Origin of the sequence: Sphingomonas sp. PvP056, assembly GCF_040549155.1 — a bacterium.
In the GTDB taxonomy this organism is placed as follows: domain Bacteria; phylum Pseudomonadota; class Alphaproteobacteria; order Sphingomonadales; family Sphingomonadaceae; genus Sphingomonas.
In genome coordinates, this window is record NZ_JBEPST010000003.1 from 169,127 (window position 1) to 226,797 (window position 57,671).

At 64.4% G+C, this 57,671-nt stretch carries 49 protein-coding genes, 2 tRNA genes and 2 pseudogenes (1 of these 53 cut by a window edge); 40 read left to right on the forward strand and 13 right to left on the reverse strand.

Translation table 11 applies throughout. The features are described 5' to 3' along the window. Window positions 1–13: 13 nt before the first annotated feature. Window positions 14–1,120, reverse strand: coding sequence for an alanine dehydrogenase (ald, locus tag ABIC17_RS08405; protein ID WP_354280903.1), 1,107 nt, complete (start codon window positions 1,118–1,120; stop codon window positions 14–16). A gap of 131 nt (window positions 1,121–1,251) precedes the next feature. On the opposite strand from ald, the gene ABIC17_RS08410 reads away from it, so the two are divergent. From ABIC17_RS08410 to trxB, 6 genes are all read left to right on the forward strand, one after another. Further along, window positions 1,252–1,692 carry an Lrp/AsnC family transcriptional regulator gene (locus ABIC17_RS08410; RefSeq protein ID WP_354280905.1) on the forward strand — a complete coding sequence of 147 codons (441 nt, stop codon included), beginning with the start codon at window positions 1,252–1,254 and terminating at the stop codon, window positions 1,690–1,692. A 137-nt stretch (window positions 1,693–1,829) separates the two neighbouring features. Further along, window positions 1,830–3,761, forward strand: a complete 1,932-nt coding sequence (locus tag ABIC17_RS08415) for a potassium transporter Kup (protein WP_502958429.1) — start codon at window positions 1,830–1,832, stop codon at window positions 3,759–3,761. Between the two features lie 2 nt (window positions 3,762–3,763). Continuing rightward, the gene (locus ABIC17_RS08420; protein WP_354280907.1) at window positions 3,764–4,279 is read left to right on the forward strand and encodes a 2'-5' RNA ligase family protein; all 516 of its coding nucleotides are present in this window, start codon (window positions 3,764–3,766) and stop codon (window positions 4,277–4,279) included. A 59-nt stretch (window positions 4,280–4,338) separates the two neighbouring features. Then, window positions 4,339–4,415, forward strand: a tRNA-Met gene (locus ABIC17_RS08425). Between the two features lie 71 nt (window positions 4,416–4,486). Further along, entirely contained in the window at window positions 4,487–4,870 is a 384-nt protein-coding gene (locus tag ABIC17_RS08430) for a VOC family protein (protein ID WP_354280909.1), read from the forward strand. Window positions 4,871–4,976: 106 nt separating this feature from the next. After that, window positions 4,977–5,942: a thioredoxin-disulfide reductase gene (gene trxB / locus ABIC17_RS08435; protein WP_354280911.1), complete on the forward strand. Its 966-nt coding sequence runs from the start codon at window positions 4,977–4,979 to the stop codon at window positions 5,940–5,942. 68 nt (window positions 5,943–6,010) lie between these two features. Here trxB and ABIC17_RS08440 read toward each other — a convergent pair whose 3' ends face one another. Continuing rightward, a complete protein-coding gene (locus tag ABIC17_RS08440) occupies window positions 6,011–6,301 on the reverse strand; it encodes an acyl carrier protein (protein ID WP_354280913.1) in 291 nt (96 codons plus the stop codon). A 98-nt stretch (window positions 6,302–6,399) separates the two neighbouring features. On the opposite strand from ABIC17_RS08440, the gene ABIC17_RS08445 reads away from it, so the two are divergent. From ABIC17_RS08445 to asnB, 4 genes are all read left to right on the forward strand, one after another. Next, window positions 6,400–7,902: an acyl-CoA ligase (AMP-forming), exosortase A system-associated gene (locus tag ABIC17_RS08445; RefSeq protein ID WP_354280915.1), complete on the forward strand. Its 1,503-nt coding sequence runs from the start codon at window positions 6,400–6,402 to the stop codon at window positions 7,900–7,902. Next, window positions 7,899–9,128 (forward strand): pyridoxal-dependent decarboxylase, exosortase A system-associated, encoded by a 1,230-nt coding sequence (locus ABIC17_RS08450; RefSeq protein ID WP_354280917.1) that lies wholly within the window; start codon window positions 7,899–7,901, stop codon window positions 9,126–9,128. The genes ABIC17_RS08445 and ABIC17_RS08450 overlap by 4 nt, the downstream gene beginning before the upstream one ends. Before the next feature lie 131 nt (window positions 9,129–9,259). Then, window positions 9,260–10,315 carry an ExeA family protein gene (locus ABIC17_RS08455; protein ID WP_354280919.1) on the forward strand — a complete coding sequence of 352 codons (1,056 nt, stop codon included), beginning with the start codon at window positions 9,260–9,262 and terminating at the stop codon, window positions 10,313–10,315. 402 nt (window positions 10,316–10,717) lie between these two features. Continuing rightward, window positions 10,718–12,610 (forward strand): asparagine synthase (glutamine-hydrolyzing), encoded by a 1,893-nt coding sequence (gene asnB, locus ABIC17_RS08460; protein ID WP_354280920.1) that lies wholly within the window; start codon window positions 10,718–10,720, stop codon window positions 12,608–12,610. A 6-nt stretch (window positions 12,611–12,616) separates the two neighbouring features. Here the strand turns inward: asnB and ABIC17_RS08465 are convergent, their stop codons facing one another. The 4 genes from ABIC17_RS08465 to ABIC17_RS08480 all read right to left on the reverse strand — a co-directional run bounded on the left by ABIC17_RS08465 (window position 12,617) and on the right by ABIC17_RS08480 (window position 16,530). Continuing rightward, complete coding sequence (locus ABIC17_RS08465) at window positions 12,617–13,051, reverse strand: MAPEG family protein (RefSeq protein WP_354280922.1); 435 nt, start codon at window positions 13,049–13,051, stop codon at window positions 12,617–12,619. A 71-nt stretch (window positions 13,052–13,122) separates the two neighbouring features. Further along, entirely contained in the window at window positions 13,123–14,031 is a 909-nt protein-coding gene (locus ABIC17_RS08470) for an alpha/beta hydrolase (protein WP_354280924.1), read from the reverse strand. A gap of 117 nt (window positions 14,032–14,148) precedes the next feature. Further along, window positions 14,149–15,198: a 1,9-bis(guanidino)-5-aza-nonane synthase gene (locus tag ABIC17_RS08475; RefSeq protein ID WP_354280925.1), complete on the reverse strand. Its 1,050-nt coding sequence runs from the start codon at window positions 15,196–15,198 to the stop codon at window positions 14,149–14,151. A 111-nt stretch (window positions 15,199–15,309) separates the two neighbouring features. Beyond that, the gene (locus ABIC17_RS08480; protein WP_354280926.1) at window positions 15,310–16,530 is read right to left on the reverse strand and encodes a type III PLP-dependent enzyme; all 1,221 of its coding nucleotides are present in this window, start codon (window positions 16,528–16,530) and stop codon (window positions 15,310–15,312) included. Between the two features lie 193 nt (window positions 16,531–16,723). Between ABIC17_RS08480 and ABIC17_RS08485 the strand changes: the two genes are divergently transcribed. Both ABIC17_RS08485 and ABIC17_RS08490 read left to right on the forward strand, forming a co-directional pair. Then, window positions 16,724–17,638: a threonine ammonia-lyase gene (locus ABIC17_RS08485; RefSeq protein WP_354281651.1), complete on the forward strand. Its 915-nt coding sequence runs from the start codon at window positions 16,724–16,726 to the stop codon at window positions 17,636–17,638. Further along, window positions 17,635–17,802, forward strand: coding sequence for a hypothetical protein (locus ABIC17_RS08490; RefSeq protein ID WP_354280927.1), 168 nt, complete (start codon window positions 17,635–17,637; stop codon window positions 17,800–17,802). Before ABIC17_RS08485 ends, ABIC17_RS08490 begins: the two co-directional genes overlap by 4 nt. Before the next feature lie 166 nt (window positions 17,803–17,968). Here ABIC17_RS08490 and ABIC17_RS08495 read toward each other — a convergent pair whose 3' ends face one another. After that, window positions 17,969–19,276: a dicarboxylate/amino acid:cation symporter gene (locus ABIC17_RS08495; protein ID WP_354280929.1), complete on the reverse strand. Its 1,308-nt coding sequence runs from the start codon at window positions 19,274–19,276 to the stop codon at window positions 17,969–17,971. A 101-nt stretch (window positions 19,277–19,377) separates the two neighbouring features. Between ABIC17_RS08495 and ABIC17_RS08500 the strand changes: the two genes are divergently transcribed. Next, entirely contained in the window at window positions 19,378–20,631 is a 1,254-nt protein-coding gene (locus tag ABIC17_RS08500) for a M24 family metallopeptidase (protein WP_354280931.1), read from the forward strand. 64 nt (window positions 20,632–20,695) lie between these two features. Further along, on the forward strand, window positions 20,696–23,350 hold the full coding sequence (alaS, locus tag ABIC17_RS08505; protein ID WP_354280933.1) for an alanine--tRNA ligase: 2,655 nt from the start codon (window positions 20,696–20,698) through the stop codon (window positions 23,348–23,350). Between the two features lie 198 nt (window positions 23,351–23,548). On the opposite strand, the gene ABIC17_RS08510 is transcribed toward alaS, so the two are convergent. Both ABIC17_RS08510 and ABIC17_RS08515 read right to left on the reverse strand, forming a co-directional pair. Next, window positions 23,549–25,342, reverse strand: coding sequence for a cation:proton antiporter domain-containing protein (locus ABIC17_RS08510; RefSeq protein ID WP_354280935.1), 1,794 nt, complete (start codon window positions 25,340–25,342; stop codon window positions 23,549–23,551). Window positions 25,343–25,472: 130 nt separating this feature from the next. Continuing rightward, window positions 25,473–26,693, reverse strand: coding sequence for an NADP-dependent isocitrate dehydrogenase (locus tag ABIC17_RS08515; protein WP_354280937.1), 1,221 nt, complete (start codon window positions 26,691–26,693; stop codon window positions 25,473–25,475). Between the two features lie 123 nt (window positions 26,694–26,816). Here ABIC17_RS08515 and ABIC17_RS08520 point away from each other — a divergent pair, with 123 nt between their 5' ends. From ABIC17_RS08520 to ABIC17_RS08590, 15 genes are all read left to right on the forward strand, one after another. Beyond that, on the forward strand, window positions 26,817–27,548 hold the full coding sequence (locus ABIC17_RS08520; protein WP_354280939.1) for a phosphatidylserine decarboxylase: 732 nt from the start codon (window positions 26,817–26,819) through the stop codon (window positions 27,546–27,548). Between the two features lie 19 nt (window positions 27,549–27,567). After that, on the forward strand, window positions 27,568–28,389 hold the full coding sequence (gene pssA / locus ABIC17_RS08525) for a CDP-diacylglycerol--serine O-phosphatidyltransferase (protein ID WP_354280941.1): 822 nt from the start codon (window positions 27,568–27,570) through the stop codon (window positions 28,387–28,389). A 414-nt stretch (window positions 28,390–28,803) separates the two neighbouring features. After that, the gene (gene rpsB, locus ABIC17_RS08530) at window positions 28,804–29,652 is read left to right on the forward strand and encodes a 30S ribosomal protein S2 (protein WP_354280943.1); all 849 of its coding nucleotides are present in this window, start codon (window positions 28,804–28,806) and stop codon (window positions 29,650–29,652) included. 85 nt (window positions 29,653–29,737) lie between these two features. Beyond that, entirely contained in the window at window positions 29,738–30,673 is a 936-nt protein-coding gene (gene tsf / locus ABIC17_RS08535) for a translation elongation factor Ts (protein WP_354280945.1), read from the forward strand. Between the two features lie 251 nt (window positions 30,674–30,924). Beyond that, window positions 30,925–31,599: a UMP kinase gene (gene pyrH, locus ABIC17_RS08540; RefSeq protein ID WP_492724198.1), complete on the forward strand. Its 675-nt coding sequence runs from the start codon at window positions 30,925–30,927 to the stop codon at window positions 31,597–31,599. Between the two features lie 2 nt (window positions 31,600–31,601). Further along, window positions 31,602–32,159, forward strand: a complete 558-nt coding sequence (frr, locus tag ABIC17_RS08545; protein WP_010163691.1) for a ribosome recycling factor — start codon at window positions 31,602–31,604, stop codon at window positions 32,157–32,159. Between the two features lie 83 nt (window positions 32,160–32,242). Beyond that, complete coding sequence (gene uppS / locus ABIC17_RS08550) at window positions 32,243–32,911, forward strand: polyprenyl diphosphate synthase (RefSeq protein ID WP_502958441.1); 669 nt, start codon at window positions 32,243–32,245, stop codon at window positions 32,909–32,911. A gap of 20 nt (window positions 32,912–32,931) precedes the next feature. After that, window positions 32,932–33,708: a phosphatidate cytidylyltransferase gene (locus ABIC17_RS08555; RefSeq protein WP_354280952.1), complete on the forward strand. Its 777-nt coding sequence runs from the start codon at window positions 32,932–32,934 to the stop codon at window positions 33,706–33,708. Then, on the forward strand, window positions 33,705–34,886 hold the full coding sequence (locus tag ABIC17_RS08560) for a 1-deoxy-D-xylulose-5-phosphate reductoisomerase (protein ID WP_354280953.1): 1,182 nt from the start codon (window positions 33,705–33,707) through the stop codon (window positions 34,884–34,886). Before ABIC17_RS08555 ends, ABIC17_RS08560 begins: the two co-directional genes overlap by 4 nt. Further along, window positions 34,883–36,016, forward strand: a complete 1,134-nt coding sequence (locus tag ABIC17_RS08565; protein WP_354280955.1) for a M50 family metallopeptidase — start codon at window positions 34,883–34,885, stop codon at window positions 36,014–36,016. Before ABIC17_RS08560 ends, ABIC17_RS08565 begins: the two co-directional genes overlap by 4 nt. A gap of 67 nt (window positions 36,017–36,083) precedes the next feature. Beyond that, window positions 36,084–38,861 (forward strand): outer membrane protein assembly factor BamA, encoded by a 2,778-nt coding sequence (bamA, locus tag ABIC17_RS08570; RefSeq protein WP_502958430.1) that lies wholly within the window; start codon window positions 36,084–36,086, stop codon window positions 38,859–38,861. Continuing rightward, a complete protein-coding gene (locus tag ABIC17_RS08575; RefSeq protein ID WP_354280958.1) occupies window positions 38,861–39,589 on the forward strand; it encodes an OmpH/Skp family outer membrane protein in 729 nt (242 codons plus the stop codon). The genes bamA and ABIC17_RS08575 overlap by 1 nt, the downstream gene beginning before the upstream one ends. A gap of 7 nt (window positions 39,590–39,596) precedes the next feature. After that, the gene (gene fabZ / locus ABIC17_RS08580) at window positions 39,597–40,079 is read left to right on the forward strand and encodes a 3-hydroxyacyl-ACP dehydratase FabZ (RefSeq protein ID WP_354280960.1); all 483 of its coding nucleotides are present in this window, start codon (window positions 39,597–39,599) and stop codon (window positions 40,077–40,079) included. A gap of 116 nt (window positions 40,080–40,195) precedes the next feature. Beyond that, window positions 40,196–40,429 carry a 50S ribosomal protein L31 gene (gene rpmE / locus ABIC17_RS08585; protein ID WP_010163703.1) on the forward strand — a complete coding sequence of 78 codons (234 nt, stop codon included), beginning with the start codon at window positions 40,196–40,198 and terminating at the stop codon, window positions 40,427–40,429. Window positions 40,430–40,780: 351 nt separating this feature from the next. After that, window positions 40,781–41,899, forward strand: coding sequence for an acyltransferase (locus ABIC17_RS08590; protein WP_354280961.1), 1,119 nt, complete (start codon window positions 40,781–40,783; stop codon window positions 41,897–41,899). On the opposite strand, the gene ABIC17_RS08595 is transcribed toward ABIC17_RS08590, so the two are convergent. Continuing rightward, window positions 41,867–41,956: transfer RNA gene (locus ABIC17_RS08595), tRNA-Ser, on the reverse strand. The genes ABIC17_RS08590 and ABIC17_RS08595 overlap by 33 nt on opposite strands. 94 nt (window positions 41,957–42,050) lie before the next feature. Here ABIC17_RS08595 and ABIC17_RS08600 point away from each other — a divergent pair. The 8 genes from ABIC17_RS08600 (at window position 42,051) to ABIC17_RS08635 (ending at window position 49,303) form a co-directional block, all read left to right on the forward strand. Then, entirely contained in the window at window positions 42,051–43,097 is a 1,047-nt protein-coding gene (locus ABIC17_RS08600) for a lytic murein transglycosylase (protein ID WP_502958431.1), read from the forward strand. A gap of 142 nt (window positions 43,098–43,239) precedes the next feature. Continuing rightward, on the forward strand, window positions 43,240–44,412 hold the full coding sequence (locus ABIC17_RS08605) for a D-alanyl-D-alanine carboxypeptidase family protein (RefSeq protein WP_354280963.1): 1,173 nt from the start codon (window positions 43,240–43,242) through the stop codon (window positions 44,410–44,412). Between the two features lie 4 nt (window positions 44,413–44,416). After that, window positions 44,417–45,049 carry a dTMP kinase gene (gene tmk, locus ABIC17_RS08610; RefSeq protein WP_354280965.1) on the forward strand — a complete coding sequence of 211 codons (633 nt, stop codon included), beginning with the start codon at window positions 44,417–44,419 and terminating at the stop codon, window positions 45,047–45,049. Next, window positions 45,046–46,023: a DNA polymerase III delta subunit-related protein gene (locus ABIC17_RS08615; protein WP_354280966.1), complete on the forward strand. Its 978-nt coding sequence runs from the start codon at window positions 45,046–45,048 to the stop codon at window positions 46,021–46,023. The genes tmk and ABIC17_RS08615 overlap by 4 nt, the downstream gene beginning before the upstream one ends. A 39-nt stretch (window positions 46,024–46,062) precedes the next feature. After that, window positions 46,063–47,601 (forward strand): methionine--tRNA ligase, encoded by a 1,539-nt coding sequence (gene metG / locus ABIC17_RS08620; protein ID WP_354280968.1) that lies wholly within the window; start codon window positions 46,063–46,065, stop codon window positions 47,599–47,601. Then, on the forward strand, window positions 47,602–48,378 hold the full coding sequence (locus ABIC17_RS08625) for a TatD family hydrolase (protein ID WP_354280970.1): 777 nt from the start codon (window positions 47,602–47,604) through the stop codon (window positions 48,376–48,378). Then, window positions 48,375–49,139 carry an MBL fold metallo-hydrolase gene (locus ABIC17_RS08630; RefSeq protein WP_354280972.1) on the forward strand — a complete coding sequence of 255 codons (765 nt, stop codon included), beginning with the start codon at window positions 48,375–48,377 and terminating at the stop codon, window positions 49,137–49,139. Before ABIC17_RS08625 ends, ABIC17_RS08630 begins: the two co-directional genes overlap by 4 nt. Beyond that, window positions 49,136–49,303, forward strand: coding sequence for a hypothetical protein (locus tag ABIC17_RS08635; protein WP_354280973.1), 168 nt, complete (start codon window positions 49,136–49,138; stop codon window positions 49,301–49,303). The genes ABIC17_RS08630 and ABIC17_RS08635 overlap by 4 nt, the downstream gene beginning before the upstream one ends. A gap of 155 nt (window positions 49,304–49,458) precedes the next feature. On the opposite strand, the gene ABIC17_RS08640 is transcribed toward ABIC17_RS08635, so the two are convergent. Continuing rightward, window positions 49,459–51,567: a M3 family metallopeptidase gene (locus tag ABIC17_RS08640; protein WP_354280975.1), complete on the reverse strand. Its 2,109-nt coding sequence runs from the start codon at window positions 51,565–51,567 to the stop codon at window positions 49,459–49,461. Window positions 51,568–51,658: 91 nt separating this feature from the next. Next, a complete protein-coding gene (locus ABIC17_RS08645) occupies window positions 51,659–53,116 on the reverse strand; it encodes a tetratricopeptide repeat-containing sulfotransferase family protein (protein WP_354280977.1) in 1,458 nt (485 codons plus the stop codon). A gap of 275 nt (window positions 53,117–53,391) precedes the next feature. On the opposite strand from ABIC17_RS08645, the pseudogene ABIC17_RS08650 reads away from it, so the two are divergent. Further along, window positions 53,392–54,369 (forward strand): annotated as a pseudogene (locus ABIC17_RS08650) (NF038122 family metalloprotease); the annotation flags it as partial. A 75-nt stretch (window positions 54,370–54,444) separates the two neighbouring features. After that, window positions 54,445–54,549, forward strand: a pseudogene (locus ABIC17_RS20275) (PEPxxWA-CTERM sorting domain-containing protein); the annotation flags it as partial. 83 nt (window positions 54,550–54,632) lie between these two features. Here the strand turns inward: ABIC17_RS20275 and ABIC17_RS08655 are convergent. Continuing rightward, entirely contained in the window at window positions 54,633–55,463 is an 831-nt protein-coding gene (locus tag ABIC17_RS08655) for a transglutaminase family protein (RefSeq protein ID WP_354280981.1), read from the reverse strand. Window positions 55,464–55,593: 130 nt separating this feature from the next. Here ABIC17_RS08655 and ABIC17_RS08660 point away from each other — a divergent pair, with 130 nt between their 5' ends. After that, window positions 55,594–57,671, forward strand: the 5' portion of a protein-coding gene (locus ABIC17_RS08660) for a TonB-dependent siderophore receptor (protein WP_354280983.1). Its footprint extends 88 nt past the window's final position; only the first 2,078 of its 2,166 coding nucleotides appear in the window; the start codon lies at window positions 55,594–55,596; its stop codon lies off the right edge, out of view.

Sequence of the window (57,671 nt, forward strand, 5' to 3'; positions counted from 1 at the left end):
GGTGCGAGATGTCTTAGCGGGTCCAGGCGTCGAACGGCAGGTCGAGCGCTTCTGCCACTGCTTCGTGCCGGATCTTGCCGCCCGATACGTTGAGGCCGTTGGCGAGATGCGGATCGGCTGCCATTGCCGCTTCCGCGCCAAGCCCTGCCAGCTTGAGCACGAACGGCAGCGTCGCGTTGTTGAGCGCGAACGCCGACGTGCGCGCGACCGCGCCCGGCATGTTGGCGACGCAATAATGGATCACGCCGTCGACCTCGAACACGGGGTCCTCATGCGTGGTCGCGTGACTCGTCTCGAAGCAGCCGCCCTGGTCGATCGCGATATCGACGAGCACCGAGCCGCGCTTCATCGTCTTGAGCATGTCGCGGGTGACGAGCTTGGGTGCCGCCGCGCCGGGGACGAGCACCGCGCCGATCACTAGATGTGCATTCTTCACCGCCGCCGCGATCGCCGCCTTGCTTGCATAGGCGGTCTTGATCTGGCTGCCGAAGAACATATCGAGTTCCGCCAGCCGCGCATTCGAAATGTCGTAGATCGTGACGTCGGCGCGCATGCCGACCGCCATTTGCGCCGCATTGACGCCGGAAACACCGCCGCCGAGAATGGCCACGCGGGCGGGTGCAACGCCCGGAACTCCGCCGAGCAATACGCCGCGACCGCCCTGTTCCTTCTCGAGATAATGCGCGCCGACCTGGATCGACATGCGCCCGGCGACTTCGCTCATCGGCTTGAGCAAGGGGAGCGAGCGGTCATGCGCGGTCACCGTCTCATAGGCGATGCAGGTGGCACCCGACTTCATCAGGCCCTCGGCCTGCGGCTTGTCTGCTGCCAGGTGGAGATAGGTGAACAGCAGGTGGCGGCTTTCCAGCAGCGCGATCTCGCTCGCCTGCGGCTCCTTCACTTTCACGATCATGTCGCTTTGCGCGAACACGCTGGCGGCATCCGGGAGGATCGTCGCGCCGGCCGCGACATAGTCCGCGTCCTCGAAGTCGATCCCGAGGCCGGCACCGGTCTGAACCGCGACGGTATGGCCGGCGGCAACCAGTTCGGCGACCGACGGGGGCGTCAGGCCGACGCGGTATTCGTGGTTCTTGATTTCCTTGGGAACGCCAACGCGCATGTCACTCTCCGTTTTGGTTTGGCGCAGAATACACCAGTCGGGGCGGAATGTGCTTGCAAAGTCGTCCGCCAACCTCTGCGCATTCAGGATGATATTGTGCGGTAAGGCGGATAGGCGCAAAGCGCTCGCAGATGGACAGTATCGACAGCAAGATCATCGCGCAGCTCGGCGCGGACTCGGGTATGACCAGCGAGGACCTCGGCGCGCGGGTCGGGCTTTCGCCATCGGCGGCGCACCGGCGCGTCAAGGCGCTCGAACAGCAAGGGATGATCCTGGGCTATCGAGCCCGCCTGTCGGCGGCGGCGCGCGGCAATCCCTCGACCATGTTCGTCTCGGTAACGCTGACCGACCAGCGGCAGGCGACGATGATGGCGTTCGAACAGGCGCTGGCGCGGACGGCGCAAGTCAGCGAGGCGCATCTGATGAGCGGGGAATCCGATTACCTGCTCAAGGTCCTGGTCCGCGAGGACGACAGCTACGAACGCATCCATCGCGAAGTGCTCTCGGCACTCCCGGGCGTACACCGCCTGATCACGCAATTCACCATCCGCACGCTTGCGACCGAGGCTTGACCCGGATGGCACGCGCGCGTTTGGGACGCGTTGCCCGGGCTTTGGGCGCGTGCTATTGCGCTGCACCATCGAGGCCTTGGCATCATGCGGTCATTCCCGACCTATCTGTTTGAAATCGGCTTGAGATTCAGCACATTGTGAGCACCGTCAACGCATCCGCAACGGACCTGACGACCGTAGGCGACTCCGCCACGATCGAGCCGCAACATCGCAAGAACGGGCTTCTCCGGCTCGCGGTCGGTGCGGTCGGCGTGGTGTTCGGCGATATCGGGACCAGCCCGATCTACGCCTTCCGCGAAACCTTCGCGGGGCACCACCGGCTCGCGGTCGACGCGTTGCACATCATGGGCGTCGTCAGCCTGATCTTCTGGTCGATGATGATCGTCGTGACGTTCAAATATGTCGCGATCCTGATGCGCGCGGACAACAAGGGCGAGGGCGGTAGCCTAGCCCTGCTGGCGCTGGTCAACGGAAAGACGACGACGCGGCGCTGGTCGCGCGGGATCGTCCTGCTGGGCGTATTCGCGACAGCTCTATTCTATGGCGACAGCATGATCACCCCGGCGGTGTCGGTGCTGTCGACGGTCGAGGGGCTCAAGGTCGCAGCTCCGGGGCTGTCGCAATTCGTGCTCCCGATCGCGATGGCGATCGTGATCGGGCTGTTCTCGATCCAGCGCAGCGGGACCGCGCGCGTCAGCCTGTTCTTCGGGCCGGTGATGATGGTCTATTTCGCGGTGATCGCGGCACTGGGGCTGTTGAGCATCATCGAGACGCCGCAGATCCTGTGGGCGCTGTCGCCGCATTATGCGTTCGAGTTCTTCGCATCGGACCCTCTCCCGGCGTTCCTCGCACTGGGGTCGGTCGTGCTCGCCGTGACGGGGGCCGAGGCGCTCTATTCGGATATGGGGCATTTCGGCCGCAATCCGATCCGCGTGTCGTGGCTGTGCGTCGTGCTGCCCGCGCTGATGCTCAATTACATGGGGCAGGGGGCGTTGCTGTCGCGGATCGGGATGCCCGCGCTCGAAAGCCCGTTCTACATGCTCGCGACCGAGCATCTGCGTCTGCCGCTGGTACTGTTGTCGATCGCGGCGGCGGTGATCGCGTCGCAGGCGGTGATCTCGGGCGCGTTCTCGGTGACGCATCAGGCGATCCAGTTGGGATTTATCCCGCGACTTCGGATCGAGCACACCAGTGCCGCGACGGTCGGGCAGATCTATCTCCCGCTGATCAACTGGATCCTCGGCACGATGGTGCTGCTGCTGCTGATCTTCTTCCGTACCTCGTCCAACCTCACTTCGGCGTACGGGATCGCGGTGACGGGGGCGATGCTGATCGATACGTGCCTGCTGACGATCGTGCTGTTCCGCTTGTGGAACTGGTCGAAGTTCCTCGCCATTCCGCTGCTCGGGATCTTCTTCCTGGTCGACGGTGCCTATTTCACCGCCAACCTGACCAAGATTTCCTCGGGCGGGTGGTTCCCGCTGCTCGTCGGGTTCTTCATCTTCGTCGTGCTGACGACCTGGTCGAAGGGGCGGCAGCTGATGATCGACCGGATGCGCGAATCGGCCATGCCGATCAAGGTGTTCATCCAGTCCGCCGCGACGTCGGCCACACGCGTGCCGGGGACCGCGGTGTTCATGACGTCGTCGCCCGAGGGCGTCCCCCACGCGCTGCTGCACAACCTCAAGCACAACAAGGTGCTCCACGAGCGAATCATCCTGCTGACGGTCAAGATCGCGGACGAGCCGTATATCCCGGAAGGGCAGCGCTGCTCGCTCGACGACCTCGGGTCGGGGTTCCACCGGATGATCCTGCGCTACGGCTTCGTTGAGGAGCCTGACGTGCCGCATGCGCTGGCGAACGTGCATCGCTGCGGGGCGGAGTTCCGGATGATCGACACCAGCTTCTTCCTGGCGCGGCAGACCTTGTTGCCGTCGTCGCGGCCGGGGATGATGATCTGGCGCGAGAAGCTGTTCGCCTGGATGCTGCGCAACGCCGAGAGCGCGATGGAATTCTTCCGCTTGCCGACCAATCGCGTGGTCGAACTCGGCAGTCAGCTAGAGATTTGACCTTGGATACTTCCACCCCCGCGCCGATCATTGTGACGGCGCTGTTCGGCCCAGCGGATACCGCGGTCTTCGACGATCTGCGCCGGACGCACTTTCCGCCCGAACGCAACCAGCTCGCGGCGCATCTGACGATGTTCCACCACCTCGCACCGAGCCTGGAGCGCGAGCTGAAGCAACGCCTGACCGCCGAAACGCGCGGTGTGCCCGCGCCCGAGGCCCGAATCGCAGGCGTCATGTCACTCGGCCGCGGCGTGGCGTTCCGAATCGATTGCCCGGAGCTCGAGGAGGTTCGCGCCAACCTGGCGGATGCGTTCGAAACCGTGCTGACGCCACAGGACCGCTCCGGTTGGCGTCCACACGTGACCGTGCAGAACAAGGTCGACCCTGCGGTCGCCAAGGCCCTCAAGGCGTCGCTGGAGGCGGATTTCCGCCCTCGGAGCGCCCGGATCGTGGGTCTGGCGAGCTGGTGGTATCGTGGCGGACCGTGGGAACCGCTGTCGCGTCACATATTTGCGTGAAAAGGCGGTTGACCGCGCGCCGGTCCCGCACCTATAGCGCCGCTTCTTCGATACGGCTTGGCGGAGTAGCTCAGCTGGTTAGAGCACGGGAATCATAATCCTGGGGTCGGGGGTTCAAGTCCCTCCTCCGCTACCAAATCGGTAGCGTCGCCGTATCGAAGTGCTAATCCTGTCGGTCCCAACATACAGTTCCATGGAGCAGGATTCGTGTTCAGTCATATCATGGTCGGATCGAACGACATCGAGGCCTCGCGCACGTTTTACGATGCGACGCTCGCCGCGCTCGGCGGTAGTGCGGGCAAGCTCGATCCGTCGGGACGCCTTTTCTATATGAGCAACGGCGGGCGGTTCATCGTGACCAAGCCGATCGACGGTGCGCCCGCGTGCCACGCCAACGGCGGGACGATCGGGTTCGCAGCCGAATCCCCCGAGGCGGCGGACGCTTGGCATGCCGCCGGGCTCGCAAGCGGTGGTACGGCCTGCGAAAACCCCCCTGGTGTCCGCGAAGGCTCGTTCGGCAATCTCTACCTTGCCTATCTCCGCGATCCGGCCGGCAACAAGCTCTGTGCCATGTACCGGATGCCCGCCTGAGCCCTAGTGCGCCGGGCAAGCTCTTGCTTGACGCGGCGCGCCCCCCATGTTGTCAGCCGGCCCGTCGCGACCCTAGACGCGGCGGGCCGACAGGACGAAAGCCATCATGACCACCTATACCACGCGAATGTTGATCCTCGGTTCGGGGCCCGCCGGGCTGTCCGCCGCCATTTATGGCGCGCGTGCTGGCATGAAGCCGATCCTCGTCCAGGGCATCCAGCCCGGCGGCCAGCTGATGACGACGACCGACGTCGAGAATTATCCGGGCTTCGCAGACGTCATCCAGGGCCCGTGGCTGATGGAGCAGATGCAGAAGCAGGCGGAACACGTCGGCACGCAATTGATGTACGACACGGTCGTCGAGGTCGACCTGTCACGGCGCCCGTTCCGGCTGAGCGGCGACGGCGGGGACGTCTATGAAGGCGACGTGCTCGTCATCGCGACGGGCGCGCAGGCCAAGTGGCTCGGCCTCGACAGCGAGGATGCGCTGAAGGGCAAAGGCGTCAGCGCCTGCGCGACGTGCGACGGGTTCTTCTATCGCGGCAAGAAGGTCGCGGTCATCGGCGGCGGCAATACCGCGGTCGAGGAGGCATTGTACCTCACCAACCATTCGCCCGACGTGACGCTGATCCATCGTCGCGATTCACTGCGTGCGGAACGCATCCTCCAGGAACGCCTGTTCGCGCATAAGGGCGTGACGGTGTTGTGGAACAAGGAAGTCGACAGCTTCGTCGATGGCGGCGGCAATGCCGGTCTCGTCGGGATCGATCTGATCGATACGGTGACGGGCGAGAAGTCACGTCTCGATACCGAGGGCGGCTTCGTCGCGATCGGGCATCATCCCGCAACCGAATTGTTCCGCGGACATCTCGACCTCGATGAGGACCATTATATCTGGACCGAGACCGGCTCCACGCGGACGAGTGTCCCCGGCGTGTTCGCTTGCGGCGACGTGATGGACAAGGTTTACCGCCAGGCCGTGACCGCAGCAGGCACCGGCTGCATGGCCGCGCTCGATGCCGAGCGGTTCCTTGCGGAGATGGAATTCGAGATGGCCGAGGCTGCGGAATAGCCGGCGTCGTCAAGCGCGGCGTTGCCGTCTGGCCGCCGCGCTGGACTTGGGTCTCGATCAGCCCGGCATCATCGTGGCGCGTGTGCTGCCGCGAAGCGAACAAGCGCGCCGAAGCTTTCGAGCATCTCCCCATCGACTTCGTCATCCTCGATCAGGATGCCGAGGCGTTCCTCGATCTCGGTCAGCAACCCGGCGACTGCCATCGAGTCGAGCTCTGGAAGTGCGCCGAACAACGGTGTCTCTTCGTGGAAGCCGGCGACCCTTTCCTCGCTCAGCCCGAGCACGTCGCGAAGGCACGCGCGGATGGTGGTGTCGATCTCGGCGTAATGGTCAGGCAGCACTGAAAGCCCCGGTTTCATCTGATGATGGACGGGTGCGATAGAGAATGCACGGCGCGCTGCCAAGGGCGGCCACGCGCAACCCCTTCACACCCGGGCGAAGCGCGGTATCAGGAACCATGATCCCGCCCGATCCCACGCCCTTTCCGATCGATACCGTCCTGTCGCGCGGCGCGGCGTCCGACGTCGCGCTGATCGATCAGCACGGGTCGCTCGACTTTGCCGGTCTCGAACGGATGACCGGGGCGGTTGCCGGTTGGCTGGCGGGGTTGGGACTGGTGCCAGGAGCGCGGGTTGCAAGCTGGCTGCCCAAGACACGGATCGCGTGCGTTCTGCCGCTTGCGGCGCCGCGGGCGGGACTAGTGCACGTACCGATCAACCCGATGCTCAAGCGCGCGCAGGTGGCGCATATCGTTTCGGACAGTGGCGCGGAACTGCTGGTGACGCAGGCAGCGCGCCGGGATACGCTGGCAGTCGGCGATATCCCAGAGGGATGCGCGATACATCTCGAAACGGATGTTCGGCTCGACGCTACCGTTCTTCCTCCCTCTGCCGCGAATACGGATGCCCTGGCGGCGATCCTGTACACGTCGGGATCGACCGGCCGCCCCAAGGGCGTGATGCTCAGCCATGCGAACCTCTGGCTCGGCGCGATCAGCGTAGCGGCGTATCTCGACCTGAAGCCGCAGGACCGGGTGCTCGGCGTATTGCCGCTCAGCTTCGATTACGGGCAAAACCAGCTGTTCTCGACCTGGGCAGCGGGTGCGCGTTATGCCCCGCTCGATTATCTCACTGCGCGCGACGTGGTGAAGGCGGTCGACCGGGTCGGTGCGACGACGCTCGCGGGCGTTCCGCCCTTATGGGTCCAACTGCTTGAGACAAACTGGCCAGACGCGACAGCAAGCTGCTTGAAACGTTTGACGAATTCTGGCGGGGCATTGACCGCCCCGCTGATTGCCGGGCTTCGGGATCGGTTTCCGCAGGCTCGCATCTATCCGATGTACGGGCTGACCGAGGCGTTTCGCTCGACCTATCTCCCGCCCGAACTTGTTGCGGAACACCCGGACTCGATCGGCCGCGCGATCCCGTTCGCGGAAGTGCTGGTGGTGAGGCCGGACGGGTCACCCGCTGACATCGACGAACCCGGCGAACTGGTCCACGCCGGACCGCTGGTGGCGCACGGATATTGGAACGACCCCGAGCGTACGGCGCAACGCTTTCGCCCGGCACCGGAATGGGCGGCTGGCACGGGGATGGCGGTGTGGTCGGGCGACACCGTGGTTGCCGATGCGGCCGGACTGCTGCGGTTTGTCGGCCGGGACGACGAGATGATCAAGAGCGCGGGAAACCGCATCAGCCCGACCGAGATCGAGGACGCCGTCGTTGCGGGCGGCGAAACCGTCGAAGCGGTCGCGATCGGCGTGCCCGATCCGCGCCTCGGCCAGGCGATCGTCGTCGTCGCTCGCGGTGACGGAGCCCGTGAGGACGACCTGCGTGCGCGATTACGGCGGGAACTGCCGAGCTTCCAGCAACCGCAGCGCTATGTCTGGCGCGTCGAACTGCCACGCAACGCTAACGGCAAGCTCGATCGCGCCACCTTGAAAGCGGAGATGACTGCATGAAGCCGATGGGCTCCATTCCTGCGGACTTCGGTGCAGGTCCGTCACTGCGCATTGCAGGGGAAACGGCCGAAACGTGGGTGGCACGTGCCGGTGACACGCCGGTGTTCGTGTATGACCTGAGCATCGTTGCCGCACGGATCGCCCGCTTCCGCGCAGCGATGCCGCCCGGGATCGATTTGCATTATGCGATCAAGGCGAACCCGTTCGCGCCCTTGTTGGCGGCGATGGCGCCACTGGTCGACGGTTTCGATATCGCCTCGATTGGCGAGCTGGCGATGGCCCTGCCGCACAAGCCGGCCCCCACGATCAGTTTCGCCGGCCCCGGCAAACGCGACGACGCGCTCGCAGCCGCGATCTCCGCCGGGATAACGATCAACATCGAATCGGCTGGCGAGGTCACGCGCGCGCTCGACATCGCCGAGCGTGCGGGGGTGACGCCGCGGCTCGCGATCCGGGTGAACCCCGATATCGAATTGCGGGGCTCCGGGATGCGGATGGGGGGCCGTGCCTCGCCGTTCGGGATCGATGTCGACGCTGCGGCGGCAGTTGCGAAGACGGTCGTTGCCGCCGGGGCGGACTGGCGCGGATGGCATATCTTCGCGGGATCGCAGGCGCTGGATGCGAGTGCGATCATCGAGACCCAGGCCGCCACACTCGAACTGGCGGATCGCCTGAGCGATACCGTCGGCGTGCAGCCACCGCTGGTCAATCTGGGGGGCGGGTTCGGCATCCCCTATTTCCCGGGCGAGCAGCCAATCGATATCGAGGCGATCGGCGCGGCGCTCGGTGATCGGCTCAGCGAGCGAGACCGCAGCGGCACACGCCACGCGATCGAACTGGGCCGTTGGCTGGTCGGTGAGGCGGGGGTGTATCTGACCCGGATCGTCGATCGCAAGCAGAGCCGCGGGGAAACGTTCCTTGTGGTCGACGGGGGCCTGCATCACCAGCTCGCCGCCACCGGCAATCTCGGAACGGTGGTCCGCCGGAATTATCCGGTGTCGATCGCTACGGGGGCGGGGGGCGATACCGAGACCGTCAGCATCGTCGGGCCATTGTGCACCCCGCTCGATCGGCTGGCGGACCGGGTTTCGCTCCCAGTCACACAGGTAGGGGATCTGGTCGCGGTCTTCATGGCGGGAGCGTACGGACTGACCGCCAGCCCGACCGCGTTTCTTGGTCATCCCCTCGCTCGTGAGCTGCTCGCCGGTGTGGACACGGTGCGCTGACGCCTGCGCCCCCGGCGGTTCAGGCGATCACCAGAGGCACCGCCCGCGGTACAGTTTTCTTCGTTCAACGCCGGATGCAGTATCCTTTCCGAAACGATCGGGCGCGTACGGGGGGCGGCGAGGACGATGACATGTACCACGATCATTATGGCCTGACCGGACGACCGTTTCAGCTGACCCCCGACCCGCAGTTCTGGTTCGAAACCGCGACGCAGCGCAAGGCGATGGCGTACCTCGGCTACGGTCTGTCGCAGGGGGAGGGCTTCATCGTCATCACCGGCGAGATCGGCGCGGGCAAGACGACGCTGGCGGGACATCTGACCGCGACGATCGCCCCGTCGCGTTTGCACGTCATCACGATCGTTTCCACCCAGATCGAGGCGGAAGACCTGTTGCGGATGGTCGCCGCCGGGCTCGACGTTAATGATACGGGACTGACCAAGGCGCAACTGCTCGCGCAGATCGAGCAAGGGTTGCGGGCGATCGTTCGTGGCGGACGGCGCACGCTGCTGATCGTGGACGAGGCGCAGGCTTTGCCGATCACGAGCCTGGAGGAACTGCGGATGCTCTCCAACTTCCAGATCGCTGCGCAACCCTTGCTGCAGATCTTCCTGCTCGGGCAGCCGGCGTTCCGGGAGCGTCTGTACGGGTCGGATCGGCTCGAGCAATTGCGCCAGCGCGTGATTGCGGTGCATCATCTCGACCCGATGGGATCCGAGGAAGTCGAACCCTATGTCCGCCACCGGCTCGCGGTGGTCGGGGCGACGGATCGCCCGCGCTTCACTCACGATGCCTTCACTGCGCTGTACGCGGCGTCGGAGGGCGTTCCGCGGCGGTTGAATCAGCTTGCAGGCCGCGTGCTGCTGTTGGGCGCGTTGGAGCAGTTGGCGACGATCGATGCCGAGGCGGTCCGGTCGGTGTCCGCCGACATTGCGGGTGATCTGCCGGGCTCCAGACTGATTACGCCGCGCATTCGCCCACGCCCGAAGGCGGGCAACGACCCAGAAGCTGCCCCGCCTCTCGCCGAGCCGCAGGGCGATCCGCCGTCCGACGCGATGGAGCGGCGCATCGCGGTCCTGGAGGCGCGGATTGCAGAACAGGACGTTGCGTTGCGTCGGGTACTGACCCTGCTGGTCGACTGGGCCGAAGCCGGAACCGGCCCGGCATTTTTTGCCACCAAGGGGTAATGCCCCCGCCGCCGTCGCCGCCGCCGTCGCCGTCGCCGTCGCCGTCGCCGTCGCCGTCGTCGTATTATCCTTGCGCAGATATCACGCTGTTCAAGCGGTATGCAGCTGCAACCGCCAATAAGCGCGAACGCAGCGGGCACGGGGACAAAGCGATATGGGGAGGCGGCACGTGGCACACTGCACGAGCAGGCTAGCCGTATCGGGATCGGTGCTTTGCCACGCAGGACGGGCGGATCGTCTCTTCGGATGGTTGGACGCGGGCGGATCGAACGCGACATCGTGACATGGTACCGCGTTGATGACACGGAGACGCATGCGGAAAGTAGTGACGGTGGAAACGCATAGGGCTCGGCGACCGGGGCAAACACAGCGCGCGGTCGCGGTTGCGGGCGTGACCCGCTGATGGGCGGCATTGCAGGGTTATATTATCCGTCGATGCCCAAGCCGGTCGACCCCGCCCGAGTCCGGGCGATGGCGGACGCGCAGGCGCATCGTGGGCCGGACGGTGCCGGCGTATGGACCGCGCCGGGTGTCGGGCTGGGCCATCGGCGGCTGTCGATCATCGACGTGGAAGGCTCCCCGCAGCCGATGACCAGCGCCGACGGCGCGTTGACGGTTACGTACGACGGTGAGATCTATAATTTCGTCGCGTTGCGCGCCGAACTGGAGGCGCACGGTGCCGTTTTCCAGACCTCGGGCGATACCGAGGTGCTGCTGCAGGCGTGGGACGTATGGGGCCCGGCGATGCTGCCGCGGCTGAACGGGATGTTCGCCGTCGCGATCCACGATGCGCGGCGGCAATGCCTGTTCCTCGCGCGCGACCGGCTCGGCGTGAAGCCGCTGCATTACACTACGCTCGCGGACGGTGCGCTGGCGTTTTCGTCCGAACTCAAGGGGTTACTGGCGCATCCTTTGTTGCGACGCGAACCGGAGATCCGTGCGGTCGAGGATTACCTGGCGTACGGATACGTCCCCGACGATACATGTCTCGTCGCGGGCGTCTGCAAGCTGCCCGCGGGCCATGCGATGCTGGTCGAACGCGGGCGAACCGTGCCGTTGCCGCAACGCTGGTGGAACGTAGACTTTTCTATGCGTGCGACGGGCAGCGTGCGCGATCTTGCCGCGGAGTTGCAGGCCCTTCTGCGCGATGCGGTCACGACGCGGATGGCCGCGGACGTTCCGCTTGGCGCGTTCCTGTCGGGGGGCGTCGACAGTTCGGCGGTGGTCGCGCTGATGTCGGAAGCGTCGCGCGGGGCCGTCCGGACATGCACGATCGGGTTTGAGGACGCCGGTCCCGACGCACGTCGTCCTGCTGCAGAAGTTTCGCAACGGTTCGCAACGGCGCATCGCGAACGCACGGTTACACCGGATAATTACGCGCTAATCGAGACACTTGTCGAAGCCTTTGACGAGCCGTTCGCCGATGCGTCCGCACTTGCGGCCTACCGCCTTTGCGAGCTCGCGCGCGAGGACATGACGGTCGCATTGTCGGGCGATGGCGCGGATGCGGCTTTCGCGGGTTACGGGCGCTACAAGGTCCAGGTGGCGGAAGAGCGCGTCCGCGGGTTGCTGTCGCCGGACCTGCGACGCAACCTATTCGGGGCGCTGGGACGGCATTACCCCGAGCCCGACTGGACGCCGCGGCCGCTGCGCGCGAAGACGATGTTGCTGGCGCTCGCCGACGATGGAGCGGAGGCATATGCCCGCTCGGTCGGGGTCACGACACCTGCTCTACGCGCTGCGCTGTTCACCGCCGCTGCAAGGCGCGCGCTGTCGGGCCACCGGGCGGAGGATCGCTACGTCACGACGATGCGCGATGCCCCCGCGCGCGATGCGCTGGACCGTGCGCAATATGCCGATCTCCAGCACTGGTTGCCCGGCAACGTCCTGACCAGGACGGACCGCACCAGCATGGCGGTCGGATTGGAAACGCGCGCACCGTTGCTCGATCACCGGCTGGTCAAGTTCGCCGCAAGGCTCCCGGCGGGGATGCGGCTGCGCGGAGGGCAGGGCAAGTGGCTGATGAAGAAGGCGCTCGAGCGCTATCTGCCCAAGGACGTGCTGTATCGGCCCGAAATGGCGCGCGCGACCCCAATCAGCGCGTGGTTCCGAGGTCCACTTGCCGACGAGGCGGCGGCGCTGTCACGGTCCCGCGTTCTCGTCGGATCCGGGTGGTTCGATCCCGCGACGATCGCGCGGATCGCGGCGGATCACCGTAATGGCGTCGCCGAGCATGGGCGAACCTTGTGGCAGCTCGTCATGCTCGAACGTGCGATGGCGCGGCTGTTCGGGTAACCGCGATCAGTGGTAGGCGAACACCGCCATCGCCGCATGCAACGTCAGCGCCACCAGCGCCAGCGACGCGCTGAGGAACAGCGCGAACCGCACCGACACCTTGTTGACCGTCGCCTGCCACACGCTGTGCGCGATCCTGAGCAGCACATACGCCCATGCAATCCAGGCGTTGGCGCCATCCCCGGTGCCGGTCAGCGCGATCACGCCGCAAACCGCATAGAACAGCGTAGGTTGTTCCATCAGGTGATTGTAATTGTGCGCTTTCCATTGAACTTGCGGTGGGAGTCGTCCGTCCGCATCCGCGGCCTTGGTGCCGACCAGCGTCGTGATATCGACCCCTGATGCCTTCATCGCGGGAAGCCGTGTGACCACCATCCACACCAGCATCACCAGCGTCCAGGCGATCAGCACCACTACGGGTTTCAGAATTTCACTATGCATCGATCACGCCCCCCTCCGTTTGTGCAGCCATGCTGCCGGATCGGGCGTGGGGGATCAACTGATGTCGTGGATCAGCGCCGCCCCATGACTTCACCGATCCAGCGGTCATATTGGTCGGGCCAGAGTGACCCGCTTTCGGTGGTCGGCAACCGCGCGCCGAACCCGTGCCCACCACGCAGCAGAAAGTGCGCCTCGACCGGGATTCGCGCAGCGCGTGCGCCGGCGAACAGGTCCATGGCATTGGTAAAAGGCACTGTCGGGTCGTCCTGCGCATGGACGATGTACATGGGCGGCGTCTCGCGCGTGATGTTGCGGTCGCAGGCGTAGCGGCGTTCCATCGCTGGATCAGGGGTGGGACCGAGCAGGTTGGCGCGTGACCCGCCGTGGCTGCGACCCTGATCCATGTTCGACACCGCGTACATCAGCCCACCGAAATCGGGGCGGGCGGATTGCGCGTCGGCGGCGTCGATCCGGCGATAGACCGGCGCTTCATATTGCGTGAGAAGCGACGCGGCGAGATGCCCGCCCGCCGAGAAGCCGAGCACGCCGATCCTGCGTGGATCGATCCCGTAGCGCTCGGCACCGTGGCGGATCAGGCGGATCGCGCGTTGCGCATCCATCAGCGGCGTGTTGGCGCGATCGACCCAGCCTTCGCCGGGCAGCCGATAATTGAGCACGAACCCGGTGATCCCGCGCGCCGCCAGGACTAGCGCGACGTCGAGCCCTTCCTTGCGGATCGAGGTGAAGCTGTAGCCCCCGCCGGGCATGATCAAAACCGCGCGCCCATCGGGGCGACGTGGCCGGATCACGCCGACGTCGGGGCGTGTCACGCCACGCAGCCAAAGGTCGTGATATTCGCCGGTCCGCCCGGTGATTTCGGATCGGGGCAGGGGCTCGGGGTTTCGCGCGCCGGGCGCTGCACCCGGCCAGAGTGGGAAATTCTCGCGCGGCGGCCAGCTTGGCGTTGCGGACAGCGACAATGCCCCGGGTTGGAAAGCCCTCGGGCCCTGGGCAGCGGCCGCAGCGGGAGCTGCGGCCGCACCTATGGAAAGCGCCAGAACCTTGCGTCGGTTATGCATGTCGGGCGCTTGACCCGATCAATCGAAGCTTGCGCCCCAGCGACGCTTGACGCGGTCCTTCCACAGACCACGATGATAGGCGTCCGATGCCAGCAGCGGCATGACCGACCCGGCTTCGGCGAACACCATCTGCTCGATCGCAGTGTTGACCTTGCCCCACGATGCCGCCTCCTGCAGCGTCGAGGACGAGCACGCGCCATCGCGCACGTCGGCGACGGTGATCTGAACCGCGTACTTGTGGACCTGAACGTCGTCATGCCCGAGAATCTCGGCGCAGACGACCGTGTCCTGGATGAAGTTCTTGGGCACGCCGCCGCCGATCATCAGCAGGCCGGTGACACCCGCCTTGATCTTGATCTCGGTGAGCTCACGGAAATCGGCAATCGCGTCGAGCACCATGTAGGGCTTGCCCGCCTTCACCGAATCGACCTGATGCTTGACGAGGCCGAAGCCTGCCGAGCTGTCGACGAACGCCGGGCAGAAGATCGGCACGTCATGCTCATAGGCGAGCTTGACGAGGCTGTTGTACTTCTTGCCGTGCTCGACGAGATACTTGCCCATTTCGCGGATGAACTCACGGCTCGAATAAGGCCGCGGCTCGAGCGTCTCAGCGATCTCGAAAATCGTGTGGTCGACGTGCTGGAGCTGTTCCTCGTCGATATACGTGTCGTAGATCCGGTCGATCAGCAGCGAGCGCAGCGTGTCGTCGTCCGGCACTTCGAGCGCCTGGTAATGCTTGTGGCCGAGGCCCTCGAAGAAATCCATGTCGACGATCGACGCGCCCGTCGCGACGATGCCGTCGATCATGTTGTTGCGCAGCAGCTCGGCATAGAGATCCATGCAACCGCCGGCCGAGGTCGAGCCCGCGATGACGAGGAAGATCGAGCAATCCTTGTCCGCCAGCATCTGGTTGTAGATGTCGGTCGCGCGACCGAGGTCGCGGCTGGTAAAGCTCATCTTCTTCATCGCGTCGACGATCGGGCGCGCGTCGAACTTGGTGATGTCGATATGCTCGACGGTGGTCGAGAGCAGCTCGGCCTTGCGGTTGGTGTTGAGGACTTCGGTCATGGGATAATACCCTTTTCAACAGCCGCCGTCGTTGAGGGGACGCGGAAACCCGGGAAGAGGCGGCGCATCGCTGCACCGCCCCTCCGATTCGTGAGTGTTATGGAACGCCTGTTACAGCGTGACGACGTTGGACGCGACGTCCGGCATGGCTTCATCGTACAGCGACACCATCGGCTCGTCGGAGACGATCACCGTCTCGTCCGAACCAAAGCCATTGAACGCGGTCCGCATCGCCGAGCCGTAGGCACCGAGCATCCCGATTTCGAGATAGTCGCCAGCCTGCACGTCCGCGGGCAGATAGAACGGCCCCGCCATATGGTCCATGTCGTCGCAGGTCGGCCCGTAGAAGCTGAACGCCATGTCCTTCGAACGGCTCTCCGGCTCGCGCAACAGCTCGACCGGGAAACGCCAGCCAATGTGTGCTGCATCGAACAACGCGCCGTAAGCCCCGTCATTGATGTACAATTCATCGCCGCGGCGCTTTTCGACGCGCACCACGATCGAGCTGTACTCGGCGCACAGCGCCCGACCGGGCTCGGCCCACAGTTCCGCCGAATAGCTGACCGGCAGCGATTCGAACGCACGGTGGATCGTCTCGAAGAAACGCTCGAGCGGAGGAGGCTCCATCCCCGGGTAGGAGGACGGGAAACCGCCGCCGACATCGATCACGTCGACCGTGACCGCCGCATCGACGATCGCCGCACGGACTCGCTCCAGCGCGTTGGCATAAGCTTCGGGCGTCATTGCCTGGCTGCCGACGTGGAAGCAGATGCCAAGCGCATCCGCGGCCTGACGAGCCCGGAACAACAGTTCCTTGGTCTCGCCGGGAGCGGCACCGAACTTCGATGCAAGGCTCAGCTTCGAATGCTCCGAAGACACGCGCAACCGGACGCAAAGCGTCAGGTCGGTCGCCTGATCGGTCGCCGCCATGATCTTGTCCAGCTCCTCGATCGAATCGAGCGAGAAGGTGCGGACACCATAATCGAAGTAAGCGCTACGGATCGCTTCGGGAGCCTTGACCGGGTGCATGAAGCACAGGGTCGCGCCCGGAATCGTCGTCGCGACGAGCCGGACTTCGGCGATCGAGGCCACGTCGTAATGCGTGATCCCGGCATCCCAAAGGATTTTGAGCAACTCAGGAGCCGGATTCGCCTTGACCGCATACATCGAGCGACCCGGGAACTTCTCGACGAAGAACCTGGCCGCACGCGCTGCCGCGTGAGGACGAACCAGCGTAACCGGCTGAACCGGCCGCTGCTGAGCGATGTCGATACCCGAAACCGAGTTCGAAGGGGTCTTCGCTAACCCCAGCGCGCGATGATGCTTGTGCAACTCAAGGGACCTCCAAGTGGCTTGCGCCGAACGGTGAAAAAAGCTGCCTTGCGGTTGGAAGTCCCATGGGGCAGCGGATGGGCGAGATACGGTCGCGCTTTTGCAATGTAAAGCGGTTTTGGACCCGCGGAGACAATCAGTGACAATTTTAAGACAGCCTACGCGGGCAGGGGTCCGCGATGCCGCAGCGAAGATTGCCGCGGTGGTTCCTATAACGCCGGTGTTTATCAAAGAGATCCAAGGGGTTGCCGTCGCCTTCAAGGCGGAATGCGTGCAGCCGATGGGCGCGTTCAAGCTGCGCGGAGCGTGGCACAGGCTCACCGCGATCGACCCTGCGCTCAGGGGAAAGGGCGTGGTTGCCTTCTCGTCGGGCAATCATGCGCAGGGTGTCGCATGGGCGGCCAGGCGGCTCGGAATGCCAGCGACCATCGTCATGCCGTCGGACGCGCCGAAATCGAAACGCGACGGAACGTTGGCGCTGGGGGCGGAAATCGTCAGCTATGACCGCGCGACCGAAAGCCGAGAGGAGATCGCCGCCCGGCTTGCCGAAGCGCGCGGCGCGGTGCTGGTGCCGAGCTTCGACGATCCCTGGGTGATCGAGGGGCAGGGCAGCGCTGGGGTCGAGGCCGCCGCGCAATTGACGGCACTCGGGCTCGGTGAGGTCACGCAGGTGGTGGTGCCTTGCGGGGGCGGCGGTCTTGCTGCGGGGCTCGCGCTGGCGCTGCCGGGCGTGCGCATGACGGTCGTCGAGCCGGTCGGGTGGGACGACATGCGACGGTCGCTGGCGGCTGGACGGATCGAACCGGTCGGGGAGTCGCCGCCGTCGACCGCATGCGATTCGCTTCAGACGCAGCGTGTGTCGGCGTTGACCTTCGATGTCCTGATGCGGTGCCGCGCCACGGGCGTCGCGGTGAGCGAGGCGGAAACCCGCGCCGCACAACGCTGGGCGGCGGAGACGCTGCGGCTGGTGGTCGAGCCCGGCGGGGCCGTTGCGCTGGCGGCGATCCTGGCGGGGAAGGTCGCCCCGGTTCCGGGAATGCTGGTGCTGCTGTCGGGCGGTAACGTCGACCGCGCGGCTTATGCCGCCGTGCTGGCAGATGCGGCGTGAGCGGGATCGAATCGATAGCCCCCGCGATCGCGATGCTTGCGGCGTTTGCGTGCCTGATCGGAGGCGCGGCGATGATCTGGCGGCGGAGCGACGTGCGCAAGGGTGTGTTGCTGCTGGTGATGGCGTTGGTGCTGGTGGGGAACGTCGCGATCTGGACGCTGTAGGGGCGGGGCGGACAAGCCGCCAGACTTGATTGGTGCTTCCCCGGCGAAGGCCGGGGCCCAGGAGGACAGGTCGCCGTGGCGAGCGCAGTCCGTGATTACGTTGGCAGCGCTACTGCGCCCCGGCCTTCGCCGGGGAAGCAAGAGAGGGGGTGAGCGTCCCTCCTGCCTACCCCCGGCTCGGCGCATGCGGTGGTTCGATCTCCGGCGCCTCGGCAGCATCGAGCGGTCCCTCCCACTTTGCCACGACAGCCGTCGCCACCGCATTGCCGACAACGTTGGTGCCCGACCGCCCCATGTCGAGGAACTGGTCGACCGGCAGGATCAGCAATAGCCCTGCTTCGGGAATGCCGAACTGCCCCATCACCGCCGCGATCACGACCAGCGACGCGCGCGGCACGCCCGCGATGCCCTTGGACGTGATCATCAACACCAGCAGCATCACGATCTGCTGCCCGATCGACAGATCGACGCCGTAGACCCGCGCGAGGAACAGTGTCGCGAAGGTCATGTACATCATCGACCCGTCGAGATTGAACGAATAGCCGAGCGGCAGCACGAAGCTCGCGATCTTGCGGGGTACGCCGAAGCGCGCCAGCGCCTCAAGCGTGCGGGGATATGCCGCCTCCGACGAGGCGGTCGAGAAAGCGAGCAGGATCGGCTCGCCGATATAGCGCGCCAGCGTCAGCGCGCGCGGCCCGATGATCGCGAACGCCGCGCCGAACAGCAGCATCCACAGCGCGGCCAGCCCAATATAGAAGCTCCCGACGAACAGCCCGAGCGTCCACAGGATGCCGAGCCCGTTGACCGCGATCGTCGCGGTGATCGCTGCGAACACTGCGAACGGCGCGACGCGCATCACGTAATCGGTGATCTGGAGCATCATCGCCGCAAGCGCCTCGGCCCCGCGAACGATCGGCGCGCCCTTCTCGCCGATCGCGGTGAGCGCGACACCGGCGAAGATCGAGAAGACGACGATCTGGATGATCTCGTTGGTCGCCATCGCTTCGACCACCGAGGACGGCACGATGTGGGTCACGAAATTGGTGAGGTTGAACGATTTCTCGTCGAGCCCGACGGTCGCATCGGGGGGCGGCAGCTTGAGCCCGAACCCGCTGCCCGGCGAGACCAGGTCGATCACGAACTCGATCCCGTGGAACAGCACGAGGCCCAGCGTCAGCGACACCAGCGAGGCGGAAATGAACCACGCCATCGTCCGCCCGCCGATCCGTCCGAGCGCCTTGATGTCGCCCATGTGCGCGATCCCCACGACGAGCGTCGAGAAGACGAGGGGCGCGATGATCATCTTGATCAGGCGCAGGAAGATCGTGGTGATGATCGAGAAGTAGCTCGCGATTTCCTTGGCGCGCGCGGTCCCCGCCGCGGTGCCGTCGACGATCTGCTGGTTGATCGCCCAGCCGACGATCAAACCCAGCACCAGGCCGATCAAAATATACAGTGTCAGCCGCTTCGCCACGCTTCGTCCTCGATCGTTCGGCTCGCATCAACGGGAGAAAGCGCGCTCGGTCAAGCGAGACGCGCGTTGCGGCGCGGCACGCACGCTGCCAGACTGATACCATGAACCTGTCCCGTCGCGCTTTCGCGTCCGCCGCCCTAGCGCTTCCCGCCCTGTCCGCCAGCGGTGTCCTGCGCGCCGCCGAACCCGATCTCGCGGGATTGCGCGACATCACCGGCGGGACCGCACCGATCGGCCCCGAAGAACGCCGCTCGCGCCTTGCGCGCGCGCAAGCACTGATGCGGGCGAACGGGATCGGCGCGGTGCTGATCGAATCGGGATCGAGCCTTACCTATTTCACCGGCATCCGCTGGGGCCGCAGCGAACGGCTGACCGCGGCAATCCTGCCGGTCGAGGGCGAGCCGTGCATCGTCACGCCGTTCTTCGAGGAACCCTCGGTCCGCCAGACGCTCGACATCCCCGCCGAGGTGCGAGTGTGGCAGGAAGACGAAAGCCCGCACGCGCTCATCGCGGGCTTTCTGAAAGAGCGAAAGCTCGCAACGAATCCGGTCGGGATCGAGGAGACGGTGCGCTATTTCGCGGTGGACGGGCTGGCGCACGCCTTGCCGGGCGCGCGAATCGTTTCCGCCAACCCCGTCGTCCGCGCTGTACGAATGCGCAAGACCGCGCCCGAGATCGCGCTGATGCAGACCGCGACCGATGTGACGATCGCCGCCTATCGCTGGACCTGGCCGCGCGTCGAAAAGGGCATGAAACCCGCCGACATCGCCGCGCTGATGAATGCCGCGACCAAGCAACTGGGGGGCAGCCCCGAATTCTCGCTGGTGCTGATCGGCCCTGCCGCCGCTTTTCCCCACGGCAGCAAGGACCCGCAAGTCGTCGCCGACGGGCAGATCGTGCTGATGGACTGCGGCTGCACCGTACAGGGCTATCAATCCGACGTGTCGCGCACCTTCGTCTATGGCGGCGCGGACAAGGACATGCGCAAGGTCTGGCAGGACGTCCGCAACGGGCAGGCGCTGGCCTTCAAGACCGCGCAGCTCGGGGTCGCTGCCGGGGCAGTGGATGATGCGGTGCGGCGCTATTATGAGACACTCGGCTATGGCCCGCGCTATCGCCTCCCCGGCCTGTCGCATCGTACGGGACACGGGATCGGGCTTGACGGGCACGAGCCGGTCAACCTCGTCCACGGCGAGACGACGCAACTGGCGGAAGGCATGTGCTTCTCGGACGAACCCGGTGTGTATCTCCCGGGCAAGTTCGGCGTCCGGCTGGAGGATTGCTTCCACATCACCGCGAGCGGGCCGAAATGGTTCAGCGTCCCGCCAACCTCGATCGATCAGCCGTTAGGGTAACGATCCGCATTCGGGACGCGCGGCATACTTGAGAAGCCCGTGCGGCTCGCCTAAGCCACCGCGCATGACCCAGTCCCCGACGTCGACCAACGACATCCGCCGTAGCTTCCTCGACTATTTTGCGGCCAACGGGCACGCCAAGGTCGCGTCCGCGCCGCTCGTCCCGCAGAACGACCCGACGCTGATGTTCGTCAACGCCGGGATGGTGCCGTTCAAGAACGTCTTTACTGGCCTCGAATCGCGTCCGTACGTGACCGCCACCTCGTCGCAGAAGTGCGTACGCGCCGGCGGCAAGCACAACGATCTCGACAATGTCGGCTATACCGCGCGGCATCACACCTTCTTCGAGATGCTCGGCAATTTCTCGTTCGGCGACTATTTCAAGGAACGCGCGATCACGCTCGCGTGGAACCTGCTGACGCGCGAATGGGGGATCGATCCCGACCGGCTGACCGTCACCGTCTATCATACCGATGACGAGGCGTTCGACCTTTGGCGCAAGATCGCCGGCTTGCCCGAGGAGCGGATCATCCGCATCGCGACCAACGACAATTTCTGGTCGATGGGTGACACCGGGCCATGCGGGCCGTGCTCCGAAATCTTCTACGACCACGGCGACCATATCTTCGGTGGCCCACCGGGATCGCCCGACGAGGACGGCGACCGTTTTGTCGAAATCTGGAACCTCGTCTTCATGCAGTTCGAGCAGACCGCCGACGGCGCGCGCACCGCGCTGCCGCGGCCGTCGATCGACACGGGCATGGGGCTCGAGCGGATCGCCGCGGTGTTGCAGGGCGTCCACGACAATTACGATACCGACACGTTCAAGGCGCTGATCGCCGCGTCCTCGGCGATGACGGGCACGCCCGCCACCGGCGACACGCAGGCGAGCCACCGTATCATCGCGGACCATCTACGCTCGGCGGGCTTCCTGGTGGCGGATGGCGTACTGCCGTCCAACGAGGGACGCGGCTATGTGCTGCGCCGGATCATGCGCCGCGCGATGCGTCATGCGCATCTGCTTGGCGCGAAGGAGCCCTTGATGCACCGGCTCGTCTCCGCGCTGGTGGCGGAGATGGGCGCGGCTTATCCCGAACTGGTGCGGGCGCAGGCGGCGATCGAATCGACCCTGTTGCAGGAAGAAACGCAATTCCGCCGGACGCTGGTCAACGGCTTGCGGCTGCTCGACGAAGCGACCGCGGCGATGGAGCCGGGTGCGACGCTGCCGGGCGAAACGGCGTTCAAACTCTACGACACGTTCGGCTTTCCCTACGATCTGACCGAGGACGCGCTCCGCGCCCAGGGCTTCGGGATCGATCGTCCCGGGTTCGACGCCGCGATGGCGGAGCAGAAGCGCGCGGCACGCGCGGCGTGGAAGGGCTCGGGCCAGCGCGCGTCGGACGACGTGTGGTTCGACATCGCCGAGGCCAACGGCGGCACCGAGTTCATCGGCTATAGCGCGGTCGAGGGTGAGGGCGTCGTCGTCGCGATCGTCCGCGACGGCAAGCAGGTCGAGCGCGCTGATGTGGGTGAAACGGTCGAGATCGTCGTCAACCAGACGCCGTTCTATGCCGAGAGCGGCGGTCAGGTCGGCGATACCGGCACGCTCACCGCACCGGGCGTGCACGGCGTGGTCGAGGATACGCGCAAGTATCTCGGTCGCGTGTTCGCGCATGTAACGCGCATCGGCGAGGGCGGCATCGCGGTCGGCGATGCGCTGCACCTGACCGTCGATGCCACCCGCCGCGACCAGATCCGCGCCAATCACTCGGCGACGCATTTGCTGCACGAGGCCCTGCGCCAGCGTCTCGGCGCGCATGTCGCGCAAAAAGGCAGCCTCGTCGCGCCCGAGCGGCTCCGGTTCGATTTCTCGCAGCCGACCGCGATCGATCCCGCGCGGATTGCCGAGGTCGAGACCGACGTCAACGCGCAGATCCGCGGCAACGGGCTGGTCGATACGCGGCTGATGACTCCGGATGAAGCGATCGCCGAGGGCGCGATGGCGCTGTTCGGGGAGAAATACGGCGACGAGGTCCGCGTCGTTTCGATGGGCAGCGAGCGCGGCAAGACCTATTCGCTCGAACTGTGCGGCGGAACGCATGTCCGCGCATTGGGTGATATCGGACTGTTCACGGTAATCGGTGAGGGCGCGGTGTCCTCCGGCGTTCGCCGCGTCGAGGCGCTGACCGGCGAGGCAGCGCGCGACTATCTGACCGCACGCGACGCCAAGTTGCGCGAAGCGGCGGCGGCATTGAAATCGTCGCCAGACGAGGTGCCTGCGCGCGTGGCGGCATTGGTCGAGGACCGGCGGCGGCTGGAACGCGAACTGGCCGATGCCAAGAAGGCGCTTGCACTCGGCGGCGGTTCGGGCGGCGCGGTGGCCGGTCCGGAAGAGGTCGGCGGTGTCGCGTTCCTCGGCCAGGTGGTCGAGGGGCTCGATCCCAAGGGCCTGCGCGGCACGGTCGACGAGATGAAGCAGCGGATCGGTTCGGGAATCGCGATGATCGTCGCGGTCAACGAAGGCCGCGCATCGGTTGCGGTCGGGCTGACGGCGGATCTGGTTGGGTCGCATAGCGCAGTCGACTTGTTGCGCGTTGCGGTCGCGACGCTGGGCGGGCAGGGCGGCGGTGGGCGCCCCGACATGGCACAGGGCGGCGGTCCGGATGGTGCCAAGGCGGCGGACGCGGTTGCGGCGGTTCGGGCTCATCTCGCGGGGTAAGGCTGGTCGGGGTGGCGTGGAAGGCTAGCGCCCCCGCTTCTGCGCTTCCCCGGCGAAGGCCGGGGTCCAGTAGCGATGGCCAAGGTAACGAAGCGCCATCGCCAGCAATCTCCTGTTCCGCTCATGGGCCGCTGCCTTCGCCGGGGAGGCGTCAAAAGAAAGGAAGGCGGAAACGAACGGTGTGTCCGTCCGCCGCCCTCAAACCGCAGTCTTGCTGTCCATCCCACGCGGCGCCCGGACGCGCTTCAACCGCGGGGCGGTCGTCATTTCCGCCGCGGCCTTGATCTCCTGCCGCAGTTCGTCGCGCTTTTCGTGGATCGACGCGATCACCGGCCCGACCGCGACACCCAGATCGGTCAACACCGCTTCCGCCAGTTGCAACGAGCTCTCCAGCGTCTCGGGCACCGCGTCGGTCGCACCCGCGCGGTAGAGCTCAGCGGCATGTTGCGTGTCGCGGGCGCGCACGACGATCGCGAGGTCCGGAACCCAGTTGCGCGCACGCCGCGTCAACGCGACGCTCAGCACGGGGTCGTCCATCGTCAGGATCAGCGCCTTGGCGCGACCGAGATTGAGCCGGTCGACCAGTTCGGGGCGAATGACGTCGCCGAAGATCACCGGATAGCCCTCCGCATGCGCCGCGGTGACGACATCGATATCGGCCTCGACCGCGACATAGCGTTGCTCGTGGACCGTCAGCATGTCGCACACCATCCGTCCGACGCGACCGAAGCCAATTACCACGGTCCCGGGGCCTTCCTCGGGAATCTCGAGTTCGGCTTCGTTGCCGACGCTCTGTTCGATCCGTCGCGCCCAGCGGCGCCCGAGCATCGCCAGCAACGGCGTGATCGTCAGGCCGATCGCCGTGACGGTTTGCCAGAAATTCGCCGTCGGGGCTGCGATCAGCTGAGCCTGTGCCGCCGCACCCAGCACGATCAGCGTGGTCTCGGACGGGCTGCCCATCAGCACCCCGGCCTCGACCGACACCCCGCCGCGGATGCCGCTGCCGCGCAACAGCAAATACGTTACCACCGCCTTGACCGCGACCACCGCGGCGATCGCCGCAAGATAGCCGAGCCAGTTGGCCGCGATCGCCGCAAGGTCGACGCTCATCCCGATCGTGATCAGGAACACGCCCAGCGCGAGCCCCTTGAACGGGGCGGTCATCACTTCGACTTCGCTGTGATAATCGGTTTCCGCGATCAGCAGCCCCGCAAGCAGCGCGCCCACGATCGGCGAGAGCCCCGCCGCAGTGGTGGCGAGGCTCGCGACGATCACGACGAGCAGCGATGCCGCGAGGAACAGCTCGGGACTCTTGGTCCGCGCAGCCTGCGCAAACAATTTGGGGAGGATCAGCCGCCCGCCGATGAACAACACCCCCACGGTCAGGAATGCGGCGACGCCGACCCGCGCAAGGCCGGTCCACCCGCTGTCCGCCGCCATCGGCCCGAGCGCTGCGAGCACGAAGATGATCGGGACCAGCGCCAGATCCTCGAACAGCAGCATCGCAAAGGCGGTCCGACCAACCGGACTGGTCGTCCCCGCAATCGGCAAGACGAGGGCGGTGGACGAAAGCGACAAGGCGATGCCCAGCGCCATCGCCCCGGTCCACGGCAGCGCCGTCAGCAGATGCAGGCCAAGCCCCAGTATCGCGCCCGCGACGAGCAATTGTGCCGCGCCCGTCCCGAAAACGAGTTGCCGCATCGACCACAAGCGTTTGAGCGACAGTTCCAGCCCGATCGAGAACAGCAGCAGCACGATGCCGAATTCGGCAAAGGGCTCGATCGAATGCGGATCGGAGATGGTGATGTAGTAAAGCCAGGGAAACTGGCTGACCAATGCGCCAAGCCCGAAGGGACCCACAAGCAATCCGACCAGAATGAACCCGATGACGGGGCTGATCTTGGCGCGGGCAAATGCCGGGATCACGAGGCCGGCTGCCCCAAGAATTACGAGGGCGTCACTGAATCCGGCATTGGCAAGGGCTGAGGGCATGCGGGCATCTAAGCGACATTCGTCATGCTTGTCAGCTTATGTCGTGAAATAACTTCCCGACGGCAGTCTCGGTCGTGAAAATCCGCTGCGTCGCCCGGAACCATGTTCCGGGCGACGCACCGTCATGCGATCAGGCCGAAGCGCCCATCGCCTGTTCGAGGTTGAGGCGAACCTGCTCGAAGAACTGCTCGGTCGTCATCCACGGCTGCTCCGGGCCGATCAGCAACGCGAGATCCTTGGTCATGTGACCATCCTCGACCGTCTTGATGCAGACGCGCTCAAGCGTCTCGGCGAACTGCGTCACCTCGGGCGTACCGTCGAACTTGCCGCGATACTTGAGGCCGCCGGTCCAGGCGAAGATCGACGCGATCGGGTTGGTCGACGTCGCCTTGCCCTGCTCGTGCTGGCGGAAGTGACGCGTGACGGTGCCGTGGGCCGCTTCCGCCTCGACCGTCTTGCCGTCCGGCGTCAGCAGCACCGAGGTCATCAGGCCGAGCGAGCCGAAGCCCTGTGCGACCTGGTCCGACTGGACGTCGCCGTCATAGTTCTTGCACGCCCAGACGAATTCACCGTGCCACTTGAGCGCCGATGCGACCATGTCGTCGATCAGGCGATGCTCGTAGACGATGCCCGCTTCCTTGAACTTGTCCTTGAATTCGCTCTCGAAAACCTCTGCGAAGAGGTCCTTAAAGCGGCCGTCATAGGCCTTCAGGATGGTGTTCTTGGTCGACAGGTACACCGGCCACTTGAGGTTCAGGCCGTAGTGCATCGAGGCGCGCGCGAAATCGCGGATCGAATCGTCGAGGTTGTACATAGCGAGCGCGACGCCCGACGTCGGGAACTGGAACACCTCGCGGTCGATCACTTCGCCGTCGTCGCCCTCGAACACCAGCTTGAGCTTGCCCGGGCCGGGAACGCGGAAGTCGGTCGCGCGATACTGGTCGCCGAACGCATGGCGCCCGACGACGATCGGGTGCGTCCAGCCCGGGATCAGGCGGGGGACGTTCTTGATCACGATCGGCTCGCGGAAGATCGTGCCACCGAGGATGTTGCGGATCGTGCCGTTGGGCGACTTCCACATCTTCTTGAGGCCGAATTCCTCGACGCGCTGCTCGTCCGGGGTGATCGTCGCGCACTTCACGCCGACGCCGTACTTCTGGATTGCCTTGGCGCTGTCGACGGTGATCTTGTCGTCGGTGCCATCGCGGCTCATCATGCCGAGGTCGTAATATTCCAGATCGATATCGAGATACGGCAGGATCAGCCGCTCGCGAATCCACTGCCAGATGATCCGGGTCATCTCATCGCCGTCGATCTCGACAACGGGCGTCCTTACCTTGATCTTCGCCATCACGCACTTTCCTGTGGGGGTTTTGCGGGTAGCGTCTAGGAGCATGGGCCGGATCGATCAACCCGCGCAAGCCGACCGGCATTGACGATTGTGACAAACCAGCCGGTCGGTTAGGGTCGGCGCATGATACCACCAAGCCATTCGTCGCCGAGCCCCGAAACCGCCAAATGGCGCGTGCCGGACCTGCACCCCGAGGGGCGCAAATATGTCGTCATCGCCGCGGTCGTCGCGTTGATCGCGCTGATCTGGCTCGGCTGGTTCGTCGCCTGGCCGCTGATCGGCCTGACGTTGTGGGTGGCATTGTTCTTTCGCGATCCCGTGCGGGTCACGCCGTCGGGCGACGGCCTCATCATCTCGCCGGCGGACGGGCTGGTCTCGATGATCGAGCGGATGCCGGTACCGCGCGAGCTCGCTGGCCCCAATGGGCTCGGCGAGGCACCCCTGGTGCGCGTGTCGGTATTCATGTCGGTGTTCGACGTTCACATCAACCGCACCCCGATTGCGGGTACGGTCAAGCAGGTCGTCTACATTTCCGGCAAGTTCCTTAATGCCGAGCTCGACAAGGCGAGCGAGGACAATGAGCGGCAGCATCTGGTGGTCGAGGGGCGTGACGGGCGTCGGGTTGGTTTCACCCAGATCGCCGGTTTGCTCGCGCGCCGGATCGTGCCGTTCGTCAAGCCGGGGGACATGGTCGCCGCGGGTCAGCGGATCGGGCTAATCCGGTTCGGCAGCCGTCTGGACGTCTATCTGCCCGAGGATTGTGCCTGTCAGGTCGTACTGGGCCAGCGCAGCGTGGCCGGCGAGACGATCCTGGGACGCGTCGGGGCAAGCGCGGCAACCGGCGTCGCGCAATGAGCGCGCTGGAAGGAACGGCATGAGCCGGCCGGTGCGTCGACCATCGCCGCGTGGACTGCCATTGCGAACCGTAGCGCCCAACGCGGTCACTGCGCTTGCGCTGTGCTCGGGGCTGACCGGGATCCGCTTCGCGATTTCGGGCCAGTGGGAAACCGCGGTGCTGATGGTGATGATCGCCAGCGTGCTCGACGGGATCGACGGACGGATTGCGCGGATGGTGCGCGGCGAGAGCCGTTTCGGCGCCGAGCTTGATTCGCTTTCCGACGCGATCTCGTTCGGCGTGTCGCCAGCGCTGATCCTGTATCTGTGGTCGCTGAAGGATCTGCCGCGGCTTGGATGGCTGTGCGCGCTGATCTTCGCGGTGTTCTGCGCGCTTCGCCTGGCTCGCTTCAATGCGGCGATCGACGTGGTGGAACAGCCGCACAAATCCGCCGGCTTCCTGACGGGCGCCCCGTCGCCGGTCGGCGCTGGATTGGCGATGCTGCCGCTGTATCTGTGGTTCTGGACCGGCCTGGACTTCTGGCGTTCGCCGCTGCTGGTCGCACCGTGGGTGGCCGCGATGGCGGTGCTGATGGTGTCCAGCGTCGCGACGTTCAGTTGGTCGTCGCTGCGGTTACGCACGCATATCCGGTTCGAGGCGATCGCCTTTGTGGTGCTGCTGGGTGCCGCGTTGATCTCGGCACCCTGGCATACGCTGACGTTCCTGTGCGTCGCCTATCTCGCGACGCTGCCGTTCAGCGTCGCGGCGTACGGACGGATCAAGCGGCAGCGCGGACTGCAAAGCGTGGTGTTGCCGGCGTCGGCAGCATCCGAGCCCGCGCCCGAGCACGAGGCTCACTGACGGTCAGAACCGGACGCCCTGCAACCGCCGGATCGACACCATCACGCAACAACGCCACGATCCGCGGGAGCGCGGGGACCAGCGTCAACCAGAATACCGATGCGCTGGCGGCGAATGCGCTTGCGAAGACCAGAATGCCCGTCACCATCATCATCGCTCGTTCCTATGTCTCAGAGCAGGATCAGGAAGGCCAACCCGTAGCCGCGGGCATCGTTCCGTGTTCTTGCGGTGAACACGGTATGTTCCATCTTCGTTCCGCACGCAACAGGTTTCTGGCTCTTGCCCTCCACGGCGGGATTGGGTAAGGGCGCGACCTCACACCGCATGGGAAGCACACATCACCGGTGTCGTGCAGGGGTTTCACCCCGAATCGATTACTCGCTTCCCAGAGGACCAACCGGAAAGGAATTATCTATGGCGGCACCTGTCGTTTCCATGCAGCAGCTGCTCGAGACTGGCGCACACTTCGGCCACCAGACGCATCGCTGGAACCCGAAGATGAAGCCTTACATTTTTGGCGACCGTAACGGCGTCCACATCCTCGATCTTTCGCAGACCGTTCCGCTGTTCGCGCGCGCGCTCGAGTTCGTCTCGGCAGCAACCGCCGGCGGTGGCAAGGTTCTGTTCGTCGGCACCAAGCGCCAGGCGCAGGAGCCCGTCGCGGACGCAGCACGTCGTTCGGGTCAGCACTTCGTCAACCATCGCTGGTTGGGCGGCATGCTCACCAACTGGAAGACCATTTCCAACTCGATCAAGCGCATGAAGACGCTCGAAGAGCAGCTGTCGGGTGACACCGTCGGCCTGACCAAGAAGGAAGTGCTTCAGCTGACCCGCGAGAAGGACAAGCTCGAGCTGTCGCTCGGCGGCATCCGCGACATGGGCGGCATCCCCGACGTGATGTTCGTGATCGACGCGAACAAGGAAGAGCTGGCGATCAAGGAAGCCAACACGCTGGGTATCCCGGTCGTCGCGATCCTCGATTCGAACGTCTCGCCGGACGGCATCGCTTTCCCGGTTCCCGCGAACGACGACGCAAGCCGGGCGATCCGCCTGTATTGCGAAGCGATCGCGATCGCCGCGACCCGCGGTGGCAACGAGCAGCTTGCTCGCCGCCAGGACATCGGTTCGATGGAAGCACCGCCCGCCGAGGAAGCGCTGATCGACACCACGCCGTCGGAGCCGGCTGGCGAGATCACGCCGGCCAGCGACGCTGCGCTGCAGGCTGAGATGGTCGCAGAGGCCGAGCGCCAGATCGACGCGTAAGCGTCGTAGAACTGACATAGGGACGGGGTAGGGCATCGCTCTGCCCCGTCTAAAACCGCATCTGACACACAAGAGGATAAGTGACATGGCCGACATTACTGCCGCTGCGGTGAAGGACCTGCGCGAGAAGAGCGGCGCGGGCATGATGGATTGCAAGAAGGCGCTGACCGAAGCTGCCGGCGACATGACCGCGGCGATGGATTGGCTGCGCGCCAAGGGCCTTGCTGCTGCCGCCAAGAAGTCCAGCCGCACCGCGGCCGAGGGCCTGATCGGCGTCGAAGTCGACGGCACCATCGGTGCAGCGGTCGAAGTCAATTCCGAGACCGATTTCGTTGCGAAGAACGAGCAGTTCCAGACCTTCGTCCGTGACGTGACCGCGGTTGCGCTCCGCCTCGGCGACGACATCGCCGTCATCAAGGCAGCATCGCTCGGCGAGAAGACCGTCGAGGAGACGCTCACCAACAACATCGCGACGATCGGCGAGAACCAGAACCTGCGTCGCGCCAAGCGCCTCGAAGTCACGCAGGGCGCGGTGATCCCGTACATCCACAACCAGGCAGCACAGGGCCTCGGCAAGATCGGCGTGCTCGTCGCGCTCGAGAGCGATGCCGGCGCTGACGTGCTCGAGCCGCTCGGCAAGCAGATCGCGATGCACATCGCGGCCGCTTTCCCGCTGGCGCTCAACGAGGACGGCCTCGACCCCGAGATCGTCGCGCGCGAGCGTGCGATCGCGACCGAAAAGGCTGCCGAGAGCGGCAAGCCCGCCGACATCGTCGCCAAGATGGTCGATGGCGCGATCGCCAAGTACCGCAAGGAAAACGCGCTCGTCAGCCAGCTGCTGGTGATGGACGGCAAGACCAAGATCTCGGACGTCGTTGCCAATGCCGCCAAGGCAGCGGGCAAGTCGATCGAGCTCAAGGACTATGTCCGCTTCCAGCTGGGTGAAGGCATCGAGAAGGAAGCCACCGATTTCGCAGCAGAAGTCGCTGCGGCATCGGGCGTTCCCCAGCCTACCGCCTGAACGTCTGCGATCGTCGGTGCGCTTGGCAACAAGCGCACCGGCGATCCGCCCTGCCACGTCGCGACGACCTGCCGGATGCACGCGATGACTGTACGCCAATGCGCGCGTCATGGCGCTCCGGCATGGTTTCCACGCTTCCAATCGCTGCGCTGCCCCGATAAGGTCCGCGCCGCCTGCCCATTGCCGTTCGGATTGCCGTGCCAAACCCTAACTTCAAACGTATCCTGCTGAAATTGTCGGGCGAGGTCCTGATGGGCCCCGGCGGTTTGTCGATCGATCCCTCCGTCACCGCGCGTGTCGCGGGTGAAATCGCCGATGCCCGCTCTAAAGGGTTCGAGGTCTGCGTCGTCGTCGGGGGTGGCAACATTTTCCGTGGATTGGCCGCCGCTGCCAAGGGCTTCGAGCGCGCGACCGCCGATTACATGGGCATGCTCGCGACCGTGATGAACGCACTCGCGGTACAGAATGCACTCGAGCAGATCGGCGTCGACACCCGCGTCCAGTCTGCGATCCCGATGGCGAGCGTCTGCGAGCCGTTCATCCGCCGTCGCGCCGAGCGCCATCTGGAGAAGGGCCGCGTCGTGATCTTCGCGGCTGGCGTCGGCAGCCCTTATTTCACCACCGACAGCGGTGCGGCGTTGCGCGCCGCTGAGATGAAGTGCGACGCGCTGTTCAAGGGCACTTCGGTCGACGGCGTCTATGACGCCGACCCGAAGCTCGTACCCACGGCCAAGCGCTACGACACGATCGGCTATGGCACCGTGCTCGCGAAGGACCTCAAGGTCATGGACGCGAGCGCGATCGCCTTGTGCCGTGACAACAATATCCCGATCGTCGTCTTCAACATCCGCGAGCCCGGCAATCTTGCCGCGGTGCTGCGGGGCGAAGGCGTTTCCACGGTCGTCCAGGCAGAGACAGGAGCATAATCATGGCCGCATATGACAAGGCCGATCTCGAGCGCCGCATGGCCGGCAGCATCGAATCGTTGAAGGGCGACCTCAGTGGCCTGCGCACGGGCCGTGCGTCGACCTCGCTGCTCGATCCGGTGACGGTCGAAGTCTACGGCGCACAGATGCCGCTCAACCAGGTCGCGACCGTCTCGGTGCCCGAGCCGCGGATGATCTCGGTGCAGGTGTGGGACAAGATGAACGTTGGTCCGTGCGACAAGGCGATCCGCTCGGCCGGTCTGGGGCTCAACCCGATCGTCGACGGCACCACGCTGCGTCTCCCGATTCCGGATCTGACCGAAGAACGCCGTAAGGAACTGGCTAAACTCGCCGGCAAGTATGCTGAAGACGCGCGCATTGCTGCGCGAAACGTGCGCCGGGACGGCATGGATAGCCTCAAAACCGACGAGAAAAAGGGCGTCTACAGCGAGGACGAGCGCAAGAAGCTCGAGACCGAAGTGCAGAAGCTGACCGACAAGACGATCGGCGAAATCGACGCTGCCGCGACCGCCAAGGAAAAGGAAATCCTGGGGAAGTGAGGCCGTTCGCCGCCCCGGCTGCCGATCGGGCGACGGCACCGGATCCAAGCGGTGTCGTCCTGCCGCGTCATGTCGCCATCATCATGGATGGCAACGGGCGCTGGGCGAAAAAGCGCCTGCTTCCGCGCGTTGCCGGGCATCGCCAAGGCGTCGAAGCCGTTCGGCGCGTTGCCCGCGCGGCGCGCACGCTCGGCATCGAGGTACTGACGCTCTACGCCTTCTCCAGCGAGAACTGGCGTCGTCCGGAAGAGGAAGTCAGCGATCTAATGGGGTTGCTACGGCTGTTCATCCGCAGCGACCTCGACGAACTCATCCGCGACAACGTACGGCTCCGCGTGATTGGAGACTATCGGCGTTTCAGTCCGGATCTGGTCCGGCTGATCGACGACGCGGTCGCGCGCACCGCGGTCAATAGCGGCCCGATCCTTGTCATTGCCCTAAACTACGGTGCACAGGCGGAAATCGCTTCGGTCGCACGCCGTCTGGCGGAACAGGCGCGGGACGGCATGCTCGATCCTGCGTCGATCAATGAAGCGATGTTCGAACACGAACTCGAAACGCGCGATCTGCCGCCGCTTGATTTGTTGATCCGCACATCGGGCGAAGTTCGCCTGTCCAACTTCCTGCTCTGGCAGGCCGCTTATGCCGAGCTGTTGTTCGTCGACACGCTGTGGCCCGAATTCGATGCGGATACGTTTGCGGATGCCATTGCCACGTTCGGGCAACGGCAGCGGCGGTTCGGGGGCCTGTGAAGCCGAGCCTGTCGCAAAGAATGTCATCCAACCTCGCGCTGCGAAGCGTCGTCGGCCTGGCGATGGTTGCCGTGGCGTTGGTCAGCGTAGCGCTGGGCGATCTCGCCTTCTGGCTGCTATGCGTCGTCCTCGGGCTGTTCATGATGGCCGAATGGGCTGATCTCCACGCAACGCCACCGCAAACCAAACGGCTTGCGCAATATGCGGTATCGGTACCGCTGGCGATCATGGCGCCGCACCTTGGGGCGGGCCCCGGGTTCTTTGCGCTGGGTCTGATCGCGGCTGCCGGTTTCTTCATCGTCATCGTCACGCGACGGAAGGAGCTCGCGCTGGGTGCGGTTTACGTGTGCCTGCCGATCCTCGCCTTGCTGGCGATCCGTGGGCAGGGGGATGGAATCCTGCTTACGATCTGGACGCTGGCGATGGTGTGGGCGTGCGACATCGGCGCTTATTTTGCCGGTCGCACGATCGGCGGGCCCAAACTTGCCCCCACGATCAGTCCCAACAAAACATGGGCAGGGCTCGGCGGTGGTGTGCTGGCAGCCAGCGCGTTCGCAGCATTCCTCCATATGCAATACGGATTGCCGCTTCGGCTCGCCTTCGCGACGCCGTTGCTCGCGGCACTGGCGCAGGGCGGCGATCTGTACGAGAGTTGGCTCAAGCGGCGTGCGGGGGTCAAGGACAGCGGCACGCTGTTGCCTGGCCATGGCGGCGTGCTCGATCGTCTTGACGGTCTTGTCCCGGTCGCGCCGGTCGCAGCCTTTCTTATTGTGTTACCGAAAGTGTATTGGTGGTGAAGACGATCACAATTCTGGGCGCTACGGGGTCTATCGGGACCTCGACGCTCGACCTGGTGGAACGCGAGCCCGAGCGGTTCGAGGTTCTGGCACTGACCGCGAATTGCGACGTCACACGGCTTGCCGCTGCTGCGATCCGGACGCGCGCAAAGCTGGCGGTCGTCGCGGATGAAGCGTGCCTGCCGGATCTGCGACAGGCGCTGGCCGGGACCGACACGGTGTGTGCCGGGGGACGCGCGGCGGTGATCGAGGCGGCAACACTTGGCGCGGATATCACGATGGGCGCGATCGTCGGCTGCATCGGGCTGGAACCGGTGATGGCTGCGATCGCTGGCGGAAAGACCGTCATCCTCGCCAACAAGGAGCCATTGGTCTCGGCGGGCGACGTGGTCCTCGCGGCAGCGGCAAAGCACGGCGCAACGCTGCTGCCGGCGGATTCCGAGCACAACGCGATTTTCCAATGCTTCGATGCGGCCCGACCTGAACGCGTGCGCCGGATCATCCTTACATGCAGCGGTGGTCCGTTCCGCAACTGGTCGACCGCGCAGATGCGCAGCGTGACCCCCGAACAGGCGGTCGCACATCCGAACTGGTCGATGGGGGCGAAAATCTCGGTCGATTCGGCAACCTTGTTCAACAAGGGGCTCGAACTGATCGAGGCGGCGCGACTTTTCCCGGTCCCGCACGATGCGATCGAGATCGTGATCCACCCGCAGTCCGTGATCCATTCGCTCGTCGACTATGTCGATGGATCGGTATTGGCGCAAATGGGGCCGCCCGACATGCGGACACCGATCGCGCACTGTCTGGCGTGGCCCGACCGGATGGCCACCCCGATGGCGCCGCTCGACCTCGTGGCGATCGGTCGGCTCGATTTCGAGGCGCCCGACCCCGAGCGTTTTCCCGCGATACGGTTGACGCGCGAGGCGCTTAATCTTGGCGGCGCGCGTCCTGCAATCCTGAATGCCGCGAACGAGATTGCCGTCGCTGCATTTCTCGCGCGCGAGATCGGCTTCCTCGAAATTGCCGCAATCGTGGACGATACATTGTCCGTCTATCATCCGGCCGCACCGGGAACGTTGGGCGACGTTCTCGCGGTCGATGCCGAAGCGCGCAGCATAGCGCGACGGCAGGTGGGGTTACGCAACGGGGCGTTGATGAAGGATAGCGTCGTTTGAGCCAATCGCCCGGATTTTTGCTGACCATTCTTGCGTTCGCACTGGTGATCGGTCCGCTCGTCTTCCTGCACGAGATGGGGCATTATCTTGCCGGACGCATGTTCGGTGTGAAGATCGACGCATTCTCGATCGGGTTCGGCAACGAACTGTTCGGCTGGACCGACCGTCGGGGCACGCGGTGGAAGTTCAGCGCTCTACCGTTGGGCGGCTACGTCAAGTTCGCCGGCGACATGAATGCCGCGAGCGTGCCCGATCCGGCATGGCTCGAACTTCCTGCGGAGGAACGTGCCAGAACGTTGCAGGCGCGCCCCGTGTGGCAACGCGCGATCGTCGTCGCGGCGGGACCGGTCACCAACTTCGTTATCGCTATCCTGATCCTGGCTGGGTTTGCGATGAGCTATGGCGTGGATCGAACGCCATCGATCGTGGGGCTCGTCACGCCGGGCAGCGCCGCCGCCAAGGCGGGGCTGCAGCCGGGTGACCGGATCACCGCACTCAACGGCCGCGGTATCGAGACGTTCAAGGACGTTTTCCAATATACCGTATTGCGTCCGGGCGAACCCGTGCGGATCGACTATCGCCACGACGGCGTCGCGCAAAGCCGCCAGACCGTGCTGGGCGTCGCGACGGAGCGGGACCGGTTCGGCAACGAATTTAAGAAGGGGCTGCTCGGCATCGGTCCCTCGACGCCTGTCGCCGCGAAGGTTGGCGTGCTGGAAGCACCGCTTGTCGGTATCGCAATGACGGGCACGATCCTGCGGACGACCGTGGAGGGGCTTGGCCAGATCCTCTCCGGGCGACGTTCGGTCGACGAACTGGGTGGACCGCTGCGCATCGCCAAGACATCCGGCGAGCAATTGTCGCTTGGGTGGCCGGTGTTGATCTTCTTCATTGCGGGCGTGTCGATTAATCTGGGATTCATCAACTTGTTGCCAATCCCCATGCTGGATGGCGGGCATCTCCTGTTCTACGCGGTAGAGGCTGTCCAGCGGAAGCCCGTCGCACCGAGCGTCCAGGAATGGGCGTTCCGGGGGGGATTGGCGGCGGTTCTGGCGTTGATGGTAATGGTGACCTTCAACGATCTCGGCGCATTCGGCCTGTGGAAGACCCTCGCTGGGTTGATCGGGTGACGCAGGTGGGGCAGGGCGGGCCAGCGTTTTTGGCCACGCGGGTATTTTCTCCGATTTGGGGTGGGATGTGACAGCGATCAAGGTTTCAACATTCGGGGCACGGGCCACCGCCGTGCTGCTGGCAAGCACGATGTTCTCGTGCATGCCCGCCGATGCCCAGACCGCGCCCACGGCCGCTAAAGCGCGTCCGCGTACGGCTGCGCCACGTGTTCCGGTGCCTGCGCAGGCAACGCCTGCGGCAACGCCGGTCGCCGCACCCGTAGCCAGCCGGTCGATCAAGTCGATCCGGGTGGAGGGGTCACAGCGCCTCGAACCTGAAACGGTCTTGTCCTATACAAAGTTGCGTACCGGGCAGGCGTTTACCAACGAATCGCTCGATCAGGCGATCAAGGACCTCTACGCGAGCGACCTGTTCGCGGACGTCTCCATCGCCGGGGCCGAAAGTGGCGACATCGTGTTGCGGATTCGTGAGAATCCGGTGATCAACCGTGTCATCTTCGAGGGCAACAAGCGGCTCAAGGAAGACAAGATCCGCAAGGAGGTGAAACTCGCCCCGCGCCAGATCTTCACGCGCACCGCGATCCGCCAGGACGTTGCGCGGATCATCGAATTGTATCGGCGCCAGGGGCGGTTCGCCGCGGTGGTCGAGCCGAAGATGGTCAACCTCGACCAGAACCGCGTTGACGTCATCTTCGAAGTCACCGAGGGTCCGAAATCGAAGGTCCGCCAGATCAACATCCTCGGCAACGAGGAATTTTCCGACAGCAAGCTGCGCGAGCAGATGGCGACCAAGCAGGCCCGCCTGACGACGCTGCTCAGCTCGAACACGAGCTATGATCAGGATCGCCTCGCGTACGACCAGCAGAAGCTGCGCCAGTTCTACCTGACCGAGGGCTATGCTGACTTCAAGGTGACCTCCGCGGTCGCCGAGCTGACGCCGGACAAGAAGGACTTCATCATCACCTACGTGGTGGAGGAGGGGAAGCGCTACAAGTTCGGCGACGTGACCGTCGACAGCGACATCCGCGACTTCGACAACAAGAAGCTCGCCGCCAGCCTCGGGATCAACAAGGGCGACTGGTATGACGCAAAGAAGGTCGAGACCGCCGTCGACTCGCTGAGCGAAGCCGCAGGCGCGTTTGGCTATGCGTTCACCGAGGTGAACCCCGACTTCCAGCGTGACAAGGACACGCTGACGATGGGGATCAACTTCCACATCGCCGAGGCAAAGCGGTCGTACGTCGAGCGGATCGACATCAACGGCAACACGCAGACGCAGGACAAAATTATCCGCCGCGAGATTCGTCTGGCGGAAGGCGACGCGTTCAGCAGCTTCCAGGTCAAGCGTTCGCAGGATCGCATCAACTCGCTTGGCTTCTTCCAGGACAAGTTCGAGATCAAGCAGACGCAGGGGTCGTCGCCCGACCGTGTCGTGCTGACCGCGAACGTCGAGGAAAAATCGACCGGCGAATTGTCGCTATCGGCCGGTTTCTCGAGCCTCGAGCGCTTCATCATCCAGGCATCGATCCGCCAGCGCAATTTCCGCGGCAAGGGCCAGGAATTGCGCGCCAGCGTCAACTACTCGACCTATTCCAAGTCGATCGAGCTAGGCTTTACCGAGCCATACCTGTTCAACAAGAACATCGCGATCGGCGGTGACATCTTCCGTCGCGATTACAACGCGTTCAACTTCACTACTGGGAACCAGCGCAACACCACCTACACCCAGGTATCGACCGGCTTCCAGCTGCGTGCGGGCATTCCGCTGACCGAATATTGGCAGCTCGCCGGACGCTATGGCCTGTCCTACGATCAGGTCGGGCTCGACGAGTCGACCTATTTTACCAACGGTCAGTGCGACTTCCTCAAGGCAGGCCGTTATCTGTGCGACTCGATCGGCAATCGCTGGACGTCGTCGGTCGGCTATTCGCTGCTGTTCGACAGCCTCAACAGCCGACTCCGGCCGACCGCCGGGCAACGCTTCATCTTCAGCCAGGATTTCGCCGGGCTCGGGGGTGATGTGAAGTACATCCGCACCAAGGTTGAGGCGGCAAAGTTCGTCAACGTCGGGAGCGGCTTCATTGCGTCGCTGAACGTCGAGGGCGGCTACATCAAGTCGCTTGAGAAGAGCCGCGGCGAAGGGGTCGACAAGGTCCGCATCAACGATCGCTTCTACCTCGGCGAACCCGATTTCCGCGGGTTCGACATTCGTGGCGTGGGCCCGCGCGTTCAGCGCGTTCCCTACACCACGGACGCGGCGGGCAATCAGACGCTCGTCACGGATCGTAACCAGTTCGTCGACGATGCGCTCGGTGGTCGGGCCTATTACTTGGGCAAGCTCGAGCTGGAGATCCCGTTGGGTGCAGGCGCGCGGGAGCTTGGCCTGCGGCCTTCGATCTATGTTCAGGCGGGTGCGCTGTTCGGGATCACGCGGCCGTTGCCGTCGGCGACGTTCCAGACGACGACCGATCCGGTCACCGGACGCACCACGGTGCTTCCGTTGTCGCAACCTGTGAATGCCTCGAACGGACAGCCCTATTTCACCGTACCCACGACCGACGGGACTAACCCTTCCGCTTTGACGACGTGCGCCGTCGGCTACGCGGCCGCGGTGGGTGGGCCATGCGTCGGATCTTCCGTGAATACCCCGACGACGCAGTCGATCTCTGCGCCGTTCGAGGAGCGTTTCCTCGGCGATTCGCCTCGCCCACGTGTCTCGGTGGGTGCCGGCGTGAACTGGAACTCGCCGTTCGGACCGCTGCGTATCGATCTCGCTTACGCCCTGCTCAAGAGCAAGGGTGACGACAACAAGCTCGTAACTTTCAACGTAGGGACACAGTTCTGATGAAGACCACCTATCAAGTTCTGCTCGGCTGCGTCGGCCTTGCCATCGCCGGTTCGGCACAGGCACAGGTCGGCGGTATCGCGATCGCTGACCCGGAAACCGTCATCCTGACCGCAAAGGCGCTTGACGCCGCGAACACCTCGATCGCAACGACCTACAAGGCGCAGCTCGACCAGGCGACCGCGCGTGCGCAGGCGTTGCAGGCACAGCTCAACACGCTGTACGCGCCGCTCGATCTGAACAAGGACAAGCAGTTGTCCGACGATGAGATCCAGAAGGCGCAGGCTGCAAAGAGCCCGGCGCTCGCACAGATCGAGACCGCACAGCGTACCGGCCAGGCCGACGTCGCACGGCTGCGTGGCCCGGCAACGCTCGCACAGGCTTATGCGATCGAACAGATCTCGCAGAAGTATGCAGCAGCAATGCAGGCGGTTGTGACCGCGAAGAAGCTCAGCCTGCTGCTGTCGGCGGGTACCGTCCAGTTCAGCACGCCCGCCGTCGACGTAACCGACGACATCAAGGCCGAGCTCGATCGCGCGAACCCCACCGTCGCATTCACCCCGCCAGCCGGCTGGCAGCCAAGCCAGCAGACCCAGCAGCTACTCCAGCAGTATCAGCAGCTCGCGTACATCTCCGCGATGCAGCGTCAGCGTGCGGCGGGTACGCCCGGTGCCGCAGCGGCTCCGGCAGCACCGGCTGCGGGCACCAAGGCACCGCAGGGTCGCTGAGGGTCTGATGGCTGACGGTGCAGAAGAAGGCCGTGGCGCGATGGGCCCGCTCGATATCGGGCGGGTCATGGCGGCATTGCCGCATCGATACCCGATGTTGCTGGTCGACCGGGTCGAGGATTTGATCCTCGACCGGTCGATTACCGCGATCAAGGCGGTGACGATCAACGAACAGTTCTTCCAGGGGCATTTCCCCGGACGTCCGATCATGCCGGGCGTACTGATCGTTGAGGCGATGGCACAGGCGGCGGGAATCCTCGCCGTCGAGTCCCTCGGCCTCGCGGGTTCGGGCAAACTCGTGTATTTCATGGCGATCGACGGGGCGAAGTTCCGCAAGCCCGTGGAACCCGGCGTGCTGCTCAAGCTCGAGGTCGAGTTTGTCCAGAAGCGGTCGAGCGTCTGCAAGTTTTCCGGACGTGCAACGATTGACGGACAATTGGCGGCGGAGGCCAACTTTACCGCCATGATCGCGGATCCGCCCAAGGCATAACCGGTGCGGCACGGCAGGCTTGGCGGTACGCTTCGGTTGCACATCATGCACGGCTCTGATAAGGGCCGCGCCTTCGCTGCTGGTCGGAAACCAGCGGCTTTTCGGAGAATTACGTCGTGAAGAAGAACATCCATCCCGATTATCACACCATCACGGTGCAGATGACCGACGGCACGCAGTTCCAGACCCGCACCACCTGGGGCAAGGAAGGCGATTTGATGACGCTCGACATCGATCCGCTGGCACATCCGGCGTGGACCGGTGGCCGTGGTACGATGCTTGACGCGGGCGGCCAGGTCGCGCGCTTCAACAAGCGTTTCGGCGCGATGTCTTCGATCGGCAAGAAGTAAGACAGGCGTGCGGCGGTGATCGCACCGGCGCTGCATGTTCGTACTCAAGGATCCTCTCCGCGCCGTCGCGGGGAGGGTTTTTGTATGCGGCGACGTCGAGGGACGCCGAGCACCACAATCTGGACCGCCCGCCCGTCGGACGGAAGAGGTTGAGAAACCTCTGACAAGCGTTCTGTTTTGGAACGATCCTCTTCAATCTTCAGGTAAATCTCGACAGCCATTGTGGTAGACGGGCTTACGGCGCTGTCGTCCGCGGAGCCGAGGCCCGGCGGTTCGGCCTGCCGTCCAAGCATGATCCACTGGCGAGGCCGAGCCAACACTGCGTGCCGTATAGTGACGGTGAGGGACGAGTTGACGGCCATTGCGACACAGCATTCGACCCCAGGGTCGACCCCGGAACCTGTGCCGCAAACGCGCGACGGGGGCATCGACGCGTTCCGCTTCCTGATGGCGATGGGCGTGATCGTGGGGCATGTCCTGTCGCTGCTGCCGAACCCGGTCGGCCAGCCATGGGGTATGCCGGCGTGGGCGGTCCCGATCGACGCCATCCTGCGATCCGCGGTGCCGTTCTTCTTTATCGTGAGCGGCTATTTCTTTCGGTACGATCGTGGGTTTTCCCGGACGGTCCGCTATGTCGGCCTGCGGATCCTGCCGATCTATGGCCTCTGGATGCTCGTGTATTTCGCGTTGGGCTTCCTGCGCCCCAATCCGGTGCCGTTCCGCCTTCTGATGCTGGCCGAAGGGGGGTACGGGTACCATTTGTGGTTCCTGCCGGCGCTGGCATTCGGGCTCGTCACGGTTTCGGCATCCGTGACAATCGGAGGGCGGCGGTTGGCGGCAGCGGTGGTTGTGCTGCTGGCGCTGCTCGGGCCGATCCTGTTCGACTATCACGCGCTCGTCGGGATCCCGGAATACTCCCACCATCTGTCCGATCTGAAGCGGCAGCTGGCCGCCCCAGCATTCGTGTTTATCGGATACGCCTTGCGCGGAACACAGCCCGCTCGGTTGGACGCAAGCATCGCGCTGTGCGTAGTCTCGCTGGCTACGTTGCTGTGCGAGCGGTACTTTCTCGCATTCGTTGCGGTAAACCCCGCCGTGTGGAACGCGGAAAGCATCGTATCGACCTTCCTGTTGGGGACGTCCGTGTTCATGCTGGCCCGGTCGCTGAACGGCTGTCCGGTGGTTGCACGTCTGCAATCCTGGGGTTTTCTCACCTTGCCGGTGTACCTGTGCCATCTGGCATACGTCTGGCTGTTCCAGCGCATCACGCCGGCCGTGCCGGCACGCACTCTGGTGATCTTCTTGCTCGTGGCGATATGTTCGGTTGCGACGGCGGTGATTCTGGTGCGGATCCCGCTGATTCGTACTGTTGCCGCGGCTCCCGGCGGTCGCCGTGATACCAAGCTGACCCAGGGCGGTCAGTTGCTCGTACAGCGCTGGCGGAAGAGGTGGGATTCGAACCCACGGTGAGCTTGCACCCACGGCGGTTTTCAAGACCGCTGCCTTAAACCACTCGGCCACTCTTCCGTTCACCCCCGCTTAGCCAGCGTCTGACGAATTGTGCAAGAGGCAGATCGTTTCGGGGCTTCATGCCGCAAGCGCGCTGTGCCAAGGTCGGATGATGCGGGGTAACAGTAAAATTTGGCGGCGGATTGCCAGCAGCGTTGCGGCAATCTGCGTGTGCGCGGGCATCGGCGGATCGGCGGTCGCGCAGGATGATGCGGGTTTCCAGACCTATCTGGGAACGCTTCGTGGGCAAGCGGAAGCGAAGGGCGTCAGTCGTGCGACGCTTGATGCGGTGCTGCCGACGCTCACGCTCAACCAGCGCGTGATCGAGTTAGACCGGCAGCAGCCCGGCGGGACCTCGATTGCGGCGATCCCCAACTTCGCGCCGTACAAGGCGCAGCATCTGAGCAGCGCGCTGATCAGCCGGGGGCAATCCACCTACGTCAGCGAGCGCAGCCGGTTGCAGCGGATCGAGCAGCAAACGGGCGTGCCCGAATCGATCATGGTTGCGATCTGGGGGCATGAAACGAGTTATGGCCGCGTGATGGGGGGATTCGACCTGCCGCGCGCGCTTGCCACGCTGGCTTACGAAGGGCGACGGCGCGACCTGTTCGCGGACGAATTTATCGCGACCTTGCAGATGATGGATCGCGGCGTGCCACGCTCGCAGTTGGTGGGAAGCTGGGCTGGAGCAACGGGTGGTCCGCAGTTCCTGCCGTCGGTCTATCTGCGGCTGGCGCGCGATGGCGACGGCGATGGGCGTGCCGACATCTGGACGAGCAGCGCCGATACGCTTGCGTCAATCGGCAACTACTTCTCCAACGCCGGCTGGCGGCCGGGACAGCCCTGGGGGTTTGCGGTGTCGGTGCCCGGCAGTTTCGATCGCGGGCAAGTCGTCAACCGGCTCGTCTCGCCACGCTGCCCCCGCGTTTTCCAGCGGCATAGCGGGTGGAAGACAATGGCGGAATGGCGCGCGCTCGGCATCGTCCCGCAAGCGCGCGGCTGGCCTGCGGATACCGTGCTTGCCACGCTGATCGAGCCGGATGGCCCGGGGCAGACCGCCTATCTCCTGACGGGAAATTACCGGGTCATTCTCGACTATAATTGCTCCAATTTCTACGCGCTGTCGGTCGGCTTGCTGGCAGATGCGGTCGAGCGATAATGCATGCCGTGCGGATAGCCGGATCGGGCTGATCGCACGGTTAGACAGCACCGCGTCGGGGCAGGGCTGTACCACGTTCGGCTTGGCCCCTATGGCGATTCCAGAATCCTTCGTATCAACCAGAAGATCGAGACCCAGCATCATGTCATCCCGCCGGAATTGGATTGCAGCAACCGCCATCGTCGCCATCGCGGCAACGACGCCCGCGATCGCGAAGCCGGATTTCCAGACGCCTGCGCCGGTCGCCTATCTGCAGGATCTGTCCTCGGGAGCGATCCTTTACTCCAAGGACGCGGATCGCCGGATGCCGCCGGCATCGCTGGCGAAGATGATGACCGTGTACGTCGCCTTCAACATGATCAAGTCGGGGGAGCTGAAGCTCAACCAGACGTTCCATGTGCAGCCCGAGACATGGCGCAAATGGCATAGCCAGGGCTCGACGATGTTCCTGTCCGCGAACGAGGACGTCAGCGTCGAAAACCTGCTGAAGGGGATCGTCACGCTGTCCGGCAACGATGCGTGCGTCGTGTTGGCGGAGGGGATCTCGGGGACCGAGGAAACCTTCACCGAACGGATGAACCGGGAAGCGGCAAAGCTCGGGCTGACCAACAGCCACTTTGGAACGTCGAACGGCTGGCCCGATGGCGGCGTAACCTATGTCACCGCGCGTGACCTCGCGAAACTTGCCTCGGCAACGATCCTGGATCATCCGACGCTGTATAAGCGGTTCTATTCGCTGCCGAACTTCACCTGGGGCAAGACCCTTGGCGCTGCCGCACCGATTGCGCAGGCCAACCGCGATCCGTTGCTTGGACGCGTGCAGGGGGCCGATGGGCTCAAGACCGGGCACACCGAAGAAGCAGGCTATGGCTTCACCGGCTCTGCCGAGCAGAACGGGCGCCGTCTGGTCATGGTCATGGCGGGTCTTGGCAGCTCGGGCCAGCGTGCGGATGAGTCGGTCAAGTTCATGAACTGGGGCTTTCGTGCATGGCAGGCAAAGCCGATCGCCGCGAAGGGCAAGCAGATCGAAACCGCCGAAGTCCAGCTCGGCAGCGCGCGGACCGTTGGTCTGATCGCGCCGACCAATCTGACCGCAACGCTCCCCGCCGGTGTAGCCGCGGACATGACGTTGAAGGTCGTCTATGACGGCCCGATCAAGGCACCGATCAAGGCAGGCCAGCACATTGCGGATCTGGTCATCTCGACGCCGGACATGCCGCAGCAGCGCCTGCCGCTGGTAGCCGCGAGCGACGTTGCCGAGGCAGGCTTCTTCGGACGCGCCTGGGCGGGGCTCATGAGCTTCTTCGGCGGGTGATCGCGTGCCGGTGACCGGACGGTTCCTCTCGCTCGAGGGCGGGGAGGGGGCAGGCAAGTCGACCCAGGCGCGCCTGCTTGCCACCGCTCTGGCGGATCGCGGGATCGATGCGCTCGTCACCCGCGAACCGGGCGGAAGCGAAGGCGCCGAAGCGATCCGGACGTTGCTGATGGAAGGTGCCGTGACGCGGTGGAGCGCGCATAGCGAAGCGCTGCTGTTTGCGGCCGCACGCGCCGATCATGTCGAAAAGACCATCCGTCCCGCAATCGGCGCGGGGCGTTGGGTGATCTGCGATCGGTATATCGACAGCAGCCGCGCGTATCAGGGGCTGGCCGGCGGGATCGACGATGCTGCGATCCTGGCGCTCCACGGATTCGGTTCGCGCGGCTTGCTGCCCGACCGCACCTTCGTGCTGGAACTGACCCCGGAAGAAGGGCGTGCGCGCGCCTCCGTCCGTGACGGGGCAGCGGCGGACCGGTTTGCCGCGCGTGGGGAAGCCTTTCACAGCGATGTTGCAGCGGCGTTCCGACGTTTTGCGTTAAGCGAACCGGACCGGTTCCGCGTGATCGATGCCTCTGCCGACATCCATACGGTATCCGGGGCGATTCTCCACCAGTTGGGAGATCTGCTTCCGTGACGATGCCGATCGGCAATGATGCGGCGCATAGTGCCTTCGCCGCTGCGATGCGCAGTGGAGCACTACACCATGCCTGGCTGTTTGCAGGGCCTGAAGGGATCGGCAAGGCCAGCTTCGCGCGTGCTGCGGCGGTGCGTCTGCTGGCGGAGGGCGCGGGTGCCGATCTGCCGCCGGGATTTGACGTACCCGAAAATGATCGAACCAGAACGCTGATCGCGGCCGGATCGCATCCCGATTACCGCGAACTGACCCGACAACCCAAGGAAGGCGACAAGACCGGCCTCGATCTAGCGCGCAGTATCCCGATTGCGCAGGTCCGCGCGCTGGGGCCGATGTTCGCGACGCGCCCGTCGATGTCGGATCGCCGCGTCGTCATCATCGATGCGGTGGACGACCTCGAACGACCGGGCGCCTCCAACGCCCTGCTCAAGAACCTCGAAGAACCACCTCAGGGTACCATTTTCCTGCTGGTGAGCCATGCCCCCGGGCGCCTGCTGCCGACGATCCGATCGCGGTGCCGGACTTTGCGGTTCGATCCGCTCAACGACGATGCAATCGCCACCGTTTTGCGCGAAGCGTTGCCCAAGGCGGATGATGCCGAGATCGCTGCACTGATCCGCGTCGCGCAAGGGTCGCCGGGGCGCGCGATGGGCTTTGCGGGGCTGGATCTGGCGCAACTTGACCAGGCATTGACCGCGATCGCCCACGATGGCGATCCCAGCAACGCGCGTCGCGGAAAACTCGCCAAGGCCTTGGCGCTCAAGGCGGCTCAGTCCCGCTACGAAGCATTTCTCGACCGCGCGCCTGCGTTCATCGCGGCGGAGGCACCCGCGCGGCAGGGCGAACGCTTGCGCATCGCACTGGAAAGCTATGACGCAGCCCGCGCGCTGTCCGCAACCGCGCGTGCGCTCACGCTGGATGCACAGGCGACCGTTTACGAAATGGCGGGGATCGTCGCGCGGCTCGCCGCCTGAGGTCTTCATTTCGCAATCGCCTTGCTCTAGGAGGCGGCGATGGCCGACCCCTTTTATATCACCACCGCAATCAGCTACCCCAATGGCCGTCCGCATATCGGGCACGCTTATGAGGCGATCGCAGCCGACGCGATCGCACGCTACCAGCGTCAGTTGGGCCGCGAGGTACGGTTCCAGACCGGCACCGACGAGCATGGCCTCAAGATGGTCCAGGAAGCGCGCAAGCGGGACCTGACGCCGCGCGCACTTGCTGACGAAATGAGCGGCTATTTCAAGCAGATGGCCGACGCGCTCGATATCTCTTACGATCGTTTCATCCGCACCAGCGACGACGATCACTATCGCGCCAGCCAGACGATCTGGAAGGCGATGGAGGATGCGGGCGACCTTTACCTTGATCGCTACGAGGGCTGGTATTCCGTTCGCGACGAAGCCTTTTACGATGAGAAGGAACTCGTCGACGGGGAGGGTGGTGCCAAGCTCTCGCCACAGGGGACGCCGGTGGAGTGGACCGCCGAGGAAACGTGGTTCTTCCGGCTGTCGAAGTACCAGCAACCCTTGCTCGACTTCTTTGCCGCAAATCCAGAGTTCATCCGACCCGAGGCGCGCCGGAACGAGATCCTGCGGTTCGTCGAGGGCGGTCTGTCCGACCTCTCCGTGTCGCGAACGAGTTTCGATTGGGGCGTACCGGTTCCGGGGAGCCCGGGGCACGTCATGTACGTCTGGGTCGACGCACTCACCAACTATCTGACGGGCGTCGGCTATCCCGGCGACGTCGAACTGTACGAGACGTTCTGGCCGGCGAACGTGCACATCATCGGCAAGGATATCGTGCGATTTCATGCCGTTTACTGGCCGGCTTTCCTGATGAGCGCGAACCTTCCGCTGCCGCGTGGCGTGTTCGGCCATGGCTTTTTGCTCAACCGCGGCGAGAAGATGTCAAAGTCGCTCGGCAACGTCACCGATCCGATGGCACTGGTGGAGCATTTCGGGGTCGATGCGCTGCGCTACTTCTTGTTGCGCGAGGTCAGCTTTGGGCAGGACGGCAGCTATTCCGAAGAAGCGATCGTCACGCGGTGCAACGCCGATCTCGCCAACAACCTGGGCAATCTCGCGCAGCGCTGCCTGTCGATCATCGCCAAGGCCTGTGGCGGGGTCGTGCCGGACGTAGGCACGCCGACCGATGCGGAAGCCGCGTTGGCAAATAGCGTCGAGGCAGCCGAACATGGTCTGCATGAGGCGATGAAGGATCTCGCGCTTCATAACGCGCTGGAGGCGGTCTGGTCGGCCGCGCGTGACGCGAACCAGTATTTTGCCGATCAGGCCCCGTGGAGCGTGCGCAAGACCGATCCCGCGCGCGCGGACACGATCCTGTATCATGCCGCGGATGCGATTCGGCGGATCGCGATCCTCGCGCGCTGGGCGATCCCGGGCGGGGCGGACAAGCTGCTCGACCTGCTGGCACAACCCGGTGACGCACGCAGTTTCGAGGCGCTGGGGCATCCTTTGGCACCGGGGAAGGTTCTTCCCGCACCGAGCGGCGTATTCCCACGGCTCGAAGCTCCAACGGAGGCGTAAATGTTCGCCGACAGCCATTGTCATCTGAATTACAAAGGCTTGGCCGAACAACAGGCTGATGTGCTTGCCCGGGCGCGGGCGCGGGGTGTCGAGGTCATGCTCAACATCGCAACGCGCGAAAGCGAATGGGACGACGTTCTGGCAACCGCCGAGCGGGAGCCGGACGTCTGGGCGACCGTCGGAATCCATCCGCACGAGGCGGATCAGCATCCTGATATCGGCACAGCGCGGCTGATCGAACGCGCGCAACACCCGCGTGTGGTGGGGATCGGCGAGAGCGGGCTGGACTATTTCTACGATCACAGCGACCGCGAACGCCAGCAAGCGAGTTTTCGCGCGCATCTCGCCGCATGCCGGGCGACCCAGTTGCCGATCGTCGTGCACACGCGGGATGCCGAGGAAGATACCGCGCGGATCCTCCGGGAGGAGATGGAGCAGGGGGCCTATCCCGGCGTCATCCACTGTTTCACCGCGAGCGGCGCGTTTGCCGATATCGCGCTCGACCTGGGCTTCTATATTTCGATCTCGGGCATCGTGACCTTCAAGAACGCCAAGGACCTGCAGGAGACCGCGGCGCGGCTTCCGCTTGATCGTCTGCTGATCGAAACCGACGCGCCGTTTCTCGCGCCGGTGCCGCACCGGGGAAAGACTGGAGAGCCGGCGTTTGTCGCGGATACCGCCACATTCCTCGCGCAGTTGCGGGGCGAGACCGTCGAGACGCTGGCGGCGGCGACGCGCGATAACTTTCACACGCTGTTCGCCAAGACGCGCGCATGAAGATCAGGATCTTAGGGTCGGGGACGTCATCGGGCGTCCCACGCATCGGCAACGACTGGGGTGCATGCGACTCCAACGAACCCCGTAATCGGCGCAGCCGCGCATCGGTCATCATCGAGACGGCGACGACGCGCATCCTCGTCGATACCGGTCCGGACATGCGCGAGCAGTTGCTCGCCGCAGAAATTTCCACGGTCGATGCGGTGATCTGGACGCACGACCATGCCGACCACACGCATGGTATCGATGATCTCCGTCAAGTGTACCACGCCCTCGGACACCCCGTCCGCGGCATCGCGCGACCGTCTCTGCTCACGCAATTAACGAGCCGTTTTTCGTACATTTTCAGTGGTCTAAATGGCTATCCTAAGGTTGCTTCGATAGAGCCGCTGATGGACTCGATGGTGATTGGCGATATCATCGTCCGGGTTGCCGACCAACCGCACGGCGGGACACAATCGGCGGGCTTGCGGTTCGAAGCCGACGGCGGCGTCATCGGCTATGCGACGGATGTGAGCGGCATGACCGACGCGATGGTCGACCTGTACACCGGACTGGATATCTGGGTGGTCGACGCGTTGCGGCGCCGTCCGCACCCGTCACACCTCGATCTGCCAACCGTCTTGGGGTGGATCGACCGACTGAACCCTAAACATGTCGCATTGACCCACATGGACCAGTCGATGGATTACGCGACGCTGGTGCGCGAGTTGCCGGATGGCGTGGAGCCGGGGTTCGACGGATTGGAACTCGTCGTATGAATGTCTTCGTGACGGCCTTGTTGTTAATCCTGCCGATCAGTGCGCTGGCGGCACGCCGGTTGCCGTTGAGTTCCGTTGTGAAGATGGCGCTGATGTGGATCGCGATCTTCGCGGTGCTGATCGCAGTGGTGATGCTTTGGCAGCAGGGTGTCGGAAGCACCTGACGCCCCCCCCCAAAAGTATCACTGCATTTAACATAATGTATATTATCGGCCTTGGATAGTTGGCGATTTTTAGTCAGCCATATCCCGGTCGAACCCTCGCAGCCTGCTCCACATGAGCGGTGCGATCACACGCACCGCTCCTCGGCCAAAACGACCTATGGTTTCGCTTCCTCAAGTCCGTGCTTGCGCAATAGCGGCGCAACCTGAGGGTCATGCCCCGTCATGTTCCGGAACATGACGTTGTAATCCTGCGTGTGCCCACGCGACAGGATCAAGTCACGGAAACGCTGGCCATTTGCGCGAGTCATGCCGCCATGCTGCTGGAACCAGTCGTAGACGTTTTGCTGGATCATGTCGGTCCATAGGTAGGCGTAATAGCCGGCGGCGTACCCAGACCCCCAGATGTGGTTGAAGTAGCTCGTTCGGTAGCGCGGCGGCACGTATTGGACGTTGAGTCCGGTCTCCCCGAGCGCCTTGGCCTCGAACGCATTGACGTCCTTCGGCACCGCGGTCGACGGGACCGAATGCCAAGCCATGTCGAGCTGCGCGGCGGTCAGCGTCTCCCCGAAACTGTATCCTTGGTTGAACGTTTCCGTGCGCTTGATCTTGTCGACCAACGCTTGCGGCATGGCCGCGCCGGTCTGATAATGATGCGCGTAATGCGCAAGCACGCGGGGTTCGAGCGCCCAATGTTCGTTGAACTGCGACGGGAATTCGACGAAATCGCGGGCAACCGCCGTTCCTGACAGCGTCGGATAGGTCTGATTGGCGAACAAGCCGTGCAGACCGTGCCCGAACTCATGGAACATCGTCCGCACTTCGCTGAAGGTAACAAGACCGGGTTGCCCAGCCGCAGGCTTGGTGAAATTGGCGGTGTTAGAAATGACCGGCTTGGTCCCGAAAATCTTCGCTTGTCGCACGAAGCTGTTCATCCACGCCCCGCCCGACTTGTTGTCGCGCTTCCAGTAATCGAAATAGGTCAGCCCGAGCGGCTTGCCGTCCGCCTCGAACACTTCATACACCCGAATATCGGGATGATAGGTCGGGATGTCGGTACGACGCTTGAAGTTCAGTCCGTAAAGCTGGTTAGCGGCGTAGAAAATCCCGTTCTCGAGCACGTTCCAGATCTCAAGATACGGCTTGGTCTCGTTGAGATCCAAGTCATACTTGGCCTTGCGGACCTTCTCGGCATAGCGCGCCCAGTCCCACGGTTCGAGCTTGAAACCCCCCTGCTCCGCATCGATCGCCTTCTGCAGTTCGGCTGCCTCGCGCGCCTGTGCGGCTGCGGTCGGTGCGTCGAGCGCGTTGAGGAAATCGCGGGCGACGGTGGCCGTCTTCGCCATCTGTTCGGCCAGCGAATAGTCCGCCCAGGTCTTGTACCCCAGCAGATTGGCCTTGCGGGTGCGCAGGTCGATCAGTTGCAGAATTGATGCGCGCGTGTCGTTCGCATCCCCCTGCTCCGCCCGAGTCCAGCTCTTGTCGAACAACGCCTTGCGCGTAGACCGATCCGATAGCGCTTCGATCGCAGGTTGCGCTGTGGTGTTCTGGAGTGGCAGCAGATATTTGCCGGGCATCTTGCGCTCTGTCGCATCGCGCGCCGCGGACTGGATATCGCCCGGCGACATGCCCGCCAGCGCAGCCGGATCGTCCACCACCAGCGCGCCCGCCTTTGTCGCGGCGAGAAGCTTCTGGCGGAAAGCGATGCCTAGGGTCGAGATTTGCTTGTTGAGCGCGCGTAGCGCCGTCTGGTCTGCGGGCGACAACTGGGCACCGGCTCGGACGAAGGTCTTGTAATAGTCGTCGAGCAGGAACGCCTGCTCGGCGTCCAGCTTGAGCGACGCCTTGCGGTCGAACAGCATCTTCACCCGCGCGAACAGCTTGGGGTCGAGATAGATCGCGTCGTTATACCCCGCGAGTTTGGGAGCCATCGCGGATTGCACGGCCTGGATCGTCGGGTTGGTGTTGGCTTGCGCCACCTGGCCGAATGCGGCCTGCGCACGCGCAAGCATCTGCCCCTGGCGTTCCATCGCAACGATCGTGTTGTCGAACGTGGGCGCGGCGGGATTGTCCGCGATCTTGCGGACTTCAGCGAGGCTCTCCGTAATGCCCTGCTCGATCGCCGGTTGGTAATCGGCATCCTTGATCTGGTCGAACGGCGGTGCCTGATACGGCAGCGCGCTCCGCGTGGCGAACGGGTTGGCGGCGTGCGCAGGCCCGGTCAAAATCAAAGCGGCGGCAGTGGCGAGTAGTACATTACGGAGCATGGACGGTCCTTCCCGGCGAGCGCCGTTGCTAGCGCCACCGACTGTGACTTGTCGACCCGGTGACATGTTTTCAATAATGTGGAGGACGGCACTACGATGCTGCGTAAGCATTGAGGAACGGTTGGAGCCAGGGGCGATACGGCTCTGCAACGCCAAGGCCGTCCCGGTTGATCGGGCGGCGGACCTGTAGCGCGCTTGCCGTGGCGACGCGACGCGGGTTGAGATGTGGCGCGTAAGCAGCGGCCTCCTCTCCCAGTCCGCAATGCGCGAGCAGCCGTGCGGTCCATAGCGCAGGGTCCTCGACCAGTTCCTCATACGGCACGACAAGCAGCCGGTCCCCAAGCATCTGTTTCCAGAACGCCATCAGCGCGTCTTCCAGTTGAAAATGGAAAGCGATGTCAGCAAGATCGAAGCTCCAGCCGACACCATGTATGAAGAATGTCCGGAAGCACGACCATGCGTTGTCGAGGGGCGCGCGCCGCATCCAGATCAGCGGTGCGTCCGGCAATGTGGTCGCGATCACGCCCATGAAACGACTGGCATCGATCGTCTTGTCGATGATGCGCCCCTCTGCCCCAAAACGCTCCAACAGGAGGTGGAGGTAGAGTTCGCCCAGCCCATCCACCGTCCCGCCGCGGGCCATATGCTGATCGATCGCGGATCCGGATACGCCCCCTGCCGCAACGGCAACGTGCTGGATCAGGTTGAGTTCGCCCCCATCCTGCACCGCACTGTGACTGGCGAGGATCTGCTCGACCAGCGTCGTGCCTGACCTGGGCAGACCGGTGACGAAGATCGGGCGGCTGGTATCGATCGTCTGGTTGGCCCCAGCGCGATCGAAGAACGCGCAATCATACCCCTCCATTGCCGCGGCGGCGTTGGCCTGGTCGGCCTTGCGACCATATGGCGTTTCAGCCTTGAGCAGCGCTGCGCCACGCGCAAAGGCGGCGAACGCCTCGCCTGGCTCCCCGCGGTCGGCATGGAGCTTGCCAAGGGCATAGCAATAGCGCGCCAGATCGCCCGGCGCATGCCGTTCCGCCGCGGCAGCTTCCGCAAGCAACTGATCCCCGACCGGGTCATCCGCAAGGTTGACCGCGGCCGCCAGCGTCAGCCAGGCGGGGCCCCACCCGGGGCGATGCGCCAGTGCTTCCAACAGATGCCGGCGGGCATCGTCCACGCGACCCAACGTCATCGCGGTGTTGCCCAGCACATAGGCGTGCCCCGCCGCATCGGGTACCGTCTTGGGCAACCCTGAAAGCAGGGCATGCGCTTCCTCGATCCGTTGGGCCTGGGTCAGCAGCACGACCTTGGAATAGATCGCGACGGGATCGTTACCACTGGACGCGATGAACGCATCGACCGCGCGCAGCGCCAGCGAGAGATCGCCACTGGCTTGCATCAACTGCGAGATCGCGCGCCACTGCTGGCCAAGCGGCGCGCGCTGATCAAGCATAACGCTAACAAGGCGGCGGGTTTCGGCCCGGTCGCGTGCGGCTAGGGCGGCCTTCAATTGCGCCAGCAGGAGCGGCAGCGCGCTGGTGTTGGTCACGGCCATCGGACTGGTGCGAACCCCTTGTGAGGGCGTTCGCCCGGTATCCCCCTCCCCATATGCCGCGAGCGTGTCCCGCGTACAACAGCAAGCTCAATTAACGCTTTGACCGGGTTGACAATATTGCTGCCCCGCAACATTCCTTTAATTAACGGGACGTTAACCAGTTGTTTGAGTCGATGAACGGCGTCACCGGGTAACGAGGGGAGCTTATGCGTATCAAGAGTTTCATGTGCTGTGGTGCCGCCGCGATCGCGATGATGGCGGCGCCCGTGATGGCCACGACGATCAACCTGATCGATCTTGGTGGCGTCAAAGGTTCGCAGGCAGAGCGCGGGTTCAACATCGCTGCATCCTATTGGGGATCGATGTTCACCAATAACGCGGTGATCAACCTGGGCGTATCCTTTGCGCCGCTCGCAACCGGCATCATCGGGTCGACCGGCAGCACGCGCGTCGATTATTCGACCGCGAACTGGGAAAAGCAGCTCAACCTGACCAAGAGCGGTTCGTTCATCGATCAGAACATCGTCCTCCCCACGCTGAACGCGGATGGCGGTGCGAGCTTCATTACCAACGGGACGACCACGACCCCTGCGAGCGGCACCAGCCCCGCGGTGACCAATGACGACACCAGCAAGCTGGCGTACAACCCAGGGGCCACGGCAAGCAGCCAGAACCTGTATCTCAACTCCGCGGTCGTCAAAGCAATCGGCGGCAATACGGGTATCTCGCCAACGACGCGCGATGGCAACGTGACGTTCAGCAGCAACTTCAACTTCGATTTTGACCCGACCGACGGGATCAGTGACAACACGTTCGATTTCATCGGCGTCGCGATCCACGAGATCGGCCATGCGCTCGGGTTCGTCTCGGGCGTCGATTTCCTCGACGTCTATGGCGTCGGCAAGGGGCCGGCCGCCGGGGCGCTGGGGTACAGCCTCAACGACACGTCGATCTACAGCGCGCTCGACATGTTCCGCTACAGCAAGGATCCGACCAATCTCGTCCTCGGCAAGGACACGGTGCTCGACCTTTCCGTTGGTGGTCAGAAGTATTTTTCGATCGATGGCGGCAAGACTGCCTTGTTCGACAATACCTTCTCCACCGGTCGCTACAATGGCGATGGTCAGCAGGCGTCGCACTGGAAGGATACGCCGGGTTGCGCCATCGGCAACGGGATCATGGATCCGACCTTCTGCTATGAGCAGACCGGCTATGTCACCGGCCTCGATCTCGCGGCGTATGACGCGATGGGCTGGAACCTCAGCACCGATGCGCTGACCTACAAGACCACGTCGACTGCGCAGATCTACAGCCAATTCGCCGCCTCGGTTCCCGAGCCGACGACCTGGGGCATGATGCTGCTTGGCTTCGCCTTCGTCGGTGCGACGATGCGCCGCCGGTCCACGAAGGTCAGCTACGCCGCCTGAGCGGATCACCTGCCACAAACACATGGCCGCCGATCAATCGATCGGCGGCCATTCTTATGCGCCACGCCTCCGTCGCACTTAATTCATGAGGCAGGCAAAGACCCCATGACCTCCGTGATCCGTGCGCGCAGATCGGGTTCGCGCGTAATCTCCAACATCGCACTCAAACTCTTGCGTGCGCCCGGTATATCGCCGTCGACCAATTGCAGGCGCGCCTGTTCCCACCACGCGTGCGGGTACCCGGGCGCGATGATCGTCATCCGTTCGAACAGCGTCAATGCGCGCCGCCCGTCCCCGGCACGCTCAGCCCGCGTCGCCTGATTGAGCAACAGGCGGACCAGCACCGCACGGTTGGGCATCGCGGCGACATGGCGCACGGGCGACCCCTGCCCCCCCTCACCCGCCGGCAACCCCGTCTTCAACAGCGCGAGCAGTTGCTCCTGGCTCACGCGTTCCCCGCCACGGAACGGATCGATCATTACCGGGACCGTCTCGTCACCGATCAGGACGAGGACATGTCCGGGGACATCGAGCGCATTGGCGATCCACCCCATCCGCCGCGCCGCCGCGACATACAGGATCGACAGGCTGACCGGCAGGCCCCGCCGACGATCGACCACGCGCACCACGTCGGCGTTGGCGGGATCGTCATAGGTTTCGCGGTCACCAATGAAGTCGAACGCACCGCCGATGACCTGCGCGAGCAGTTCGGCCTGTTCTTCCGCGTCGGGCTCGGCGGCGGATGCGGTGGCCGAGGCTTCGTCGAGTGCCTCGGCAATCGCCTCGAACAGATCAAGATAGGGTTCGCCGTCCATGCCGGGGTGGTCGAGCAGCGCGAGCACTAGCGCGGCTTCGTCCAGAATAATCTCGTCGTCATCGACGAGACCCAGGTGCATCAGGTCATCTTCATCCATGCCCCCCACATGGGTGCAGGATCCTGATCTGCAACGCATTCCCCACGGAAAGATCCAGCGACACACTAATGCGATTGATAATCGTTCGCATCTGAGCCATAGGCTGCCGCATAGTCGCTAAGGACCCATGATGAACCGTACGCTCGTTTCCGCCCTGATGTTGAGTTCGATCGCCTACGCAATGCCAGCGTTCGCCGAGACCGAGGAAGATCAGGAAGCGCAATCGATCGTCGTGACCGGCGCACGCCCCCGCAGCGAAGCTTCGGCGGGAACCAAGGGATCGACTCCGCTCGCAGAAACACCCCAGTCGATCAGCGTGATCAGTGCGTCGGATATCGCGGATCTGGGCTTGGCCAACCTCAACCAGGCGTTGCGCTTCGTGGCAGGGGTCACGACCGAACAGCGCGGCTCAAGCGCTGAAGTCTATGACCAGTTCAAGCTACGGGGTTTCGATGCGCCGCAATTCCTCGACGGTCTGAAACTGATCGGCGGCGCGAGCTACCTCACCCCGCAGGTCGACGTCTCTCGGATCGACCGGATCGAAGTGATCAAGGGACCAGCGTCGGTGCTTTACGGTCAGTCGGGCCCGGGCGGGCTCGTCGCGCTATCGAGCAAGCTGCCGCTCGACCAGGCGTTCTACGGCGCAGCCTCGGGGACGTACGGCACATACGATCTGTACCGCGTCGATGGCGATGTCGGCGGCAAGATCGGCGATTCGGTGCTGTGGCGGGTCAATGGCAGCGTCAACGGGGCGCATACGCAGCAGACCTTCAGCGCGCGCGAGCGCCAGACGGTCTCGGGCGCGCTGACCTTCAATCTTGATCATGCCACCAAGCTGACGCTGCTCGGTGCCTATTCGAACGACCCGCAGAACGGCAGCTACGGCGTCTTCCCGGCGTCGGGCACCTTCCTCCCCAACCCCAACGGCAAGCTGGCGACCTCGACCGATTTCGGCGAGCCCGGCAATTACTTCAAGCGAGAGCAGGTCGCCGCGACCTATATCCTGACGCACGATATCAACCCCGACTGGAACATCCGCGCCTCGGGCCGCTACCAGCACGGCACCTCGCGGCTCGGCATCGTCTATGCCTCGGGATCGCTGGTCGATGCCGCCGCCAACCCCAATGCGACGCTTTACAACCGCGCCTCTTACGCGACACGCGAGCGCAGCGATTCATGGGTGTTCGACAATCAGGTCCACGGCCGCTTCGCCACCGGGGCAGTGAAGCACGACGTGCTGTTCGGGGCGGACTACCAGACCGGCAATGCGCGCTCGATCAACGCCTTCGGCTCGGCGACCCCACTGAACGGCTATGCCCCCGTCTATGGCACGATGGCCGTGCCGCAGAGTCCGCAAGCCGTGCCCGACAATTTCGGCGTCAACGATAACAAGCCGCGCTCGAACCAGGCGGGCGTCTATGCGCAGGACCAGCTCTCACTCGGCGCGTTGCGCGTGCTGCTCAGCGGGCGGCAGGACTGGGCCTCGGTCCGAACCGGCCCCGGTACCGCATCGCAGGATTCGCAGAAGTTCACCTATCGCGCCGGCGCACTCTACACGCTGCCGTTCGGCCTTGCGCCCTATGTCAGCTATTCGACCTCGTTCGAGCCCAACGGCACGCTGACGCAACCCGGCGGCGTGATCACCGTTGCCAAGCCGTCCGAAGGCAAGCAGCTCGAGGCGGGCGCGAAATATACCGTGCCCGGCACGCAGATCCTCGTCACCGGCGCATGGTTCCAGATCGACCAGACCAACCTGATCACCACCAACCCGCTGACCAACGTTTCGACGCAGAGCGGCCGCGTCCGCTCGAGCGGGGTCGAGGTCGAGGCCAGCGCGCCGCTGCCGTACGGCTTCAACGCCAAGCTCGCCTATAGTCGCCAGAAGCTGCGCACCACCGCCGACGCCAACCCCGCCAATATCGGCGCGGGGATCCTCGGCGTCGGTCGTGGCGGCGTGTCGGCCAATCTCGAATGGGCGCCGCGCGACGGCAAATGGCAGGGCTTTGCGATTGGCGGCGCGGTGCGCCGTGTCGACAGCATCTATGCCGGCACGCTGTTCGACTCGTCGTTTACGCCGGTGGCTACGCGCCAGAGCACGCCGGGGTTCACGCTGGTCGATGCGCTGGTACGCTTCGATCTTGGCACGATCTCGCCGCGCTTCAAGGGTGTCTCGCTCGGGGTGAATGCGGCGAACATCCTGGACAAGAA

Bases quoted from the DNA above. Each gene is read 5' to 3' on its own strand.
- ald (WP_354280903.1), bottom strand. From the start codon at position 1,120: ATGCGCGTTGGCGTTCCCAAGGAAATCAAGAACCACGAATACCGCGTC.
- ABIC17_RS08410 (WP_354280905.1), top strand. From the start codon at position 1,252: ATGGACAGTATCGACAGCAAGATCATCGCGCAGCTCGGCGCGGACTCG.
- trxB (WP_354280911.1), top strand. From the start codon at position 4,977: ATGACCACCTATACCACGCGAATGTTGATCCTCGGTTCGGGGCCCGCC.
- ABIC17_RS08440 (WP_354280913.1), bottom strand. From the start codon at position 6,301: ATGAAACCGGGGCTTTCAGTGCTGCCTGACCATTACGCCGAGATCGAC.
- ABIC17_RS08445 (WP_354280915.1), top strand. From the start codon at position 6,400: ATGATCCCGCCCGATCCCACGCCCTTTCCGATCGATACCGTCCTGTCG.
- ABIC17_RS08450 (WP_354280917.1), top strand. From the start codon at position 7,899: ATGAAGCCGATGGGCTCCATTCCTGCGGACTTCGGTGCAGGTCCGTCA.
- ABIC17_RS08455 (WP_354280919.1), top strand. From the start codon at position 9,260: ATGTACCACGATCATTATGGCCTGACCGGACGACCGTTTCAGCTGACC.
- asnB (WP_354280920.1), top strand. From the start codon at position 10,718: ATGGGCGGCATTGCAGGGTTATATTATCCGTCGATGCCCAAGCCGGTC.
- ABIC17_RS08465 (WP_354280922.1), bottom strand. From the start codon at position 13,051: ATGCATAGTGAAATTCTGAAACCCGTAGTGGTGCTGATCGCCTGGACG.
- ABIC17_RS08475 (WP_354280925.1), bottom strand. From the start codon at position 15,198: ATGACCGAAGTCCTCAACACCAACCGCAAGGCCGAGCTGCTCTCGACC.
- ABIC17_RS08500 (WP_354280931.1), top strand. From the start codon at position 19,378: ATGAACCTGTCCCGTCGCGCTTTCGCGTCCGCCGCCCTAGCGCTTCCC.
- alaS (WP_354280933.1), top strand. From the start codon at position 20,696: ATGACCCAGTCCCCGACGTCGACCAACGACATCCGCCGTAGCTTCCTC.
- ABIC17_RS08510 (WP_354280935.1), bottom strand. From the start codon at position 25,342: ATGCCCTCAGCCCTTGCCAATGCCGGATTCAGTGACGCCCTCGTAATT.
- ABIC17_RS08515 (WP_354280937.1), bottom strand. From the start codon at position 26,693: ATGGCGAAGATCAAGGTAAGGACGCCCGTTGTCGAGATCGACGGCGAT.
- ABIC17_RS08520 (WP_354280939.1), top strand. From the start codon at position 26,817: ATGATACCACCAAGCCATTCGTCGCCGAGCCCCGAAACCGCCAAATGG.
- pssA (WP_354280941.1), top strand. From the start codon at position 27,568: ATGAGCCGGCCGGTGCGTCGACCATCGCCGCGTGGACTGCCATTGCGA.
- rpsB (WP_354280943.1), top strand. From the start codon at position 28,804: ATGGCGGCACCTGTCGTTTCCATGCAGCAGCTGCTCGAGACTGGCGCA.
- tsf (WP_354280945.1), top strand. From the start codon at position 29,738: ATGGCCGACATTACTGCCGCTGCGGTGAAGGACCTGCGCGAGAAGAGC.
- pyrH (WP_492724198.1), top strand. From the start codon at position 30,925: ATGGGCCCCGGCGGTTTGTCGATCGATCCCTCCGTCACCGCGCGTGTC.
- frr (WP_010163691.1), top strand. From the start codon at position 31,602: ATGGCCGCATATGACAAGGCCGATCTCGAGCGCCGCATGGCCGGCAGC.
- uppS (WP_502958441.1), top strand. From the start codon at position 32,243: ATGGATGGCAACGGGCGCTGGGCGAAAAAGCGCCTGCTTCCGCGCGTT.
- ABIC17_RS08555 (WP_354280952.1), top strand. From the start codon at position 32,932: ATGTCATCCAACCTCGCGCTGCGAAGCGTCGTCGGCCTGGCGATGGTT.
- ABIC17_RS08575 (WP_354280958.1), top strand. From the start codon at position 38,861: ATGAAGACCACCTATCAAGTTCTGCTCGGCTGCGTCGGCCTTGCCATC.
- fabZ (WP_354280960.1), top strand. From the start codon at position 39,597: ATGGCTGACGGTGCAGAAGAAGGCCGTGGCGCGATGGGCCCGCTCGAT.
- ABIC17_RS08600 (WP_502958431.1), top strand. From the start codon at position 42,051: ATGCGGGGTAACAGTAAAATTTGGCGGCGGATTGCCAGCAGCGTTGCG.
- ABIC17_RS08605 (WP_354280963.1), top strand. From the start codon at position 43,240: ATGTCATCCCGCCGGAATTGGATTGCAGCAACCGCCATCGTCGCCATC.
- metG (WP_354280968.1), top strand. From the start codon at position 46,063: ATGGCCGACCCCTTTTATATCACCACCGCAATCAGCTACCCCAATGGC.
- ABIC17_RS08625 (WP_354280970.1), top strand. From the start codon at position 47,602: ATGTTCGCCGACAGCCATTGTCATCTGAATTACAAAGGCTTGGCCGAA.
- ABIC17_RS08630 (WP_354280972.1), top strand. From the start codon at position 48,375: ATGAAGATCAGGATCTTAGGGTCGGGGACGTCATCGGGCGTCCCACGC.
- ABIC17_RS08635 (WP_354280973.1), top strand. From the start codon at position 49,136: ATGAATGTCTTCGTGACGGCCTTGTTGTTAATCCTGCCGATCAGTGCG.
- ABIC17_RS08640 (WP_354280975.1), bottom strand. From the start codon at position 51,567: ATGCTCCGTAATGTACTACTCGCCACTGCCGCCGCTTTGATTTTGACC.
- ABIC17_RS08655 (WP_354280981.1), bottom strand. From the start codon at position 55,463: ATGGATGAAGATGACCTGATGCACCTGGGTCTCGTCGATGACGACGAG.